Genomic DNA, 57,671 nt, shown 5'->3' on the forward strand with positions numbered 1-57,671 from the left:
AAAAACGAGTCTGCGAGCTACACAGTATCAATAAAATTCCTCTCTGTTTTATGAAACACCACAATCCCTATTACCAACAGCACCGTTGTAAATGCCGCGCTGTACCCCAAATATCCCCAGCTAAAGTTTCCGGCACCCAAAAAAGCGTATTTAAATCCTTCCACGATGGGAGATAGGGGGTTAAGCATCAGAATGGTTTTCATTTTTCCTTCAGGGATTTCACTCATGGGGTAGATTACCGGCGTTGAATACATCAGTAATTGCACACCAAAGGTAATCAGGAATTTCAGGTCGCGGTATTTGGTGGTCATGGAGGTGAAAAGAATGCCGGCACCCATGCCCATTAAAGCCATGATGGTGATATAAACCGGAAGCAGGGCGATGGTCCAGTTGGGCTGTACCGAAGCTTCCCCCTTAATGAGGAAGTAGGCATACACCGCCAGAAAAAACACCAGCTGAATAAAAAACTTAATCAATCCCGAGGTGACCTTACTAAGCGGCATGATGAGCCGGGGAAAATAGACCTTCCCAAAAATGGCCGCATTCTGCGTGAAGGTGTCACTGGTTTGGTTAAAACTCTCAGCAAAATAGTTCCATATCACGATGCCCGAAAGGTAGAATAGTGCCATGGGTTGTCCATCGGTGGAGATCTGGGCTATCTTTCCGAATACCACGATGTAAATAAACGTGGTAAGAATGGGTTGAACAATGAACCAGATGGGACCGAGAACCGTCTGTTTATAAACCGTGATCACATCACGTTTTACGAACATGTAAAGGAGGTCGCGGTATTGCCAAATCTCTTTAAAATTAATATCGAAAGCATGCCTTTTGGGGCGGATGATGAGGTCGTATTGAGTCATTTTTTTATTTTGTACTGGTTGAAAAATCGGAGACCGGAGAACGGAAACCGGAGATCGGAGACCGGAAAATGGAGACCGGAAAATGGAGACCGGAGATCGGAAACCGGAGATCGGAAACCGGAGACCGGAAAATGGAGACCGGAGACCGGAGATCGGAAAATGGGTTTATGGTTTGGGGTTTATGGTTTGGGGTTTATAGTTTAGGGTTTATAGTTTATGGTTTGGGGTTATACAATCAATTCTCAACCCTTAACTTTTCTTATGTGCCTTATGTGGTTTAATCTAACCACGGAGTTCACGGAGATTGACACAAAGTACACTAATATTTATAGAGGACTCTGTGCCTACTTTGTGCCTATTGTGGTTAAAATGGGTTTATGTTACACGCCTAGGGTTTGCTTATATGCTTGGTAAACAAAGAGTCACATTTTTACATGATCAGTAATCTATCTATTTCTACGATCTCTTTGCTTTCAGCGCTTTAATTAGCTTTTTATCAAAAGTATGAATTTTAGCTTCTCTAATTTCATGATAAGCCAATAGCAGATTATCTGCATAATCAAGGTTGTTTTGCGATAAGAGTTTAAGCGCCAATCTGATTATTGGTTTTTGATCCAGTATTACATTTGGATAGTCGATAAGCCATGTCAAAGCATTACAAATCAACTCATTTTGGATTTTATAAACCTTTTGCAAAACATAAACGACCTCGGCTATGATTTCACCAGGTATAGTGATTGATTTGTTTTCAAAAACATGCGATGCATTATGATATTGTTGTTCATTATCTTTTAGCAGGTATCTTAGAATATAATTGGCATCAGCTATTTCCATATTTTTCTTTTACGTGCTTTTCATATGCTGTTTTTTCTTCTGCCACTTTGGATAAATCTGAGAATTGCTTCAGCGCTCCGGCAGCTTTATACAGTTCATTGGTTGCAGATTGGACATTATCTTCAACAAGGATGATGATTTCGGCTCTTTTCCCTTTGAGGTCTTTTAATTCATCAAATCGGATGATTGCTGGATCAATTATGGTATTTATACGGATAGCTTGCATCGCTAAAGAATTTATGTTCTGAAATTTCAAATGTACGTTGATTTTTATGGATTGACAAGATTGTAAATTGTCATCGATTATACACGATTTCTTTTTGCTGGCTCCCTGTTAATACTTTGGTGTCATTCGTTATATGATATTCTTTTGTATTCCCCCCTTGGGGGTAGGGGGTGAAATATTCTGGTTTTTTGGTCAATGAATTTACGTTAATTTGCACGAATTGGTTTGCTCGCGTCGCTCGCTTGTTTTGTCCGCAGATTATTTGGATTAAGCGGATTGGTTTGCTCGCGGGCTCGCTTGTTTTGTCCGCAGATTTAAGGGATTTAACGGATTTTTGCTCGCGTCGCTCGCTGTTTGTCCGCAGATTATTTGGATTTAACGGATTTTTTGCTCGGGTTGCTCGCTTAGGTTTAGGAATTCTTTTGTTTTTCCAACTTGGGGGGCAGGGGGTGAAACCTGCTGATTAAATCCTGTTCCAATTGGTTTGGTGACTGTATCGCTGTAACTACTTTTGTGTAATTAGTTATATAGTTTTCTTATGTGTCTTATGTGGTATGTAATTTGATTTGCACAGCTACGGCGGTATATTTTCTAATTCATTTATACACAATCTGGTTGGCAGTAATATTTTCAGGTGATACTTCAATTATCTTTCCTTCTTTGGATATGATTATTGGAGTTTTCTTATATTTCTTGAATTCAATAAGCTTTTTATAAGCTTTCTCAAGTCCTTCTTTAATTCTTTCAATATTGTCCATAGCTATATGTTTTTATATTGATTCAATAATTCATTCCATTTATCGGTATTCTTAACAGTAGTGCTGTTCGTATTTTTATGAGCTATTATCTCATATGGTTCTCCTGAATTATCAATGAACATCCATTCATCAACAATGGGTTCGAAAATTTGATAAAAATTTTTCAAACCTTTGTCATATCTTCTTCTGATTACATCCTCCGGTATATTATGACCTCCCTCTCTTACTCTGGTCTCAACACGTTTAACAGCCAATTCCGGTGTGCGTAACCAAAAGAACAAAAGAGTAATCTCATAGCCTTTTTCTTTTGCTTTCAACACAAGGTTCCTATAACTCCTTGTTGCTAATGTAGTTTCAAATGCGAAATCCTGTTCGTTTAAAATCAACTTGTTTATTTTCTCCAACATTAATCTTCCTGCTTGTATTGCTTCAGATTCAGGATTAAACGGTGAAAGCCCTTTTGCTATTTCGTCAGCATTTACGAACTCCTCACAATTCAATATTTCCGGTAAAATCGTATAAGAAACAGTTGTTTTTCCGGCACCGTTACATCCCGAGATAATAAATAGTCTTTTCAATATGTTTTTTTGTAAAATTCATTTAAACCCACATGTTTTCTATAACATGCTTTCTATAAGTTGTATACGCTCTCGTTAGGAGCCGGGGGGGGTGAAACCTGCTGATTAAATCCTGTTCCAATTGGTTTGGTCGCGTGGCTCGCTTGTTTTTGTCCGCAGATTCTTGGCAAGCCAAGCGGCAGAGCCGAGCGATGTGGATTAAAGGGATTTTTTGCTCGCGTCGCTCGCTGTTTGTCCGCAGATTTAAAGGATTTAACGGATTTTTGCTCGGGTCGCTCGCTTAGGCTTAGGGATTTTGTTGTTTTCCCCACTTGGGGGGTTAGGGGGTGAAATATTCTGGTTTTTTGGTCAATGAATTTACGCGAATTTGCACCAATTGGTTTGCTCGCGTCGCTCGCTGTTTGTCCGCAGATTATTTGGATTTAACGGATTTTTTGCTCGCGTCGCTCGCTTTTTTTGTCCGCAGATTATGTGGATTAAAGGGATTTTTTGCTCGCGTCGCTCGCTTAGGGTTAGGGATTTTGTTGTTTTCCCAACTTGGGGGTAGGGGGTGAAACCTGCTGATTAAATCCTGTTCCAATTGGTTTGGTGACTGTATCGCTGTAACTACTTTTGTGTAATTAGTTATATAATTTTCTTATGTGCCTTATGTGGTAAATAAAACGCAAAGACGTCAGGCTTCATTGAGGCCTCTGTGTCTTCTTTGTGCTCTTTGTGGTTAAAATGGTTTTATTTTGCACACCTACGGCGAGTCAATGCTTTCGCCCTTTCAGGGCTTTACGAGAAGCGGCATTTCTGTTATCATAGGGCTTCACCCTATGTTGTTGGATTACGCCCCTTTGGGGCTCTTCTCTAACAGAACCCTAAACCTTTTGCATCCTTCGTAGCTTTAGCGTAGAAGAGCAAACCATAAACCCTGAACTCTGAACTCTGAACTCTGAACTCTGAACCCTGAACATTCAACCTTAAACCTAAAACTTTAAACTCTCAACTCTCAACTCCAAACCTTCCTTACGTGCCTTATGTGGATTAATATGATTAAAAACCATTGTCTTAACTTCATGGCATGCCTCCGGCTTGGTGAGTCCCACCAATGGCAAATGCAAATTTAGCTCAAATCCCTTAAATAACGAAAAGAAGAGATACTAAGTTACGAAATTATCCGTCATGGGTGAAGAAAGGTTGGCAGGTCAAGAGACGAAGTATTGCGGAGTCGTGTGAAACGAGATGATAGGTTAGAGGCCGGGCACAATTGGTTTATAGTTTTATGGTTTATAGTTTATAGTTAATGCCCTAAACCCTCAACTTCAAACCCACAACCCACAACTTCAAACCTTAAACTTTTAAACTTCTTATGTGTACTTTGTGATTAAAATGCTTTTAAGTTGCACACCTACGGCGTGCCGGGGATTAGGGCATCTATGTTTCTATTAATATTTACCACCTACGGCGGCTTACTATTAGAACCAACCTATTGACCTATTAACCTTTTATCCCACCCTGTGGGTGTCGATACCCGGCATTCCGTTTTACTTCAACTCCGCTACGCTTCGAAACTTCAAACCTTCAACTCTCAACCTTCAACTCTCAACCTTCAACTCTCAACCTTCAACTCTAAACCTTAAACCCCAAATCCGCCACCAATAAAAAAAACCTTTTTTTGATTTTTATTCATCTTTATTTATCTTCACAGCTGAAAAACCTAAAGCAATTTGTGTTTAAAAGAAATCTGACAACAGAGAGTTTAGTTTAAATTGGCACAACAGTTGTTATCAGGTTCAGAAGATGTCCTCATATTTCAATTCGAATCTATGATAAAGCGAATATTCGTTGCAGTTTTATTAACTGTGGTCTCATTAAATCCATCATTGGGACAACGTAGCCTTGATTCCCAACAACCCGAAAGAAAATTTGAAGAGGCCATGTCCCATTTTCGGCGTGGTTATTATGGGGTAGCCCGTCAACTTTTTGAGGAGGTAAAACATAATGTTTCCGATGAGCAACGAACGCTGCGTTCGGATGCAGCATTCTACGAAGCTTTGTCTTCATCCAGACTCGATAACGACGATGCCTCATTTCTTCTGGAGCGATTCATTGATGATTACCCCGGAAGTCCACATCTTTCACATGCACGTTTTCGAATTGGAGAACTGGCTCATGACAGCAACAGGCTGAGGGTGGCCATCCGTTGGTACGACAGGGTAGATCCCAACGATCTTGATCGCGACGTGAGGTTGCGATACTATTTTAAAGCGGGGTATGCCAACTTCATGGAAGAGGAGTATGATAAGGCAGCACGTCTCCTTAATCAGGTTAAGGATGTTCCATCTGATTGGTGGGGGCCTGCCAATTATTATTATGCTCATATTCAATACGACAGGGGCAATCATCAGTCGGCTTTGCGTACATTTACCCGGTTAAAGAATGAGCCGGGTTTTCAGAATGTTGTACCTTATTATATTGCACAAATCTATTACATGCAGGGCGATTATGACGCTGCCATTGAATATGGAACGCCTTTAATGGCCGATGCCCGTGGAGTGATGCGCACCGATTTGGCCAGGGTTTTGGGTGATGCATGGTATGCCAAAGAGAACTATTCACGTGCCATTCCTTATTTGTCCATCGTTGTAAAAGAGACCAAAACACCTCGCCGCGAAGATTACTACCATTTAGGATTATCATACTATTTTGTAAACGATTTTGAGCAGGCAGCAGTTTTCCTGGCCCAGGTAACTTCTTCTGAAGATGATATGACACAGAATGCCTATTATCATTTGGCCGATTGCTACTTACGTTTGGGCGACAAGCAAAACGCGCGCATTGCGTTTGAAGCAGCACAGCGTCTCCATTTCGACAAGGCCATTCGTGAAGATGCCATGTTCAATTACATTAAACTGAGCTATGAGCTCAGTTTTTCTCCTTTCAACGAAATCATCAATTCATTTTTACAATTTATAGAAGAGTTTCCCGAAAGCCAGCACATCGATGAGGCTTATCGCTATTTGGGTCAGGCTTTGCTTACAACCCGCAATTACCGTCAGGCATTAGAGGCCATGGAGCGCATTCAGCACAAAAATGCCGATGTTTACAGAGCCATGCAGCGGGTATCCTATTATAGAGGACTGGAGTTGTTTACCAATCTTCAGTTTACGGATGCCATAGCGATGTTCGATTACAGCCTTAATTACGGCCGTTACGATAACACCATAAAAATGGGAGCTCTTTACTGGCGTGGCGAATCGCACTACCGACTTGGAAACTATCAAAAAGCACTGGCTGATTACACGCAGTTTATTGAAACTCCCGGATCAAGAAATTTGCCGGAGTTTGTTACGGCACATTACAACATTGGTTATTGCCATTTTAATCTGGGTAATTTTAGTGCAGCAGGACAGTGGTTTCGTAGGTTTCTGGTGCAAAACGACGGGAGACAGCCCGCGAAGCAAGGTGATGCGCTCAATAGGCTGGGTGATACCTATTTTATGGTGCGTGATTTCAGAAATGCCATGACTTACTACGAACGGGCCGCTGCGCTTCCTGAAGGATCACCCGATTACGCCATGTTCCAAAGAGCCATATCCCTTGGAATATCGCGTGATCATGATGGTAAAATTCGGCAGTTGAATGAATTGATTACCCGTTTTCCGCGTTCTCCCTATTTGGATGATGCATGGTATGAAATGGGACGTTCTTTCGTTGCTAAAAATGATCTGAATGAGGCCATCAGATGCTTTAAAACGGTCAGAGACCGTTTTCCTCGAAGTCGCTTTGCAAAGAAATCAATGCTTCAACTGGGATTAGTCTATTATAATACAGGCGATCTGAATCAGTCCATGGTATTCTACAAACGAGTGGTAAACGAGTTTCCCGGTACTCCCGAGGCTGAGGATGCATTGTTAGGCATTCGCAATATATATATGGATCAGAATAATCCGGACGGGTATATTCGATATACCAACCAGATTGGAGGATTTGCCCGGGTTGATGATCGTCAGCGTGACTCACTGAGTTATGTTTCGGCAGAGCGTTTGTATATGTCAGGGAATTGTGCCCAGGCTCTTGTACAGCTGCAGAATTATCTGACATCATTTCCTCAGGGGAGATTTGTTCTGAATGCTCATTATTACAAAGCCGATTGTCAGTTTAGAGATGGGCAATATGAAGAAGCTCTTGTCTCTTATGAGTTTGTTACCGGACGTGGCAGAAGCCTCTTTTCAGAAGACGCATTGCGTCGAGCCGGGCAAATTCATTTCAGGAAAGAGAATTACGGCAGAGCTCTGGATTATTTTAAGAGACTGGAGGAAGAGGCCGATCTGGAAGAGAACAGGCAAGAGGCGCTTATAGGACAAATGCGGGCATTGCGACACCTGGGGACGCCAACCTCAATCATAGATGCAGCCGGACGGGTTTTGGACAACCCGCGAATGGCACCCGAAATTGTGCGTGAAGCAAGGTTTCTCAAGGCCAAGGCTCATATTGATCTGAATCAGAAGCAGCGAGCCCTGGAAGATTTCGAAATTCTGGCAGAAAACACAAGCAGCAGGGAGGGTTCCGAAGCCCGCTTCAGGGTGATTGAAATTTTGTATGAAGATGGAAAAAGAGCAGAAGCCGAGCAAAAGGTCTTTGATTTTGTAAACAGAGGTACACCCCATCAATACTGGCTGGCACGCTCGTTCATCGTGTTATCGGACATATTTGCAGATCGGGGCGAATTTTTCCAGGCAACCCAGTACCTTGAGAGTTTGCTTGAGAACTATACATCGGAAGAAGATGATGTGAGAGAACTGGCTCAGGAGAGGCTGGAGCTGTATCGAAGACAGGTGGAATGACCGGAGATCGGAGACCGGAGATCGGAGATCGGAGACGGGAGACGGGAGACGGGAGATCGGAGAATGGATGAAAGGTTGATAGGTTTAAAGTTTAAAGTTTAAAGTTTTAGGTTCAAAGTTTTATGTTTTAGGTTCAAAGTTTTAAGTTCTGGGATATTGCTTCGCTGCAAGAACCATCAACCCTAAACTATTAACCCTCAACTATTAACCCTAAACTATTAACCCTAAACTATCAACCCTCAACTATCAACCCTAAACTATTAACCCTAAACTATCAACCCTCAACTATTAACCCTCAACCCCAAACCTTAAACAAAAAAAAGAAGTAATAAATCAACAATATCGTTATATGCGGAATAGCAGTATTATTTCAATATGCATGATAGGTATGTTATTATTAACTACCGGCTTATTTTCTCAGGAGGAGACTCCCATCAGTCAGGATGTGCGGGTGGTGCGTGAGTATACCCCTACGGTATCTGATGCCATTAAAATAAGTGAAATGCCTGATATATCGGAACCGGATGTTCCGGCTCCACGGTTTGAGTACCGTTTATCGGGGCGTGCCATCACCGGCGCTCCGGAAGTGGTTCCGTTGATTCCTGCCCGCATGGCGCCTGCGCCTCCAGAGGAGCTGAATACCTCTTACATTAAAGGTTATGCTGGCAATTATGATCTTTTGGGTGGAGCACTATACTACAACCTGGTACAAAACAACGATTTTGCCATTGCATTAAAAGCAGGCCATGAGTCATCCTGGGGTCGGCTCTCTGTTGGTGATAGTAAAAACAAGGCACATTATCATGATACCAACGGTGGATTGTATATGCGCCATTTTTTCAGAGGCAAGACCTTAAGTCTCGATATGGATTTTAATAACTATGCCTATCGGTATTACGGAGGTCGGAATATGCATCCTGAAAGCATCTACCGGATTGCCATTCCAGATTCAGATCCGGAAGCATTCAGAAATGCTTCGGGAGCAGATCTTGTGCCCGATCCAACTCAGCACCAAACCACCTTCGATATTGATTTGGGATTGCTAAACCATGTGAATCATAGAAATTCTAACCGTTACGATATGGGGTTGGGGTTTTCAACTTTTGGTAATCGTACTGGTGTTACTGAGAATCAGTTCAGGTATCGTGGAGATTTTGATATACCAATTGGGGAACTTTTCCTCAGACTTGGAACCTCTTTAAACCATGCCAGTGTTAATCATGGAAACAATGCCTTTTTGGCGCAGGGCGATTTTGGCGGGAGACAGCAAACTTTAGTTGAAGCTAATCCGGCCATGTTGCGCATAGGTGATCACTACATGCTGAATATGGGATTACGAATTGGGGCAGAATTTGATGACATTGAGGACAATTTCTATTTGTCACCCGATGTCTGGGGACGCGTGGCCATTGCCGATGGAGTGGTTGGACTTAAGGGGGGTGTTACAGGGGAGATCAGACCTGCAACCTACCGGAACATCATGGCAGAAAATCCGTTTGCAGCACCCGATATGCATGTAAAGACAGCGTTTCACGGCGTTAAATTTTTCATGGGAGCCACGGCCAATTTCAGTGCCATGACAACTTTTTCAGCAAAAGTTGAGTACAATGTTTTCAGAGACGAGCACTTTTTCGTGAATCGTAGTTATTTATACCAGGATCAATCACAATACGAATATGCCAATATATTTGATGTGGTTTATGACGATGGACAACTGCTGACCGTCAGCGGGGAGTTAAATCTGAATTTCTCCCCGGATTTGGATTTGATGTTGCGCGGATCTTACTACTCCTGGACGCTGGACGAACAAGAACATGCCTGGCATAAGCCCGGCATGGAGATAGGTGTTCGTGCTTCTTATCACATGGACGAAAGTCTGACCCTTTATGGATCTTTTAATTTGCTGGGTGACAGACAGGCCAAAATTCCATTCGATTTGGGAACAGAGGTGATAACCCTGGATCCCGTTTACGATTTTAACCTTGGAGCCAACTATGCATTGAACAGGAGATGGAACTTTTTTGGCGAATTCCGCAATCTGTTTGCTTCCAGATATTACCAGTGGCATGGATATCCGATGCAAGGATTTAATGCCAGAATTGGCGCCGGGTATAGTTTTTAATCAGCATCATAACAATGAGTTTAAGACGAGAGAGAGGAGAGGGCAAACGAACACGCGGCATGGTCATGCTTTATGTGGCCATGATTCTGTTGGTGGTTGCACTGCTTGCAGGACTGCGATTTTATAACTTCATATTTGCTCCCAATGTCACAGTCGAATCCAACAGAGATGGGGTGATATACATACCAACGGGTGCCAATTTTGATGAGGTTTTGTTTTTACTGGAGCATTCAGGGTATATTGAAAATATGAAGTCTTTTCAGTGGGTGGCCGACCGTAAAGGTTATCCGTCACGGCCACGTGGTGGCCGTTACACGCTCAGAGAAGGCATGAGCAATAACGATATTGTTAATCTGTTGCGTTCAGGTCGCCAAACACCTGTAAATGTTACATTTAATAACATCAGAACCCACAAAGAACTGGCCGGTCAGTTATCGCGACGTCTTGAGGCGGATTCTTTACAATTTCTGAAGGCTCTCACCAACGAAGATGCGCTTGGTGAAATTGGTTTTGCCCGTCACACCGTGCTTGGAATGATCCTTCCCAACACCTATGAGATTTTCTGGACTACCACACCGGAGGGTTTCATCACCCGCATGCATAGGGAATATGAACGTTTTTGGAATGAAGAGCGGTTGGAACGTGCTTCCAATCTGGGTCTTACTCCATTGGACGTGGCCACTTTGGCATCTATTGTTGATGAAGAAACCGTACGTGAGGATGAAAAATCGCGCGTGGCAGGTCTTTATATTAATCGGTTACGGCGCGGAATGCGCTTGCAGGCTGATCCAACCATCAAGTTCGTGATTGGAGATTTTACGGTTAACCGCATTTTAAATCGTGATTTGGAAGTGGATTCACCTTATAACACCTATTTGTATGCCGGCTTGCCGCCAGGACCTATTCGAATGCCCTCTGTTACCGGCATCAATGCCGTTTTGTATTATGAGGAACACAACTATTTGTACATGTGCGCCAAAGATGATTTTTCCGGTTATCATGCATTTGCCAGGACGCTTCAGGAGCATAACCGCAATGCCGCCCGATACCGGCGTGCACTGAATGAGAGACGTATCTTCAGGTAGTTTTTACCACATAAGGCACATTAGAAAAGTTAAAGTTTTGAGGTTTGAAGTTTTGGGGGTACTGGGGTTATTGTTGAAAGTTGAGGGTTAATAGATAGGGGTTTAAGGTTAAAAATCGAGATGGTATAATATAGAAAGCCTTCGCGGTGATAAATATTAATATAAAAATGGATTCCATTATCCCCGGCACGTCGTAGGTGTGAAACATAATGCGATTTTAACCACAAAGAACACAAAGGAGGCACAAAGGTCTCTATGAAGCTTAGCGTACTTTGCGTTTTCCTTATCACAAAAGACATATAAGCACATTTAAGATCTGTTCCATAAAAAACTTTTACGAACTATTATTGAATAATAGTTGCAGTTGATTTATATTTGGCTTTGAATTTGTTGAGGATTGTGGTTTTAATTTGAAAAATCTTAAGATCTAACATTAAATTTATGAACAATAGAACAATCTGGTTCATCCCGGTGATGATACTGTTTTTGGCATCATGTGCCAGTTTAAGAAAAGGAAGCAGCCGTTTCGACAGCAGCCAATCTATTTATGTACAAGAAGAAACCCAGCCTGCCAGAATAGAGGTTAAGGAAGAACCCGCTGTTCGTGAGCCGGCGCCAGAACCTGCTGTTGTGGTAAGAGAGGAACGTGTAACCACCATCGAACACACAGGTCCCGATTTCAGGTATTACGTGATTATTGGCTCCTTCAGGGTGTTGGAAAATGCCAGAAATTTCCGTACCGATTTGGTCAGACAACAGTTTAATCCTGTCATTCTTGAGAACGAAGAGGGATTATACCGGGTATCGGTTGCTGCCTATAACGATGAATTTGAGGCCCGCAGCAGAATTTCCCAAATTCGTAGAAATTACCAGCAATACAGCGATGTGTGGTTGCTAATTCGCCGTAGATAAGCATTTAAACCCTTCCCGATTCTCGGGACCTCGCTACGCTGCGCTGCGTAACCCAAAACTATAAACCCTAAACCCTAAACTCTTTTTAAAAAATTTCAGACAAAAAAAATTGTATAATGTTTCAAGAAGTCAAGTTAACTGATCATATTTATTATGTCGGCGTAAACGATCGTCGAACCGCACTATTTGAAAACCTATGGCCGTTGGAAAGAGGTGTTGCCTATAATTCATACATTATAGATGATGAGAAGGTGACATTGATAGATACCGTTGAAATTGGTTATATCGATAAATTTCTGTCAAAAATCCGTGCAGCAATTGGGGATAAACCAATTGATTACCTGATTATTAATCATATGGAACCTGATCATGCCGGATCGGTTAAAATATTGTCCGAACTATATCCCGATATGAAACTGGTTGGTAACAAAAAAACACGACCTATGGTCGAAGGTTTTTTTGGTATTACCGACAAATTCAAAGAAGTAGGGGAGGGCGATAGCCTTGTACTTGGGCATCATCAACTGCAATTCTTCATGGTTCCCATGGTCCATTGGCCTGAAACCATGGTAACATATAATCCCGAGCACAAAATTCTATTCTCAGCTGATGCTTTCGGAAGCTTTGGAACGTTGGATGGTGGCATTTTTGACGATGAGCTGGATATTGAATATTTTATAGATGAAATGCGCAGGTATTATTCCAACATAGTTGGAAAATACGGAAATCCTGTTCAAAAAGCATTGAGCAAACTTTCAGGTTTGGAAATAAAAACCATTGCAGCAACCCATGGACCCATTTTGCGAGAGAACATTGAACGAATCGTTACACTCTATGATAAATGGAGCAAGTATGAGGCCGAAGAAAATGGAGTGGTTATTGCCTATGCTTCCATGTATGGCCACACAGAGGAGATGGCCGAGGTTATTGCCCGTGAACTGGCTCTAAATGGTGTAAAGCAAATTCGTATTTATGATGTATCTAAAACCCATGCATCATACATTATTTCTGATATTTTTAAATACAAAGGCGTTATTCTTGGTAGTCCCACCTACAGCAATGAACTGCATCCAAATATGGAGTCGCTTGTAAACAAATTGGAGAATATGGGAGTTAAGAACCATCTGCTTGGAACATTTGGATCGTTTACCTGGTCGGGAGCTGCTGTAAAGAGACTCGACACCTTTGCAGAAAAAATGGGATGGGAAGTTGTAGGTGAGTCTGTGGAGGAGAAACACGCATTGAAGGATGAGAAATATAACGCATGTTTAAACCTGGCAAGGGGAATGGCTGGGAAATTGAGTTAGAAGTTTGAAGTTTATTGTTGATAGTTTCAAAGCGCAGCGGAGTTGAATTGAAATGATTCCCGAGGCTTCGGAACCCGAAAGGTGGGGAAAGTTATTGGTTTTAAGTTGAAGTCTCTTGAAACAGAAAAAGTTAAGCATAATAATGATTGCTGTCGTTGAGGGCAAATGTTGATAGAAAAGAATGGATTTCTTAAATCCAGACCGTGCAGCATTTGTATAATTTAAGACACAAGGAGGACAAGAATAGCTATACCTTTTTTAACATAAAAGCAAAACGATGAAAACAACGATTTTATCTACATTTTTTTTGTTCTTGAAAATTGCAATTTGTGCACAATCCAGTATCATTGGAGATTTAAATAGACTGATTGATCAACACAAGCTTGAGAATAGAAGAGCTAGAGCTATTGCAGATGACCGGTATTCCCAAATTGATGGCTCACCATATCTTAATGAAGATTTTAAAACTGGCGTAGTGGTTATTAATGACACCCTTATATTTGAGGATATCCCAATGCGCTATAATATATTCTCTGACAGGATTGAATACAAAAATGATCAGGATCAGGTTTTAGAACTAGATACCAGAAGAATCAATAAATATGACTTTAAAATTGATGATCTTCATTTATCCCTTAAAGAATATACTGATGGGGACTTAGTCCTTTTTGGTTTATTGGAAGTCCTTGAAAAAGGAGAGGTAACTCTATATCGAAAATACCATGTGGAGATGCAGGAAGCAACTCCTCCCAAAGGATTTCAGGAGGCCAGGCCAAATCGATTTGTTCGTAGAAACGATAAAAATCTGATAAGCATAGGAGATGATTTGCCTATGATGATAAACAACAGAAGAGATTTTAATGGCATCATTGAATTAATTGATGCTGATTTGGATAGCTATCTGAGAAATAACAAAGTTCGATTCAGATCAGAGGACTCGATATTAGAACTTGTTAGCTATATTAATAGCAAATAGGGAATTGAGTTTTAAAACTTCCTTAATAAACTAGAGCCTTAAAGAACTATAGATGCAAGACCGATAGACTAGATTAAACAGACCATCAGGTGTATCTAATCGTCTTTCTTAGCATTCTATCTGTCTAACCCCGATTCATCAGGACTAACGTCCTGGGGGTTCTTTTGTTTAAACTTCGCTCTGCTTCGAATCCGAACATCATATTTATCCACCGCATTATTTACCATACAAATCATTCATCTCTTTACGTATTGATGCGATGGCGTCGTTGAAATAGAGATTCAGGTCTCTGCCTGTATTTTCAATTAGGAAACGACCAAGTTCAAGAGCAGGTGCTTTTTTGTCGATATTATTGGCGGTGGTATTAATCAGTCTGACCAGCCCCTCTTTGGCGGCTTTTACCTTTTCCCAGGTGGGAATGGTAACATAGATTTGCATGGTGAGATTGTGATCAAATTCTGTGCGGATGATCTTTAATAGATGCGCTTGGAACTGCAACGCTGAAAGATCATGTCTTTGTTCACGAAGAATAAGAGATTCAGGGTTGAGCCTTTCCAGTAGCAGAGTCAAGCGTTCATAAGCCTGCATTCGAAGTTTAAACATCTCACTGCTCTCCTTTACGCGAATTTCCTGATGTCTGCGTCTGTTTTCCTGATTCATGAAGAGATATATCAGAATCAATGTAAAGACAACCACTATAACAGATGGTAAAAAGATTAAAAGTGTGTTATTCATATTTTCAGTTTTCAGTTATCAGTTTTCAGTTACCAGTTATCAGTTACCAGTTACCAGTTATCAGTTACCAGTTACCAGTTACCAGTTATCAGTTACCAGTTATCAGTTATCAGTTATCAGTTACCAGTTACCAGTTACCAGTTATCAGTTATCAGTTATCAGTTACCAGTTACCAATTACCAGTTATCAGTTACCAGTTACCAATTACCAATTATCATTAGAAATCGATCGATGAGTGATGTGGGGTTTTTGTTTATGGTTTAGAGTTTATGGTTTAGAGTTATAGTTTTGGGTTTATGGTTTATAGTTGCGCAGCGCAGCGAAGTCACGAGAATAGGGTAGGGTTTTCGCAACGAAGTGATGTTCCAGAACTTAAAACTTAGAACCTAAAACATTAAACTTAGAACTTTAAACTTTCCACCACCCTACCATTTTTATCCGTTCCGATTTGCGGGATTCCGCTACGCTTCGGCTCCGGTTTCGGGTCTCACATTATCAATTGATCAAAATCAATCTCTTCCTGCTGTTTTTCCGATAGTCTGGTGTCCTCGCATTTGACTGTGCGGCCTGGGAATTTTTTAATCAGGTTGTAATTGTGAGTGGCCATGATAACGGTTTTGCCATCTTTACAGATTTGGTGAAGCAGTTTCATCAGTTCATCAGAAGTATCCGGATCCAGATTACCTGTTGGCTCATCAGCCAGAAGCAGATCTGGTTTATTGAGCAACGCTCTGGCAATTCCTATACGCTGCTGTTCCCCTCCCGACAATTGATGGGGCATTTTATATCCTTTATGAACCATATCTACCTCAGATAAAACTTCCCTGATGCGGTGATCCATTTCTACCTGATTTTTCCATCCGGTGGCTTTGAGGACGAAAAGCAGATTATCATAAATGTTCCGGTCGATCAGTAACTGATAGTCCTGAAACACAATTCCCATTCTTCTCCTTAACCATGGAACATCCTTTTCTTTAATGGAGTGCAAATGGTATCCTGCGGCAAACCCCTTGCCTTCGCGCAGAGGAATCTCTGCGTAAAGTGTTTTTAATAAACTTGATTTACCGCTACCCACACGGCCGATCATGTACAAAAACTCACCGGGCTTTACGTTCAGATTCACATCCTTTAATATGATGTGCTCTTCCTGCCTAACCAGGATGTCAGCCAGCTCAACAATGTAACCATTGCTATTAACAGGTGAATGACTCTCTTTGGCCATATATAATTCTTAAGTAAAGTTTTTAATTGATGTCGCTCTTCGAAACTGCTAATTTCCGAAAATCAGGTTAAAAGTCCAAAGTTAGTTTATCGTTTGAAAATTTCCCTGAAAAATAGCTGTTTTTAAATCAAGTCAGGACAAAAAACTGCTAAAATTAGGAATAATTATGATACAAACTCATTGCCGGGCACCAATTTATCGAATGTTTCACGAATATGTTTTACAACAATCTTTTTCATTGCTGTTTTATATGGTATTACGTCGTTTTAATTCTAATTTTGCAGTAAAATTACAACTTATAGGTTAAAAGAACTTTTATTTGTTGTGATACCCTCTTGATTCAGATTCCTTAAAACGGATATTTTTTTAATTAAACTCAATTTGTTATTTTTTTAGCTTAATTTGGCAGAAGAAATATACAGATATCTGATTCTGTTCACCAAAATTTGTGTGGAGAGGGTATTTTGTTTGTGATAGAAATTGTTTAGTCGATTTTGTAATTCTGACCCAAGTTTTAAGAGGAGTTTAATCAATTCAATAACACATAAATTATATAAAAAATGAAGCCAACGCATATCGAACACATTGGTATTGCAGTAAAAAGCCTGGATGAAGCCATTCCATTTTATGAAAATGTATTTGGTTTAAAGTGCTACGCTGTAGAAGAGGTTGCTGATCAAAAAGTAAAAACAGCTTTTTTCATGGTAGGTCAAACCAAGATTGAGTTACTTGAATCCACCGATCCTGAGGGTCCAATTGGAAAGTTTCTTGAGAAAAGGGGAGAAGGTATTCATCATCTTGCCTTTGCCGTTGATGGTTTGGCTGAAAAGCTGGGTGATGTTGAGAGCAAGGGAGTCCGATTGATTGATCAAAAGCCCCGAAAAGGTGCCGAAGGTCTTGATATCGCCTTTTTACACCCAAAATCAACATTTGGTGTGTTGACCGAATTGTGTGAAGATCCTAAAAAGTAATTGTTATTTAATTAAGAGGAGTTGATATGTCAAATCAGGATAAAATCAATAAATTAATTGAATTGCGTGGAGAAGCCCGTCTTGGTGGCGGACAAAAACGCATTGATGCCCAACATGCAAAAGGGAAATTGACCGCACGCGAACGCATTGAAATATTGTTGGACGAGGGAAGTTTTGAAGAGTTTGATATGTTTGTTACCCATCGTTGTACAAACTTTGGGATGGAGAAAACTAAATTCATGGGCGACGGTGTGGTTACTGGTCACGGAACCATAGACGGACGCGTTGTTTATGTTTTTTCTCAGGATTTCACCGTTTTTGGAGGTTCATTGTCAGAGACTTTTGCGCAGAAGATTTGCAAAATTATGGACATGGCCATGAAAGTGGGTGCCCCGGTGATTGGAATCAATGACAGTGGAGGCGCAAGAATTCAAGAGGGAGTAACCTCACTGGCGGGTTATGCTGAGATTTTCCAGCGTAACATTATGGCATCAGGGGTAATTCCTCAGATCTCTGCAATTTTTGGCCCGTGTGCAGGCGGTGCGGTATATTCACCTGCATTGACCGACTTCATCATGATGACTGAGAATTCCAGTTATATGTTTGTTACAGGACCAAAAGTAGTTAAGACCGTAACCGGTGAGGATATTTCAACAGAAGATTTGGGAGGAGCTCAGGTTCATGCTTCACGATCGGGCGTTTCGCATTTCATGCTTGAGAGCGAGGAAGAAGGTTTACTGCTTTTAAGAAAACTGATTTCCTATTTGCCACAGAACAACCTTGAAGAGCCGCCATTGGTGGAAACGAACGACCCGATTGATAGAATTGAAGATGTTCTGAACACCATTATTCCCGATAATCCCAATCAGCCTTACGACATGAAAGAGGTGATATATACCATTGTTGATGAAGGCGAATTTTTGGAAGTACACCGCGACTACGCACGAAACATCATTGTTGGATTCTGTCGTATGGCCGGTGCTTCGGTAGGGGTCATAGCAAACCAGCCAAATTTTTTAGCAGGTGTTCTTGATTGTGATGCCTCACGTAAAGCTGCGCGTTTTGTTCGTTTCTGTGATGCATTCAACATCCCTATTCTGACATTGGTTGATGTCCCCGGATTCCTTCCTGGAAGTGGTCAGGAGTACAATGGCATCATTACACACGGAGCCAAGCTGATGTTTGCCTATGGAGAAGCGACTGTTCCAAAAGTTACAGTTACCCTTCGCAAATCCTATGGTGGAGCCCATGATGTAATGAGTTGTAAGCAGTTGCGTGGTGATTTAAATTACGCGTGGCCCACAGCAGAAATTGCCGTTATGGGTGCGTCAGGCGCCATTGAGGTTCTGGAAGGTAGAGCCATGGCAGCCATTGAAGATCCTGAAGAGAAAACTAAATTCATCGCTGCCAAGGAGTCTGAATATAAGGAAAAATTTGCTAATCCTTATCAGGCTGCAGCCTATGGTTACATTGACGATGTGATTGAACCACGAAATACCCGTTTCAGAGTGATTCGGGGATTCCAGAGTCTTCAGACAAAAAAGCTGACCAATCCGCCCAAAAAGCACTCAAACATTCCATTATAACAACAAAAAATCACCCGGAAATCTTTTCCGGGTGATTTCACTCATTTACAGACTTGACTATGACATTTTTGATTGACATTGAAAATTGGAATTGGGCAGATATATACGTGATTGCCGGAGTTGGGTATTCAGTCGTATTTCTGGTTTTGGTACTGTTAATCTTGGTTTACAAACTTATCCCAAAAATCCTTAACATCCGAATCAAAAAGCGCCTTAAAAAAGAAGGTAAAGAGATTGATTCAACTGCATCGGAACAATATGTGGCAGGAGAAGTAAATGCTGCCATTGCTACTGCATTGATGCTCTATTTTAACGAACAACATGATGAAGAGAGCAATATTATTACAATCAAACGAGTAGCCAGAACCTACTCTCCCTGGAGTTCGAAAATTTATGGTGTTCGCAATGTTTTATCCAGATAACAGATCGTATTACAATGAAAAAATTTGAGTTTTCCATAAGCGGAAATAAATATGAGGTAGAACTGAAGGACGTTGAGGACAACGTAGCCCATGTGGAAGTAAATGGTACTTTGTATAACGTTGAAATACACAGGGAAGTAAAAAAGTCCAAAACACCCCGATTGGTTCGTTCAGAAGCAAAGGTTAAACCGGGCGAAGGAAACATCGTCAGAAAAGAGAGCGTTGGAAGTCAGGTGAAAGCACCTCTTCCCGGTAGTATCTTTAAAATCCTTGTAAAAGAGGGAGATGCTATTAAAAAGGGTGATGTTTTGCTCATTATGGAGGCCATGAAAATGGAAAATACCGTGATGGCCGAGAAGGAAGGTACCGTAAAATCCATCAGAGTTAAAACAGGCGACAATGTATTGCAGAATGATATTCTGATTGAACTTGATTAACCTGCCTAAAAACGTGAAGAATTATTAAGGTGCAGATGTTAATTACAAGTTGTCATTAGACTTGACGGTTTTACTGCTCATGTTATTCCCTCGTGTTTCTTTATTAAAGCAATCCCGAGAATGGTATATTTATTTTGCCATTATCAACCAGATTCAGATTTATGATTATTCGAAAAATTAATTCTTTATACAAGTGAAAAAGTTTGCAGCAATTTATACGATTCTGGGTTTATTATTCATGCTGATTCTGCCAACAATGAATCTGGAGGCTCAGAGCATCGCCCAGGGAGATCAATCCGGAGGGGCGTTTTTCAGTGGAATGGCCAAGTTTTGGGAAAACTCCGGATTTTACAACTTCGAATTCCGACAGCTATTGATGATTGTTATTGGGTTGGTGCTGATTCATCTGGCCATAAAATTTAAATATGAGCCACTTCTACTTGTTCCCATCGGAACGGGGTTAATCATTGGAAATATCCCTTTACCTGCTACTGAAGGAGCCACCATTGGCATTAACGATGAAGGTTCGGTGCTGTATTATCTCTACTTTGGTGTTAAGGAGGGTATTTACCCTTCTCTCATCTTTCTTGGTATTGGTGCCATGACCGATTTTTCTTCGCTTATATCTAATCCGCGACTCATGCTTCTTGGCGCTGCTGCCCAGATTGGGATTTTTGCCACTTTTATTGGTGCCGTTGCCCTGGGATTTGCTGTTAATGAAGCAGGAGCTATTGCCATAATTGGTGGTGCCGACGGCCCCACCGCTATTTTTGCTTCCTCCAATCTGGCTCCTCACTTATTGGGAAGCATTGCCATTGCTGCCTATTCTTATATGGCGCTGGTTCCGGTTATTCAACCGCCCATTATGCGTTTATTGGTGAGCAAAAAGGAGAGAGTTATACGCATGAAACCCCCACGTGCAGTTTCAAAACTTGAAAAAATCCTTTTTCCGCTGATTGGTTTATTGCTGACCGCTTTTATATCTCCCGGATCATTACCATTGCTGGGAATGCTGTTCTTCGGAAATTTGCTTAAGGAGTCGGGAGTGACCAACAGACTGGCAGAAACTGCAAGGACATCCATGGTTGATATTGTTACGATACTGCTAGGATTGACTGTAGGAGCTTCTACCTCTGCGGCACTGTTCCTTTCGATCAGTTCCATTAAGATATTCCTGTTGGGGGCAATTTCTTTTGCTATTGCAACAGCAGGAGGAGTGTTGTTTGCAAAAGCCATGAATCTTTTCCTTAAGAAAGGCGACAAGGTTAATCCATTGATTGGTGCTGCCGGTGTTTCTGCTGTTCCTGCCAGTGCAAGAGTAGTTCAGTTAGAAGGATTAAAGTCCGATCCAAATAATCACCTACTGATGCATGCGATGGCTCCAAATGTATCGGGAGTTATTGGGTCGGCAGTTGCTGCAGGTATTATGCTTAGTTTCTTTATGTAATAGAATTATATGTATTTGATTTCACTATTGTCCGGGGAAATAATATCATATTATTAAAGTGCTCAAGCCGCACAGGCTTTTACTTTTTTTCTACAGCAAAAAAAAGTAAACAAAAAATGCCGCCGCTGCATGAAAAAGACTAAAAATCAATGTGTTTTTCTAAAAGCCGTGAACTCGCTACGCTCAAACAGCACGGCTTTCTTAACGAAAAAAACATTGATTTTTTTAACGTCTTTTTCCTGAGGCGGAATGCAAGCTCAATATTCCAAGAAAGCCGTACAGCTCAATAAACAAGGCATAATTCATAATTTTTAAAAAATTAACCGGACACCAATGATTTGTTTTAAAAGGCATCACGTAATCGTGATGCCTTTTTTGCTTTTTAAACCTCTAATCCTTAAAAGTAAGCTTCCGCGGATATTTTTTCACTCTCTATGCCTTTTTTATTTAACAGGTAATAAACATCATTTATCATGTTCCGGTTTCCACAAAGGTAGACATGGTCATAGCCTTGCAGATCATTTTCAGATAGCCACTTTGTCACTCGTCCACTGAAATGGCCTTCGTTCGATCGGGATGTGCATAATATCAATTGGTTGGGATCGTAGAAGGAGGGTTGAATGGATTCCGATATATCCGTTACTCCATGCAACAGGGTATAGTCAATGTCCGACCAGGATTTGATAAAACTGTGGTAAGGTGCAATGCCTGTACCGGTGGCGACAAAAAGAAATTTCTTTTGAAGCAGATGCTCCGACGGTAAAAAAAAGTATCCCAAAGGAGGCTCAACCATAACCACATCACCAGAATTGAGTTTTCGAAGATGGGGAGATACAAACCCGTTGCTAACCTCTTTAATGAGCACTTCAAGATAGTTGTCATGCTCACCACTGTAAATTGAATATTCTCTTGTATACCCGTTCTCAACCGGACCTACATTGATGTGCTGACCGGTACGAAACTCCAAGTTATTGCGTTCTAAACGCAAAACGAAGGTGGATTTGGTCACATCTGTTTTTGATATGATACGGTGGGGAAAAAACTCGGCTCTGTTCATTGCTATTACTTTAGTTGATCCAGGGAATTCTGATTTGCATATCTGGAACTGTCTCCATCGTTGATTTTAATATTTGCTCCATACTGATTCTGCATTTTCCGCATGAACTTCCTGCTCCGGTGGCCAGGGATAGTTCATTTAAGTTGCTTATGGAGTGTTTGATGATTGCTTTTTCAAGCTGTGATTTTGTAATTCTGTTACACAAACATACGATATTGGCTCCCATGAATTTGATTTATTATTTACATGACTCTAACATTTATTTTTCTCTTTTGTTCTTTTTGCTTTCATCATGTCAGGATTCAATACTGCTATATGATGGAAAAGCGGCTAAATGGACACAATACTTATTCAATTATTTATTGATCTTTTTTACATGACAATAAAGTAATTCAATACTTAAAAGTATTAATATTAGAAATTATGTTTATGTGGAAAAACATGACAATAGTCAATAAAATGAATCTGTTGGTCAATTTAAATTATATAATCACAAACGATTTCATAAATTTATCGTAGAAAAAACAAAGTAAACAGACTAGTGTGTTAAAAACACACTTTGTTTAAAATGAATTTCATGTATATTTAATAGAATTATTGTTATGATTTATTCTATATAAATCATTTCATATGAATATATCCCAAAGGTTTAAGTTTTCGGTTACTGGGCTTTCAGGAAACAACCAATGAGAAGTTAAAAGATTATTCATCAGTCAGCGCTAACTTATAAATTATTTTCTGTTATGAAGCGATGTGATTTTATTGAATGTAAAGGAGTGAGAATTTTTTATATAGATTTCTCAAACCTGAAAAATATAGAAGAGATTAAGGCAGTAATCAACGAGAGTAAAAACTTTATTCGCAGTCAGCCTCCAAAGTCCATGATAAACCTGGCGAATATAGAGGGAATGCATTTTAACGGAGAGATTAAAGAGTTGTTTGTTGAGTATGTTAAAGGCAACGCAAATCATGTCTTTCAGAGTGCAATCATTGGAGTTGACGGCTTGAGACGAATCGTTTTTAATGGTGTTCTCAAAATGACAGGCCGCGATGTGCGTTGTCTGGAGTCGAAACAGGCGGCTATGGATTGGCTGGCCGAACGCAAACTGGCAAGTTTACCTCTCGCATAAAGATTTCTTTTTACCCCAGAGTTGAAACCCCTGTAAATTCATGATTCCCGTTCGTTTTTATACAGGGGTTTCCTCTTTTCTTAACTGATTCCTCTTTCTTCGTGCAATGATTCCTGTTAATACCAGTTGCAGTGTGTGATATACCATCAAGGGCATTAAAATGACTCCAGTTCCGGTCATTTCCGAGAAAATAATTCCAGCCATGACAGTACCGTGAATCAGTGACTTTTTAGAACCGCTGAATAGTGCAGTTATGGTATCTTCCCTGTTAAATTTGAGTTTTGAGGATATCAGCTTGATGGTAGCATAAACCACAAAAAATAGTGCTAAGCTACCTGTGATCACCAGCAGCATATCCACTGAACCGGTGTTTTCAAACAGTTTTAAGTAGAAGGATTCGGAAAACGATCGATAGACGATCAAAAGGATTACCATTTGATCGAATAACTTCAGCCTAGCAGCTCCTTTTGCAGATAATTCACCTAAGAATCTGTTTAGAACAATTCCTGCTATTACCGGAACCAACACCTGTAAAACCAGTTTTACAATTATTCCACTGAACTCGGCATATTCGATGGAGCCTGAGGTGATGACAATTCCCATCCACAAAGGGGTAATAATGATGCCGGCCAGACTGGAAAATGTTGCATTAAAAATGGCTCCCGGAACATTTCCACGAGCCAGCGAAACCATCACAACGGAGGAGGATACCGTAGAAGGCAGTGCAGCCAAAAAGAAAAATCCCAGCCAAATGAGATAATTGGCACTGCTTTTCCCGATGGTTTGTAATAGGGGCAGAATCAACAGCGGAAATAAGATAAAGGTGGCAAATTGTACCAACAAATGTAGTCGCCAGTTGCTTAAATCCTGACGCAGTTTCCTAAGATTTAGTTTTAAACCATAAAATAGAAATATCAGAGTGATGCCAACGTCACCTGCTTTATGCAGGTCGATGACTCCCCTATAAACACCGGGTTCCGGAAAGAGCCAGGCAAGAATGATGGTTATAATCAATGCCGGAACAAACTTGTCCAGACCTATGAACCATTTAATCACAATTTGCTTTTTATTTAAAGGTTATCGTAAATCAACTACTTCAATGCCAGGATGCTTGCTTGTATCAAAACTAAAAGTGGAATCATCTAACGTCAGGTTTGTCTCCATTTTGTTAATGTCTATGATGTAGTTGGTTCCGTCACGACCTATCTGTTCTATTTTGGCAAACTGTAGACTATCCCGGTAGATATAGAGCTTGATGCGTGTATAAGGTTGATTTCGTTTATCCGGAAACAGATCAATGATGTCCACAGTTTTTCCTTTGATGGTGGATTCCCCTGCATGTATGTATCGAAACCCCTCTTCATATATGGTAAAAATAGTTGCGGGATTCAACAGGTCATCCTCCATCATTTCAGGATCTGAAATATTCACCTCGTTAACATCACGCATAAACATCCACATGGTACTTCCGTTGTTGAAGGTTTCTACACCCATCAGGTCTATCTTGAATTTATCACCTTTTATCAAGATTGAACCATCATGAGAGTCTGTAACCTGCGCCTGCAAATTATCAAGCGTAAATGTAAAATCAGCTTTGATGGTCTTGTAGCTTCTGGTTTTTTCAGATACCTTATCAAGAATCTCTCTGGCACGAAATACTGCCGGATCCTGGCTCTTGGCCACGGTTAATGCTGAAAATAAAATCAGTGATGTTGCAATTATATTTTTCATATGTAAGTTTTCAAATTTCAGTTATCAGTAACGGTTTATAGTTGATGGTTTATGGTTTATGGTTGATGGTTGATGGTTTATGGTTTATGGTTTATAGTTGATGGTTTATGGTTTATAGTTGATGGTTTATGGTTTTTGCAGCGAAGCAATGTCCCGCGTAGCGAATAGTTTATGGCTTTAGACGAACTTTGAACCTAAAACATTAAACTTTGAACTTAAAAACTATCAACCTTTTATCCCCTTTCATCCTGTCTCCAGTTTCCAGTCTCCGGTTTCCGATCTCCGGTCTTCCTTAAAACAATAATCATTCCATTTATTATGAGCCAATCTATCTCAGCATTTCAAACATTCGCTCCAGTTCCAACTCATCACTCACCAGAACCTGTCTTGCTTTACTTCCTTCAAAAGGTCCCACCACACCGGCTGCCTCCAGTTGATCTATGATTCTTCCGGCACGGTTATATCCAATTGAAAACCGGCGCTGAATCAGTGATGTTGAGCCGCTTTGGTTGGCCACAACAACTCTTGCGGCTTCCTCAAACATGGGATCCCGTTTGGACAGATCCACCTCACCGGGTTCCTGGGTTCCGGTTTCACCCACGTACTCAGGTAGATGCATGGCCGTTGGATAGCCCCGTTGCTGACCAATGAAATCATTTACCTTTTCCACCTCCGGTGTGTCGACAAATGCGCATTGCACCCTGATCAGGTCGCTTCCCTGCGAAATAAGCATATCTCCGCGTCCAATAAGTTGGTTTGCACCAGGCGAATCGAGGATGGTGCGGCTATCGATCATAGATGCCACTTTAAAGGCGATCCTTGTGGGGAAGTTGGCTTTAATGACGCCGGTAATAATGTTGGTGGATGGGCGTTGCGTGGCAATAATCATATGAATACCAACAGCCCTTGCAAGCTGAGCTATTCGGGCAATGGGCAATTCAACCTCTTTCCCTGCTGTCATGATTAAATCGGCAAACTCATCAATTATAACTATGATGTAGGGCAGAAAGTGGTGTCCCTTTTCGGGGTTCAGTTCTCGTTTAATGAATTTATGGTTATACTCCTTAATATTACGAGTGTGTGCTTTTTTGAGAAGATCATAACGATCCTCCATTTCAATGGTGAGCGAGTGTAAAGTATTTACCACTCGTTGAACATCGGTGATGATGGGTTCTTCCTCATCAGGCAGTTTTGCCAGAAAGTGTCGCTCTATTTTGCTGTATATGTTAAGTTCCACCTTTTTGGGATCCACCAAAACAAATTTTAATTGCGATGGATGTTTTTTATACAGAAGCGAAGTGATGATGGCATTCAAACCCACTGATTTACCCTGTCCGGTTGCACCGGCCACCAGAAGGTGAGGTGCTTTGGTTAAATCAAAAACGAAAGTCTCATTTGAGATTGTTTTTCCCAATGCCACAGGTAATTCGAACTTGGTGTTCTGGAATTTGCGTGAGGTTATAATCGACTTCATGGAAACCACCTGCGGTTCTGAGTTGGGAACCTCTATTCCAATGGTTCCTTCTCCCGGGATGGGGGCAATAATCCGGATGCCCAGTGCTGCGAGCGAGAGGGCAATGTCATCCTCCAGGTTTTTGATTTTCGAGATTCTCACCCCCGGCATGGGAACGATTTCGTAAAGCGTGACGGTTGGACCAACTGTCGCTTTGATGCTTTTTATTTGTATTTTGTAATCCTCCAGAGTTTTTACAATCTTATTTTTATTGTAGATTAACTCCTCTTCTGTTACTTGTGACTGGCCACTTTTATGATCGTCCAGCAAATCAAATGAGGGCATGATGTATGATGACAAATCGAGCGTAGGGTCATAATCACCCTGCGGCCTGTTTTCGCCAGTATGAATAATTTCTTCAGACGCCGCCTTTTCAATTTTTAGTTCAAGTTCATTATCAGGATGTTCCACCGGGAGTGCTTCGAACTTCTTTGCGGGTTTGATGTCAAATTGAAACTCGTTCTCAGTCTCTTCTGTCGTGACAGAAGAGACGGCTTCAGTGATGCTTTCGTCTGCTTCCGCAGCATTGTTCTGCTCATTATTATCTGCTTCACTATCAGAAGCCGTCATTGCGGTATCAACAAAATCATTCTCTTTAAAAATGGCTAGGTCTTTGCCAATCAACTTTCTGAATTTTATCAGAAACCATTCAAAATTTATCGTCAGGTATATCACCAGCGAGATCAGAATCAGGATAAATGTTCCAATGTGCCCGATAGTAGAAATGAGCCAGTGGCTCACGTGAAATCCATGGGCTCCACCAAGAAGCAGGTATTTGTCTTCCATGGTCTCCATAAAAAAGAATCCCATGGAAACTGAGACCCATATTGTAATAATTGACGCGTGAATCAGGGTTTTGCTCAGAGGCAAAACCCGTGCACCCAATAGCCTGAATCCGGTAATAAAAAGAAGAAAGACGAAAGAGAACGAAGCCAGTCCGAACCATTTATTTACCATCAAATCTGCAAACCAGGCACCAATTTTCCCTGTTACATTATCCACCTGTATGGATGTATCTTTAATTAAATCAACGAATTGGAGATCGAATTTGCTGCGATCGGCATATCCAGAATTAAAAAAAGAGAAGAATGCCACAGCCAGGTAGAATGAAAAAGCAACAATAATCAAACCCGTGGCAAACCTGAATTTGTAATTCTTAAAACTCTCTTTCAGAGATGCCAGAGGATTTTTGAATCTTCGCTTTCCGTTTGCTGTTCTGCTTTTTTTTGATTTTGATGCCATATATAAATTTATGTTTCAGAGTATGATGGTTCTTGAAATTGTAGCGGGCCTGTTTTTTTTAACCTGTATTATTTATTGCAACAGATATTTGGTGAAACGAAGTTCAACCCGTTTAACTATGCAGGTTAAAATCAACTTGTAAAAATAGTAAAGCATTTACTATTTATGAAGATAATAACGGAAAGATTTAGTGCTTTATTGGATCAGTTGAAAACTGTTTTGATCAACTCTTCAACTTCTTCAAGGGAGGATTGTTCGTAATTGGCCGGTACCATGAAGAAAACATCAGGATGAGATTCTTCAACGACTCTTTGCGCTTCAAGGTGAAAGATTACGTTTTCATATGTTAACTGGAATTCCATGATGAGTCCCGGTATCATGTCAAATGGAGTATTTCGGTTGGGGTTTTCAATTCCAATTTCGTTGGAGTACCAGATTCTGATCTCCGGACTCCCGGAATTATCTGGAGGTATTTGTGCCAAATGACATGTGAAACCAGCAATCTCTTTCTCCTTGTTTTTAATATATTCAACTTTTCTTGAATGGTCATCATCAAAAATGAACATATTATCAGACTTTGAACTTGGAACATATATTCTTCTTTCCAGAATTTTCAAAAGTGTGTAGAAGCTGTCGCTTTCCTGATTGTGGATAAAATCAAGAGCGTATAAGTTCATGTTACCTTTGAACATGATTCTTTGGTTTCCATTGCTAAAATGAAGAGACATCTGGTTAGGGAACAAAAAAGAAAGCGCGCTACTGACCTGTTCCGGATATGTAATATTATAAATGATGGTACCTTCTGTAATGCCTTTCACTGCTGCAGGTCTTCGATCTAATTTACAACCTGATAAAACAGCGATGATCAATACAACTGTTAATAATTTTATGCGGTTCTTTAGTATCATATGTGTATTCCCGTTCATAGCAGGTCAAAGATAGCAAAATTAGACGTACAGCCTTAACCGTTTATCTGCATTTGGGAGTGTTTGGTCAAAATTCATTCCAGTTTGTTCCTGAGATTCTGAATAAGAATATTTTTTTACTTCCGCTGGTTTTCCAGTCTCTCAAATAATCAGTAATTTTATAATTGGAGTACACTTAAAACGACTAAAACCTGTCTGCTATGCATAAAGATTTAAGTAATCGTCATTTTTTAACCCTGTTGGATTTTACATCCGATGAGATTCTGTATCTACTGGAACTGGCAGAGCGCCTTAAATTCACCAAGAAGAATGGCACCGAAGTACAAATGCTGAAGGGGAGGAACATTGCATTGATTTTTGAGAAAAGTTCAACCAGGACGCGTTGTGCATTTGAAGTTGCTGCATACGATCAGGGAGCAAACGTTACCTATCTGGCTCCTTCCGGATCGCAGATAGGAGAGAAGGAGTCCATGAAGGATACTGCCAGGGTTTTAGGCAGAATGTATGATGCCATTCAATACAGGGGTTATGGTCAGAGCGTGGTAGAAGAGCTTGCGAAATATGCCGGCGTTCCGGTATGGAATGGTTTAACCGATGAGTTTCATCCAACTCAGGTGTTGGCTGACTTCCTCACAATCAGAGAGCATTGCGAACGCCCTTTGAATGAAGTATCGATGGCATATTTGGGTGATGCCAGGAACAATATGGCCAATTCATTAATGGTTGGTGGAGCGAAAATGGGGATGGATATGCGGATTGTCGGTCCGCGATCGCTTCAACCGGAAAAGAGTCTGGTTCATAAATGCGAGGAAATGGCACGAAACAGCGGAGGAAAAATAACCATTACCGATAATCTGGAAGCTGGCGTTAAAGGTGCCGATTTTTTATATACCGATGTATGGGTATCCATGGGTGAATCTGCTCAGGTGTGGAAAGATCGGATTGATCTTCTTAAACCATATCAGGTAAATAGACGTACTATGGATCTGACTGGCAATGGAAACTGTTGTTTCCTTCACTGCTTGCCGGCTTTTCATAATCGGGAAACCAAAACAGGAGAGGAGATATACCAACAATTCGGCCTGGACGGGATGGAGGTTACAGATGATGTTTTTGAATCAGCTGCATCCATCGTGTTTGATCAGGCAGAGAATCGTCTACATACCATTAAAGCAGTTATGGTTGCGACTCTTGGAAAATAAAAAGAATGAAACATGAACTTACTGAATAGAAATATTATCAGGCACTTTTCTTTTAAATTATTTAATAAATTATGGTTTTAATTTTGAATTGATATAAAATGAATCTAATTTTGCGTTTTAGTGTTTGATTTAATAACAAAGGCATAAAGCCAATCTGACTGAAATCATGAGAGATTTACTCTATATTCCGGAGAATTATAAATCATTGCTCGATCTGAAGCAAACTGAACATGCGATAACTATCATCAAGGATTCATTTCAAACATTTTTGTCGGCTGATTTACGCTTGCGACGCGTAACAGCACCGCTTTTTGTATTAAAGGGTACCGGGTTGAACGATGACTTATCAGGGAAAGAGCGTCCGGTTACATTCCCGGTTCGTGGTATGGGTAACAGAGAGGTTGAAGTAGTGCACAGTCTTGCAAAATGGAAACGCATGATGCTGGCCGATTATGAAATTGAGCCGGGATATGGAATATACACTGACATGAATGCCATTCGTCCGGATGAAGATCTGGACAATACCCATTCAATTTATGTAGATCAGTGGGACTGGGAACGCCACATTCGGGAAAAAGATCGCAACCTTGATTACCTTAAATCTGTGGTCGTGCGAATTTTTGAAGTGATGAAGCGCACTGAATTTGTCGTGTATGAAAAGTATCCTAATATTAAACCAATTTTGCCCGAAGAAATTACCTTCATACATGCAGAAGAGTTGTATGATATGTATCCTAACTTAAGTTCTAAAGATCGGGAAGATGCCATTACCCGTAAATACGGGGCAGTATTTATTATTGGTATAGGAGGAGATATGCCTTGCGGAGAGCCACATGATGGACGCGCGCCGGATTACGACGATTGGAGTACTCCAACTGTTAATAACTTCATCGGCTTAAATGGGGACATATTATTATGGAATCCAATTCTAAAGAAGGCCTTCGAGATATCATCCATGGGAATAAGGGTTGATGCTGAAGTATTAAAACGTCAGCTCACGCTTCGGAATGAAGAGAAGCGCATGGCGCTGATGTTTCATCAGCGCCTGATAAATAACGAACTTCCTTTAAGTATAGGTGGGGGCATTGGTCAGTCAAGACTTTGCATGTTTTTTCTTAGGAAAGCTCATATTGGTGAAATTCAAGCCAGTATATGGCCAGATGAAATGCGGCAGGTGTGCAAAAGAAATAACATTGTATTGGTTTAACAAGGATTTTTTAAGTTACGTACCAGTAAAAGAATAACCAATTCGTTATTTTTTAATTAAAATGATGAATTATAAAACATCTGCATATCTATACTAAAATTTACACTTTTTGTGATTTGATATGTCCTTGATCTACAGATGTTTATCAGAGTTGGGTGTAAGAGATTTTTTATCACATATTCTGCTAGAAAGGACATTCTGAAAGGGTTTCCAATAAAAAAAATGCATTTACGAATGCATTTTTTTTGCTTCTAAATTTGGAAGACACTATAAATACTCTATATTTGTGATGGTAAGATTAAAAACCTAGTTTTTAACCCTAAAATTAAATTTTTATTATGAACAAGGCTCAATTAATCGATGCAATTGCTGGCGACTCAGGTCTGACCAAAGCAGATGCAAAAAAAGCGTTAGATGCTTTCTTAAAAGTAACTGGAGATGCTCTTAAATCAGGAGATCGCGTTACATTAGTAGGATTCGGTTCTTTTGGTGTTTCTGAGAGAAGCGCACGTACCGGTCGTAACCCTCAAACCGGAAAGGAAATTACCATTCCTGCCAAGAAAGTAATTAAATTTAAAGCTGGTAGCGAATTGACTGATTCGGTTAACTAGTGACGATTTTTTTCAAGATTTGAAAAAGAGGGTACCTGATGGGCTCTCTTTTTTTTTGGGGTTGAAACAAAATATATCTGCCATGTTGCGTAAACCTGAAAATCTCACCCGTGATCAGTTGCAAAAACTCATTGAGTTTTTGAAGACTCTTAAATCTGAAGATAGGATTAGTACTTTTGAAAAGGTTTTAGATCAAAGAACAAATTACTTCACTGTTTTGATGGAAAACATTGACCATCCTCACAACATCAGTGCAGTGCTGAGAAGTTGCGATTGTTTTGGAGTGCAGAATGTAAATCTGGTTGATGATCGGGCAGAATATTCTGTAAACCGGAAAGTTGCTATGGGTTCTTCTAAATGGTTAACACTAACAAAGTATACAAAACACCAAAACAACAAGAGAAAAGCCCTTGAAGACTTAAAGTCGATGGGTTATCGCCTGGTGGTTACTACGCCAGACGAGGGAGCTGTCTCCATTCAGGATTTTGACATCTCAAAAGGCCCCGCAGCTTTTGTTTTTGGTACCGAATTAACAGGCGTTTCTCCCGAGGCTAGTGAAATGGCTGATGAATATTTAACCATACCTATGTATGGCTTTACCGAAAGTCTAAATTTATCTGTTTCAGTTGCCATTATTTTGCAAACTGTTACATCAAAATTACGAAACTCATCAATTTATTGGGGGTTGCCCGACCATGAAAAGGAATTGGTTATGCTGAATTGGCTGAGAAAATCAACACCCCGAATCGAAATTGTAGAGAATCGTTTCTTTAATCAAATTTCAAATTGTGATTAAATAGTTGGTCTTTAGGATTCAGCACTACATCTTTTATTCTGATATACTGCATCACGAATTTAGCCGTTACTAACTTTTATATAACCATTATATCAAACTTTACGTATGTTTGTGTAAGATATTTGTTTATTTATCCAAAAAAAGAGTGTGTTGGTCATCTTTTTTACGATAATATTTTCTACTTTTGGGAAAAATCTGGCTCTATGAATTGTATAATTGTTGATGATGATAATCTGTCTATTAAGATAATAGAGGAATTTGTTGGAAGAACTGAAGGCTTAAGGCTTCTCGGTACTTTTTCGAGTGCTGTGGAGGCTGTCAATAAATTGAATGCCCCGGACAGTGAGACCTTACATTTGATATTTCTTGATATCGAAATGCCTGAGATGTCCGGAATAGAGTTTCTTAAAGCATTGAACATCATTCCACAGGTTATTATCTACTCCTCAGAGGAAAAATATGCCTTGGAATCTTATGAGTACGACGTTACAGACTACCTATTAAAGCCGGTTCAATACGGTCGCTTTATAAAAGCGGTGAATCGTGCCAGGGAAAGATTCGAAAAGAAGGAGAGCCCCGTAAAGGAAAGCACAGAAATTTTTATTAAGAATAACTCCTCGCTGGTACGTGTTAAGTACGATGATATTCTTTGGATTGAGGCGCTTGAAAATTACGTTGTGGTGAATACTTTTAAGGAAAAGTTCACCATTCACTTTACCATGAAGTCCATTACAGAACGGATGCCCTCAGATAAGTTTATGCGAATTCACCGTTCATATATCGTAAATTTTAATAAGATTAAAGCCATTGAGGATAGTTCAGTCATTATTAAGACAGATACCGGAAATAAAATCATTCCTATCGGAAAATCATACAGGGATAAATTACTTGATGATATTAATCTGATTACAAAGTAGAAATAGAGTCTTTATAATATAAAAAGAGGTGCACAGCACCTCTTTTTTTGTTTTACCGGTTTTCATCAGAAACATTTTTCAGATATTTGTAAAATGAACATGAATCCTGTAATTGATGGAATGATCGTGGGCTTTTCCGCATCAGTTCCTCTCGGCCCCATAGGTGTTTTGTGCATCCAGAGAACTCTTCAACGAGGTCGCTTGTCGGGTTTTGTCTCCGGTTTGGGAGCAGCTGTATCTGATACAATATACGCCATTATTGCAGGATTTAGTCTTTCATTCATTGTTGCATTTATTGAAGAACATGTGATATGGATGCAGCTGATTGGCGCAACGGTATTAATAATACTTGGCGTACACATATTCAGAAGTAACCCCGCTGTGCAACTTCGACGTCAACGACGTCGAAAATCAAGTTATTTGCAGGATTTTTTTTCAACGATGTTGCTGACAATCAGTAATCCTTTGGCTCTGTTTTTGTTTTTGGCTTTTTTTGCAGGTTTGCGGGTTGTGGATCCGGCCATGGGATTGGCTGGTCAGTTAACGCTTGTAGGAGGAGTTTTAATTGGTGCATCTTCGTGGTGGCTTCTGTTGACTACCATTGTAGGTTTTTTTCAGGCCGCTGTAAATCTTCGACGTCTTTTCTGGATTAATAAGATAGCAGGAGCGACCATCATTGTACTTGTGATTATTGCACTTATGGTGTGGTTAATCAGAAGCATGGTCTGAATCTACCCAGAGAACCATCTCTTTTTTTCAGAAAAGCTTTTCGAGTCGGTGTTTTAGTTTTTCTGGAATTCGCCCCGGCCTGCGGGTTGTTGCATCCAAAAATGCATGTGTTGTTGAGCCTTCGGCAACAAGCTCTCCCCGGCTATTATGAATGATGTATTTAAATGTAGTTCTTACCAGTGGCATCTCTTCCAGCCTGGTGGTAATGGTAAGTATTTCCTCGTATCTGGCCGGGTGTTTATACTTTACCTGAAGCTCTGAAAGTGGTAACATAATACCCTCATCTTCCATTTTGCTATAGGGAAGACCAATTTCCCGAAAAAGTTCAGATCTCCCAATTTCAAACCACGATGGATAAACAGCGTTATTAACAATACCCATTTGGTCGGTTTCTCCGTAACGAACTCTGATTTCGGTTTTATTGATAAGCATAATTGAAATTTCAGTTTTAATTATTGAGGGTAAAGGGAGAATCCGGTTCTTTGGCTAAATGGCTATAGGCCAGCTTATCAACCAGTGATGGCCATATTTTTCTCAGAAATACTGAGAATTTTCCTTCCAAAAATGTCAATACCAGTGTGCGTTTTCGTTTCTCAATGGCATTTCCAATATGCCTGGCTACCTCTTCAGCACTCATCATTTTTTCTTCTGCCCGTGGCGTCTCTCCTTGTTGCGTACCACTGCCTGTAAGTGCTGATTTTCGTACGTTTGATGCGGTAAATCCTGGCGCTGCAATCAATACATGAAGACCGGTTTTTAAGTTTTCTGTTCGTATGGTTTCTAAAAATCCATGCATCGCAAATTTAGATGCTGAGTAGCCCGATCTTCCGGGTAAACCAATGAATCCTGCAATGGAAGAAACTCCTACTACCGATCCCTTTTGTGCAACCAAATATGGCAAAGCATATTTTGTGCAATACACTGTTCCCCAGAAATTAACATCCATAAGCTTCTTCAATACAGACAGTTCTGTGTCTTTAAAAAGTGCTCTCATGGATATTCCTGCATTATTGACAAGGATATCAATTTTTCCAAAGTTGTTAATGGTTTGGTCAACCAGATTTTTACACTCTTGCTCGATACCAACATCAGTTTGGGTGACCAAAACCCTGTGATCTTTTGATTTCAGTTCTTCCTTAAGAATATTGAGTTGATCAATGGAACGTGCTGCTAATGACAAATAAGCACCTCTTGCGGCAAATTCCTTGGCACAAGCCAGGCCTATACCTGAAGAAGCGCCAGTAATTATTACAACCTTACCCTGCATGTTTTGCTATTATCTAATGGTTTTTGTATAAAGAAGATCCTTAATTATATATAGGTTGTTCTTTTTTATTCTACTTTAATTTTTTTCGATGAAAGAAATCTAAGCTGATTCACTATTCATCAGCTCCCATTCAGATGGTACTTACTCCTGATGGATTCAAAGCTAGAATGAACTACAAATTTAATTAATAAAACTCAGAGACGGTTTAAAAAGAGCAACATCTTTTATTCACGACTTTTGTGTTGACGAAGAAAATAGAATGGTGTTCTTGTATTGTGTCTATTTATTACCTTTTCTAGGAATTGTTGAATGGTTGCGACGTATTTGGTACGAATAAATCATTTGACCTACACATTTGCCTTCCCTCCCCGAAGCAACTTATAATCTTAAACCCTTCCCGATTTTCGGGACATCGCTACGCAACCCAAAACTTTAAACTATAAACCCTAAACTTTGAACCCTAAACCCTAAACCCTAAACCCTAAACCTTCCAACCCTTTAAATGTTGTTAAATAACTTACTTTTTTAGTATAAGTTTTGATAAGATTCAAATTCTCTGTTACTTTGTAATGGATTCTTATTGTGAACAGATAAACAACAATGTGAATTCATTTGTTATGAATGATCATCGTATTCACGATGTCATCTTTATAAATTTTAAAATTGAGAATAATGGAAGTTGGAAGAAACAAATTTGTATCACTTACCTATCAGCTTAGATTGAATGGAGCCGATGGTGAGTTGGTCGAAGAAACCAATAAAGAGAATCCGCTGGAATTCGTGTTCGGAGCAGGACGTATGATTGAAATGTTTGAGACGAAGCTGGATGGATTGAAAGAAGGCGATGATTTTAATTTTGAACTCAAGAGTTCAGAGGCCTATGGCGATGTTAACCAGGATGCAATTGTTGAGTTACCAAAAAATATTTTTGAAGTAAACGGATCAATTGATGACGAAATGTTGACTGTTGGGAACTCTGTTCCCATGCAGGATGCCAATGGAAATCGAATGAACGGTATGGTTTTAGAGGTTACCGACGAAACTGTAAAAATGGACTTTAACCATCCATTAGCCGGAGACGATCTTCATTTTTCCGGAGCAATTATTGGTGTGCGTGAAGCCACTGAAGAGGAGATCATGGCCGCTGCAGGTTGTGATACCGGTCAGTGTGGTTCAGGCTGTAGTTGCTAGATTTAAGATTCTTCTAGCCGGTCTATTCGGCAGATATAATAAACGTCAATACCATTCTGAAATTCTTCAGAATGGTATTTTCTTTTTTTGCATTATCATGAAATGCAATTAATTCATTTATGCAGGGAGAATTCACCCTTCACTTTTTGTATGAATCAATTTCTAGCAGTATTTTTGAGGATTAAAGAAAAACCTATTTGACTAATGGCAGGAAATACATTTGGAACACTTTATAAACTGACATCCTTCGGGGAGTCGCACGGTAGGGGAGTTGGAGGAATCATAGAGGGAGTTGCACCCGGTCTGGAGCTTGATGCTGATTTCATTCAACAGGAACTGGATCGTCGCCGTCCCGGACAATCTGCAATAACTACACCTCGCGATGAGAGCGACCGGGTGGAGTTTATTTCAGGTGTAATGGATGGAAAAGCCACAGGTACACCTTTGGCTTTTGTGATTTGGAACAAAGACCAAAAATCTGGCGATTACGACAATTTGAAAGATATATATCGCCCATCGCACGCTGATTATACTTACCAGTCCAAATATGGTATTCGTGATCATAGGGGAGGAGGGCGTTCTTCGGCTCGTGAAACCATTGCCCGTGTAGTTGCCGGTGCCGTTGCCAAGTTAATGCTTAACAAGCTTGGTGTTTCGGTTCAGGCTTATGTTTCTCAGGTAGGAACCATTCGTTTGGATAAGATGCACACAGATATGGATCTTTCTGTTGCTGAATCCAACATAGTAAGATGTCCCGATCCGGAAATTGCCAAAATGATGATTGAAAAAATTGACGAAACAAGAAAGGCACATGATTCCATCGGAGGAGTGGTCTCCTGTATTATTAAAAACGCTCCAGCCGGCTTGGGTGATCCTGTTTTTGATAAGTTGCATGCCCGTTTGGGACAAGCCATGTTGAGTATTAACGCGGTAAAAGGTTTCGAATATGGAAGTGGATTTAACGCCGTTGAAATGCTTGGATCGGCTCACAATGATGAGTTCTATACAAGCGATGGAAAAGTACGTTCACGTACAAACCGTTCAGGTGGTATCCAGGGAGGTATTTCAAACGGGGAGGAGATCTATTTTCGTGTGGCCTTTAAGCCAGTTGCTACCATATTGAAGGATCAGAAAACAGTAGATAAAGAGGGAAATGAAATAGTGATGAAGGCGCGGGGAAGACATGACCCCTGTGTGGTTCCCAGAGCTGTTCCCATTGTTGAAGCCATGGCTGCCATGGTTCTTACCGATGCTTTATTGATTAATAAATCTTATCTCTAAAAACAGATATCAATGACCAAAAAGATCCCGCTCTATATTCAGATTATTATTGGCCTTATTGCAGGTATTGTATGGGCTGTATTGAGCGGATACCTTGGATGGTCTGGTTTCACAGCCAGCTGGATTGCTCCATTTGGCAGAATTTTTATAAACCTGCTGCAGCTGATTGCAGTTCCTTTGGTGTTTTTCTCCATCATCGGTGGAATTATTCGATTGGGAAATCCTAAAAATTTAGGAAAACTGGGTGGAAAAACCATGGGTTTATATGTGCTTACCACCTTATTCTCTATTTCCCTTGGGTTGTTAATTGTGAATGTCTTTAAACCCGGAAACGGGTTTGAAGAGAATGCTCGTGTGGAAAACCGCATCAATTACGAATTGTGGTTGCAATCGGAAGGAATGACTCCAATGGATGGTCGTTGGATGATGAACAACCCCGCTTACAATGAAATCCTGGATGAAGTTGCTCAGAGAAGAGGTTATGAGGATATTGAAGCGGTTCGTGCTCGTTTGGATGTGGCACGTAAGGCAGCAGAGCGTGGGCCGTTGACTTTTCTGGAAGAGGTGGTTCCTTCAAACCTTTTTTCTGCCATGGGCGATAATCGCAATATGTTGCAAATCATATTCTTTGCCATATTTTTTGGTGTTTCGGTTCTGTTTATTACTGATCATAAAAAAGTGATCATAGTAGATGTAATGGATGCCATAGCAGATGCTTTCATTAAAATGGTCGACTTGGTGATGAGAGGGGCTCCCTTGTTTGTCTTTGCTTTAATGGCCGGCCTGGTGAGTGACATGGCTGGAGATGATCCGGCCAGGGTTTTTGATCTTTTTGCCGGTTTAACCTGGTATAGTCTTTCGGTTTTAGGTGGGCTTCTCATTATGGCCTTTGTCGTTTATCCCGGTTTGATGGCATTGCTGGTGAAGAATATGACGTTCCGTGAATTTCTCCGGGGAATTAGTCCCGCTCAAATGCTTGCATTCTCTACCAGTAGCAGCGCAGCAACACTTCCGGTTACGTTGGAATGTGTTGAGGAAAATTTAAAAGTTGACAAGAAAGTGACAAGTTTTGTCTTACCAATTGGTGCCACCATCAACATGGACGGGACAAGTTTGTATCAAGCCGTAGCTGTAGTATTTTTGGCACAGATGCACTTGGTTGAACTCTCTTTTGCTCAGCAGTTAACCATTGTGATGACCACAACATTGGCCAGTATCGGAGCTGCTGCCATTCCGGGAGCCGGCATCGTTATGCTCATGGTTGTTTTAACCTCAGTTGGCCTCAATCCGGCCTGGATAGCCATTATTTTACCAGTCGATAGAATTCTTGACATGGTTCGTACGATGGTGAATGTTACCGGTGATGCAACTATTTCCGTTGTCGTTGGGAAAACTGTGAATTTGAATGATGTTGAACCCTCGTAGTGGTTTGTTGTTGAGGAATTAAGGCACAGGTTCTTGATCTCAGATAACAATAGTTTGCTTGGGCTTATTAATTGGTTGATTATAAATTACATGTGAGTTTGTGGTCATGTTGTTCAATCAGCTGATAATAATTAACATGTTTGCATCTAATTCCGCTGAGCGAAAATTCACTGTGCTCATTATCCAATGATCTATCCCGAGGCATTCAGGACTATCGATCTATTGTAGTTATACCCCTGTGAGATTTTTATCCCACCACCTTATGTTCTTAAAAACGATCACATCAAGCGGAAGATTAAAGTAGAAAGTGGTTCCGCTTTTTCCATCGGACTGAAGATGAATGGATCCCCCTAACAAATCCATAATGCTTTTACAGATGGATAATCCCAAACCTACACCATTTTTGTTGATGGGAGAATTGGGTCGGAGTTGAGAAAATCTCTGAAATATAAATTCTTGTTTTTCAGGAGGAATTCCTGATCCTGTGTCAGAAACGAAAAACGAGAGTTTTTCGTTTAATATCATACCAAACTTGATTTCTCCCTTTTCGGTGTGTTTGATGGCATTGTTCAGGATATTGGAGAAAACCTGATATAGCAATAGATAATCTGATTCAATATAGATCTTGCTTTGGTTGGGATGAATCATGGTTATTAACCTGATGCCTTCTCCTACTAATGGATGATAAGCTTTATAAAGCTTATCAATTAATGCTTCCACATCTATTTCGGAATATTTTACTTCAACCAGCCTGGCATCCAGTTTGGAAATATCCATGATGTTATTGATGAGGTGAAGTAAAATATCACCATTCTCCTTTATAATTCCTGCGTACTCTTTTTTCTCCTCTTTGGTTACATCATTGGTCTCAAGAAGTTCTGTAAAACCTATGATTGCGTTCATTGGAGTTCTTATTTCGTGACTCATGTTTGCTATAAATGCTGTTTTTATGCGCTCCGATTGCTCTGCACGCTCTTTCTCCTTTTGAAAATATCTTTTCCCAAAAGCCAGAAGCGGGAGTCCTCCGAAAAAGAATAAAAAGGTTACCATGGCAATGTCCCAGAAACGTTGTTCATGTCCGGTATACCCCGAGATGAGGTGTGGATGATTATATTCGAACCAAAACAGGAAAACTATATTGACAGCAAAAACTGAGGCCACAATTAATGCGGTTTTATTACTTATTGTAAAGATCACCAGACCAAAGAATATCTGAAAAATCAGAATCGTAGGTCCATAAGAGCCACCGTTTAAAAACCACAACATGTTTAAAAGGTAAAACATGGTCGATAAAAAGAGAATGATCCCGAGGTGTGTTAAATTGAAAGAACGAATTAATATGTATGCAGCAGAGAGCAATGCACCAATAAAAATCAGGTGGTTTGTTACCACCTGATCTATTCCGATCATGTGGTTGCCAAAAATGCAGGCAAAGCAAAGCATGATGCTGATGAGAAGCAGTTGCTTGAGAAGATAGAAGGAGAGATTTTTCGGATTATTCTCCCATGCAATGGCTCGTTTGAGAATTCTGATAAAATGTGAATATGATATTTTGACCCAATTAAACATTATGCTTCGATGCGTTTATTTTAAAAGATGCCTGAATGAAAAAAGATCACAAGAATCTGTTTTTGTTGATAGATTTTAGGTGAATTTTTACAAAAATGTACATAATCTTTGGATTTTAATTGCACGATTGAATAATTTTTTAATTTTGCCAAAAAAATCAACGGGGTGTAGCGCAGTCCGGTAGCGCGCCACGTTCGGGACGTGGAGGCCGTGGGTTCGAATCCCGCTACCCCGACAAAATTAGAATGATTCCAAGTGATGAATTAATCAAGGCCGCATGAAGATTTAATTTTCATGCGGCTTTTTGTCTGAAAATAGATGCTTTATCCAATATATCTGAATTGTTACAGGAGGAATTAAAAATGACCATGTTTAGAACGTTCAAAATCTAACACAGTCATTTTTATTCGGTGATAAGAAACCGTTTGATAGGGAAATTTTATTTATTTTGGATTTTTTTAATTAGTTTTATGATAGCATTAAGGAAATCAATTCTAATTCTCATTATAGGTTATTGCCTCTTTATCGTTTAATCATTCATCTGTAAAAGTTACAAAAGTCGGCGATTTGGTGAAAACGAAAATACCATACAGATGCAGCAATATATGAGTTTTAGGAATAAAGACTCTATTAACATGAAACGAGTCCCGAGGCTTCGGGACGAGTTCTCCTGAGTACTCGGGATCAACTGAAAAATAAATTCTAGACACATGAAAAGATTCTCATTTTTATTCGTTGTAGTGTTGATTTTATCAGCCTGCAATACTGATTCGTCTCAGGAACTCAAGCTCAATGAGCTTGAGTATTTTGAAAGACAAGGTGTAAATGTTCTTGTTTACAGCAACCTCTTTACAGGAGGTTTTAATGACGAGAAGACTGCTGGGATTGAAATTATTCACCATGGTGTTCGTACTTCACAAGGAGGAGCGGTCAGGCTGTCAAATACCCCGGAGCAATGGGATCTTGTTCCTGATATTCCAGTACGTACCGTTAATTATGAGGATAAAAGCATAGAAGCCAAATTAAGATACGAACAGTACGATTTTGATTCACGTGTTGTTGTTAAGGCAAAAGGGCAAAGTGTTGAGATATCTGTTTACCTTGATGAGCCTATACCTGTGGAACTCGAAGGGGCTGCAGGATTTAATCTGGAGTTTCTCCCTTCACAATATTGGGGCAAAACCTTTATCATGGATGGTCGCATTGACCGGTTTCCGCGATACGCTGTAGGAAATACTATTACAAGACCAAACAGTGAGAAAATTGAACAATACAAGGGATATGTAACTGCCGATGATAGGGGAACCGGTACTTTTATCGATCCACTTCCTTTGGAAACAGGCCGCAATTTCCTTATGGCACCTGATGATCCTGAACGAATGGTGAAAATTACATCCCATGATACCGATCTGATGCTTTTTGACGGCCGTATTCTTGCTCAAAACGGCTGGTATGTTGTTCGAAGTCTACTACCTGCTGGAAAAACAGGTAAAGTTTTAACCTGGACCATAGAACCTAATGCAATTGAAGATTGGATAAGGGAACCGAACATTGGTTTCTCACAAGTAGGTTATTTGCCATCACAACCAAAAGTCTCTGTAATTGAACTCGACAAGAAAGATAAACCGCTTTCAAGAGCATCCATTTTCAGAGTAAACAAAGATGGAAGCTCATCCAGAGTATATACAGGGAATATTGAAGAATGGGGAGATTATTTCAAATATCACTATGTGAAGTTTGATTTTACTTCAGTTGACGAACCAGGTATCTATTACATTCAGTATGGCGACTTAATAACAAATAATTTCATCATAGGAGAAAACGTTTATGATCAAATTACCGATGCCACCAGCGATATCTGGATTCCAATACATATGAACCATGTATATGTAAAAGAGGCATACCGGGTATGGCACGGAGAGCCATTTAAAGAGGGATATTTACAAGCTCCACCGGATACCGACCATTTTGATCTCCACTGGCAGGGGCCAACAACGGATACTGAATATGAAGCTCTGGAACTGATTCCGGGCTTAAATATTGGAGGCTTTTTTGATGCCGGAGATTTTGATATTGAAACCAGATCCAATATCAGTGTGGTTCAAAATTTTGTCCAGACATGGGAGTATTTCAAACCCCAACGAGACCAAACCTTTGTTGATCAGGATCAGCGTTATGTTCTACTTCATCGGCCAGATGGAGTCCCTGACATCTTGCAGTTTATTGAACATGGAACGATGCAGTTGGTAGCGCAGGCAGAAATCATCGGCCACATGGCGCAAGCTCTTTCTAATTCAGTTCTCTATAATTATCATCACCTCGGCGATGCCGCCTCCATAACCGACGGACTACCTTATAATCCTGAATTGGGGCCATATGAAATTGCTCCTGACGGCAAATCCAGCGGAGTAAAAGATGACATGTGGGCATTCACAAGTCGCAACCCGGATCTTGATCTTAGGGCAGCAGCTATGTTCGCCTCAGCAAGCCGCGCTTTAAGAGGTTACAATGACGACTTAGCTGAAAGAGCACTTTATCAGTCGAAAAGACTGCTGGAGGAGGCTTCTGAATTGCGGACAGATCAACAGCAAGAAGCAAATATATGGGGAAGCGGATTTGCTGATGTATCAACCAATCTGCAACTATACATTTCAACAGGAGAACAGCAATACGCTGATAGATTCCAGGAACTTTTATGGCCTGCCCTCGAACGCAATGTTGGATTTGTACTTTTAACAGCGCTACACGGAATTCCACATATGCACGAATCTTTCAAAGATGAATTACGGCCATATGTTGAACAATACAGAGATTATATAGAAGAATTGGAAAAGGATAATCCATACGGAGTACCTATTGGACTTGGTAACTGGGCAGGTAGCGGAGCTATTGTAAACTTTGGAACCACTATATGTTTTGCCAACAAGCATTATCCTGAAATCATTGATGCCAATCATGCTTTCAAGACCACCAATTGGCTTTATGGTTGCCATCCATATCACAATTATTCATTGGTTGCCACTGTTGGAGCTGCTCGTCCCAAAGAGGTGTTTTATGGAAACAACAGAGCTGATTTTTCATTTATTCCTGGCAATGTGGCACCTGGTATTCTATTCAGGCAACCAGATCACTTTGAAAATTATGACGACTGGCCATTTCTGTGGGGTCAAAATGAAGGAACCATTGGAGGAAACACAAGTTATTTGTTTTTCGGTTCGGCTTTTAAGAATATGATAGATAGATAGTTGTTTGTTGTTCTTTGTTGCTCGTGATCTAAAGTTTAAATGTAACTATGAATTGGATGGAATCCAGTTCATAGTTATTTTTTAATGTGGAAGGGTTCCAAAACAAATTAAGTGTGTATTCCCATTGAAGATGATTACAACCTCATGTAACCGAAATATGAAGATTTCGTTTAAGTTTTATGATGTAAAACAGTAAATTTTATTTTTCTGCATTAGCTTTGTTTTTTATGATTATTCAGTATCCTATGATGTATAGATATGTGTTTTTTTTCTGGCTGCTTCTTCCTTTTGTAGGCTTATCCGCTCAAATTTCCCGAGGAGGAAGTCCGTTGCCGTTGTTTGATAGTGAGTTGGAAGTACTGAATGATATGGCAGAAAGCATGCCCGGTTTACCACTCACAGTTCAACAACATTATACGGTCTCTGATAAACCTGAAAAGGGAACACCTCTTCGTTTCGCTCACACTTATGACGTCACTCTAAGTCCAAAAAACTCCGGTTACGTAACAAATAAAATTGATGGCACTACTATATGGCGGCTGTTAATAGAATCAAAAGGAGCTTATTCATTAAACCTTATATTTGATCAATTTGCACTTGCTCCAGGTTGTTCTCTCTATATTTATAATCCCGATCAGAGCGTTGTTTTGGGGGCGTTTACGCACCAAAATAACTTGCCATCAGGGCGACTTGCAACAGCCCCGATACCTGGTGATCAAATTATTGTAGAATATCATCAACCTGCCGGACAATCAAAAAGATCTTTATTGGAAATAGGTTCTGTCAATCATGATTTTTTGAATCTTTTTTCTTTAAAATCCATCAGTCGGTTCAACAGAAGTGGGAGTTGTAACCCTGATTTCACCTGTGAAACCGATGATTTATGGCTTGAAGCAGGTCAATCAGTTGCCAGAATTATGGTTAATGGCAGGGATTTGTGTTCCGGAACCTTGATTAATAACACGCGGCAAGATGGTAAGCCCTATTTTTTAACAGCGGCACATTGTATTACTGATATGAATGATCCTGCCACAGCTATTTTTACATTCAATTACCAGGTGCCCGGGTGCGATGGACGTGTTGAAGGAGCATTTACCCAGACTCTGTCAGGCTCGTTTATGAGGGCATATGTTGAAGATTTAGATGTGACTCTGTTGGAAATGTCTGAAATTCCTCCGGCTATTTATCGTCCATACTGGGCAGGCTGGGATCGTACCACCAATCCACAGGGAGAAGTTACAACCATACATCATCCTCAGGGAGATGTGAAAAAAGTTGCAAAATCAGAAGATGCTCCCACTACTGCCTCATTTAATGCATCTTCTCCGGGTGGAATTCCGTTTATTGGCAATTCACACTGGCGTATTGCAATATGGAGTGAAGGAACCACAGAAGGAGGATCTTCCGGATCTCCTTTATTTACTAATGAGGGGAAGCTTATTGGTAGTCTAAGTGGTGGCTCTGCCACTTGTTCCAATCCTGTTAATGATTATTTTGCCAGATTAAACCGAGTATGGGACTATTATGAGGATGAGAGCCAGCAATTGGCTTTTTGGCTGGATCCCGATGAAACCGGTGCCAGTAGTCTGAATGGGTTACAGTTTTATAATGAACAGGAAGAGGTTTTCAGATTAAGCAATTTTATGTTTGAAGATGTTGCAGGAATGGAGAAATACTCCGGTAGCAGTGGATTCTGGTCAGGACATAATGTGTTTGGCGACCAGGCATTTGCCGAGCAATATGGCCCCTTTTCAGGGGTGACTCTTCATGGTGTTTATGTGATGCCGGCGCGATCCGATTTTTCTCTGACTCAAGATGTAAATATTTCTGTTTGGCAAGGTGTTACTGAGCCTGAAGTGAAAATTCTGTCAAGAAGCAACATTAACCTTTTAAGTCTGCCTGCAAATCGCGAATATTTTTGGAGATTTAACGAACCATTGAATACCCATGGAAATATATGGGTTGGTGTGGAGTTGAAGTATAATACTCAAACCGACAGTGTAGTCATATATCACTCTCTTTACAATCCCTCAAAACAAGTTGGAACGGCATGGGTTATGGATCCAAATAACCAATGGAAAAATTTGGCTGAGAGAGAAAATTCTATTTATCCTGTCTCTTTCTGGATTGATCTTCTGGCTTCAAATGTTCGTGATCTGGACACGTCTAACATTGTACCAACTATAACTGATTTTATGGTTTACCCAAATCCAGTTATTAATGAAATCAGATTTCATATACCTGATTTTACGGGTTATGCCATGCTGGAACTTTATAATCAATCAGGTCAGAAAGTTATAGAACACAGAGTACCTGTGTTGGATTCAGCAGGCAAGGTTGCACATCACGGAATTTTTCCGGGACTTTATATTTATCGTTTGTATGCAGGGGATAAAGTATATAACGGAAAAATATACATAAAGGCAGATTAACTGCCTTTATTCTATAATTCTAATGTTGTCAATACACACATAAGGAGGTGTCAACATCATACCGTTTTCATCTGTTAGACTTGTGACAAGCGACAATGAAACGCTGTTCACTTTCCCTAAATCACGAAGGCTTACTGTTTGCCAATTATTTACAATGTAGTTTTGCCTGTGATTGTCAAATCTGAAATCGGCCAAAGGAAACTCAATTTCGCCGGTTTTTACTCCATTTGCATCAAAACCTTCAATGGTCAGGATAAACCAGTCTTTTACATCATTGTTTTCTCCTCCAAAACGGGGTATTCCATTTACGGTGCCAAACCGCATGACCAGGAAAGCAAGTTGGGTATTGCTAACTGCCATTGAACTTATAAGTCTCTCCTCGCGGTTCTCAAAATAGAATGCAACAATATGAGGATCCACCGGTTGATGGTAAACCATAAAAGGATTTCTGTTGCGAGTTGTGGCATAAGCGGTAAACCTTCCGGGTGTCTGAACAGATTGCTGACTGTATTTGTTGCTGAGCGCATAACCTACCCACTGATTTTCTGAAGGTGCAATGGTTGGAAATATGGCTCCTTTTGTTCTGAATCCCGGTTCTGACGGGTAGATGTCAAGTCCAACAATTGCTGTGTCATTTTTAAGTTCAAATTCGTTAAAGTTGATGAGTATCACCGTGTTTACCGGAATTACTATAGAGTCGAATCCACGGGAAGATTCAACTACGAATGAATAAAAGGAAGTTCCTAGTTCTTTACCAATGTGCTTGATTTCTTTCTCCGTGGACATAAACTCCCCATTCAGATACCATCTGTAATTGGTGTCATAATTATAAGTGATCCTGGGTGAAATAACAAGCGTATCTTCAAGTTCAATTTCAAGACCGGTATCCGGCATGTTTATATGAATGCCAGGAGGAGGCATTTCTTTTTCATGGTTTTCACAAGCAGCAATGGTTAAAACCATTACTGCTGAAATGATATAAATGATCCCCTTAAGAAAGAGACGGTATCTCATTGTAATTTTTTTAATCGTAATTTCTTAGTAAATGCTCTATGAACCCGGGTAATTGACCTGCATCAATTCTTTTTCCGGCGATTTTTTTATCTCTGTCTAGAACATACAACATGGGGGTTGATCTGATATCGTAAAATTGACGGAACCGGGTTTGATGAAAGGGATCAAACACATTAATCCATTCATGCAAACCATGCTCATCAACAAACTCATTCCATTCCTGCATGTCGTCTAAACTATAAACTGCAAAAACTTCAACTCCTCTGTCCCTATATGGCAGATATACATCTTTATACAATTTGGGGAGTTCTTTCTTACAATGTCCGCATGATGGCTCATAGAAAACAATGATCGTAATATTTGCATCTATCGCATGTAATCTGGCCATGCCCCCATCAATGGTTTGCATTCGCAAATCATGTGCTGTGTTTCCTATCAGGGTGGGTTTTATAGCAGTAACTCGTTCCTGCAGATTCTTTAAAAACTGCTCACTTGCCCAGTTGGCATCACCTGACAAATAGTATTTTTCTGCAAGAGCAACCATTGCAGCATCCATTCCCATGATATTGCTTTCATTGGCTCTGTTAAAAAAGTACTGTACCAAAAACCGGAACATGGTGGCGTTATCCCTGCTTTTTTCAATTACTCTGATGGAGGCATCGGCAATGGTATCCGGAATCTGAATGATTCCCCGGTCGAAATAGTTTTCAAGTCGCTGTACAAAAAAAGGAGTTCTTAGCAGGCGTTCATCAGAAAAGTCAATGTTATCGAAATAGTGGTCGCGAAAATGCCGGTATCTTTTTATTTGTAAAAGAGAATCTGGATTGGATACTCCATCCGGAATATTAAATTCCGGCATTGAAGGTTCCTGCATACTTTTAATAAAGGTTGCAGTGAATGACTCCGGATGGTTGGTGGTGATTTGATTCCAGAACTCTTCCACTTTCTGGTTAACTTTGGTTAGCTCTGCTCTCAATTCTAATGCCTCTCCGGAATCAGGTTCTGTTGCCTGAAGCCTTTCTCTAATGGTAGAAGACTCTTTTTGTCGCTCAGAAATGAATTTTTGATAGGATAGGAATAAGGAGGGATCTTTTGCACCGGAAATCGACATGTTGCCAATCAAATCAACAGTATCAGTGCGAATTGAGAAATCCTGTTCTTTATCAATCAATACATCGAAATACCTTCCGTTTGGAAGGTAGAAGAGATACAAGCCTCCTTTTAGCGGTTCTTCTCCACTGAATATGGCTGTGCCTGCTGAATTGGTAGTAGCAGTATCGCTCACATACATCTGTTTATTGTAATAATATCCCAGAATGATATCCTGGTTATTGATTCCGTTTACAGTAACGCTGATGTTATATCCATCATCAGATGCCTTTAAACCTAAGGTCATCATCAGGCAAATCAAAAAGCAAGCTGTTTTAATCATTGTAACTGATGTTTTTTGTTTGTTTTATAAGTTTTTTTCGATGCCATGTAATGATTAAATCATATAGCTGTGGTTTTGTTTTTTAACCATGTTTTATGTTCCTCATCCAGCATTGGTGCCAGTTTGTCATAAACCATTTTGTGGTAACTATTTAGCCACTCTGTCTCATCACTGGATAAAAGCTCTTTTTTAACCATTTTGGTATCAATGGGACAAAGGGATAATGTTTCAAACTCCATAAACAAGCCAAATTCGGTCTCTATTTTCTCCTTACACAGAATCAAATTCTCAATTCTTATGCCATATTCTCCGGTTCGGTAGATTCCAGGTTCATTAGAGGTGATCATTCCCGGTTCCAGCTCAACGCCGTTATCCTGAGGTCTTATGCTTTGTGGCCCTTCATGTACATTAAGAAAATAGCCTATGCCGTGACCTGTCCCATGTCCGTAGTTGATACCAAATTTCCACATTGCTTTTCTGGCAAGCGGGTCCAGGTGCACGCCTCTTGTTCCGTTAGGAAATATGGCAGTGGCCAGTGCTATATGCCCCTGCAAAACCAAAGTGTAGTCAACAGCAGCTTGTTCAGGGAAATCTCCCAAAGCCACAGTTCTTGTGATGTCGGTGGTGCCACCAGGGTATTGCCCTCCCGAATCAATAAGAAAAAGACCCTCGGGTTGAAGTGTTATGTCTGATTCTCTATTTACAGAATAATGCACGATGGCTCCGTGACCTTTGTAACCGGAGATGGTGCTGAACGATTCTCCGGAAAATCCCGGTAGTTTGGCACGAAAACTTTTAAGCTGTTTTGCAGCAGAGAGTTCTGTGATGCTACCTGAACCAACATGATCTTCAAGCCACTTAAGGAACTGCACCATTGCAACACCATCGTTGATGAGTGTTGTGCGGAAATTCTCAATCTCTTTATTGGTTTTTCTCGCTTTTAGAATAGAAACAATGGAACGTTCTTCAATTTTTTGCGCAGCCTGAGACATGGTGGCAAAAATAGTATAGTTGGTTCTGTCGGGGTCAATCAGAAATCTTGCCTCTGAGGTTATATCCTGCACATGCTGATAAAAGTCATCGTACAGCGAGACTTTTATATTATCTGCATCCAGTTTACGGGCAATTCCGGCAGTTAATTTATGCGGATCGATAAAAAATCTTACCTGATCGTGCTCAATAATAAGAAATGAATGAAATACCGGATTGTACGGCACATCAGTTCCTCTTAGATTCAATACCCATGCCACCTCGTCGAGCATGGAGACAATGTAATGGGAAATTTTCTGTTTACGCATGTACTTTCGGATGGCCTCCAGTTTTGCGGCACGGGTCTGTCCACAAAATTTATCATCATGTTCAAATACGGAATCTTCGGGAATTGGAGGTCTGGTGTCCCAGCACTCCTCGGCCAGGGTGAATTTCAAATCGCTCTGGATTCTATGATCACGAAGCGTTTTCACAAGTTTTCGTACTTGAGAAACAGAAAACAGAACCCCGTTAATGCCAACTTTATCACCAGGTTCAAGCACATGGGTTAACCATTCAGCATATTCAGGCACATCTGGCATTCCTTCCTTAAAAAGTTGTACACATGAAGTGTCCAACTGGTTTTCTGCCTGAAGAAAATATCGCGAATCTGTCCAAAGACCTGCTTCATGGGCTGTAATAACCAATGTACCTGCCGATCCGGTGAAATTGCTGATCCAATCTCTTGTTTTCCAATGCTCCGCAGGGTATTCACTTAAATGCTGATCGCCATAAGGAATGATGCAGGCTTGAATGCCTTGTATCTCCATCTTGCTTCTGATGAGGAGCAGCTTATCTGATGTGTACATGATGATTTTTTTATGTTTTTGTGGATGTATATCCACAAAATTTTTATTCAATGATAATCTCTTAATCAAAAGCCGGTTCGTTGCTGATTGTAATGTCACAGTCGGTACCAAAAAGTATGATGGTAGGACTAACACCGGGGGTTCTCTGACTGAAATTTCCGGAGAAGGATGTTACATTGTTTTCAATGATTACCCGCATATTTTCCGATGCATAATGGGTGAAGGTTCCGTTGGCAACTTGCCCGTGCATGGTGTAAGGTATTTCTTCGTTGATATTCAAAAGAATATCAGCTTTTCTCGATGAGGTGGTTAATTCTCTGAATCCCTTGTCGAAACCTCTAATGGTCACACTGCCTTCGTGTATATCAATAAACCCTCTTTCGGTAAGTTTGTTTATGGTTATAAAAGAAAAGCCCGATTCTGCATGCAATTTATCCACTTTGTTGATATCCACTTTGCCGGTAGATGAAATAATCCTTAGGTTTTTTGCATGATATATGGATCCTTCGGAGAAATCAGAACTCAACTGGACTTCACCAAGTTTCCGGATATCGAGAGAACCGTTCAGGTGAGTGATTTCACCCTGGTTAAGCTCCATGATCTGTATGTTTCCGTTGGAAACATACAGTGATCCATTATTAATTTTTGCATGCTCTCCATTCAGACTTCCATATTCCAGGTTGATATGTGCATCTCCTTCAAAATTAATCAGTTCAATGTTTCCAAATCTGTTGTTAACATTGATTTTTAAGTTTTTAGGTGCAAATACATGATATATGATTCCAAAATCAAAATTAGAAAAGAAGTTGCTCCCGAAGCGGGTGGTATAATGAAGTTTCTCAGAAGTGTGATGTTGGTTGATCAATATATCATTGAGAACTTCATTGGCAGCAGCATGTATTGGGGCATTAACCCATGTGGTTGTTCTAACCAGAATAGAGTCGCTTTCCCATGTGGTGAAGAAAACATGCCCGTGGCGATTGTTGATTTCAATCTCTTTAATGTTATCTCGGGTGAAGTGATCTTCTCCAGATTGCATGAATCTGGGTGGAGCATCTGTTTGGCCCGGTAAGCTTAAATAAATTGTTAAGAAAAAGAGCAAAAATAAAGTCTTCATATATTTTCGATTGTGATTTAATTCTGACTCATATTGGCTTTACGCAACTTTTGTGCCGAATGTTTGGTTGTAACAAAAATAGCTAAAATTCAGACAGAATCTTATTAATTATAGGGATAATCTCTGGTTTATTGTAATTTTAGCCGGTTATAATCAGTCATCCCTGATTTGAAATCTGCATGGCTTTGTTTGAGTTGAAATTAATCAGGATAAACCATGCTAATCCTGTAATTGTTTAATTTTTATATTGATTAAAATGATGAAACGAAAAGAGTTTTACGAAACTAAAAAAGAGGTGTTTTTTAAGAACTGGATGCATAAAAACTATGCAGTTTTTAATACACTAAACCGACAAATAAAAATTGGGTTTTTATCACTGGCATATTTTACTTGCCTTGGCTATCATTTAACCCTGGCTGGAAATACCACTGATAGCATTAATACAAAAATTCGTCTTGATGAGATAGAAATCAATGCCCGTAGAGGACCGGCCATATACTCAGAGGCCGGTCGAACGGTCACCATTTTGTCTCGGGCACAGATAGAGACTTTGCCTGTTCAGAGTGTACAGGATTTGTTGCGATATGCCATGAGTATTGATGTTCGGGAACGCGGTCCTTTGGGAATTCAAGCTGACGTCAGTGTGAGAGGGGGATCCTTTGATCAGTTAATGGTTCTTTTAAATGGCATCAACATTTCCGACCCTCAAACTGGGCATCATACCCTTAACCTGCCCATCGACCTGTCAAGTATAGAAAGGGTTGAAATACTCAACGGTCCTGCTGCCAGAATCTATGGCCCAAATGCTTTCAGTGGTGCCATAAATTTTATAACCAATACCGGAGCAAGAGAAGAGGCCACTGTTTCAATTTCGGGAGGCGAAAATCGCCTTTACAACCTGGGAGCTACGGTTGCCTATGGAACAGGAAGTCTTAATAATTTCCTGGCTGTGAATAAAGGTGGAAGTGATGGATATATCGACAACACCGATTTTGATCTGTTCAACATCTACTATCACGGCCAGTTGAAGATCGATCAACAACAACTCTCCTTTCAAAGCGGGTATACAGAGAAGGCTTTTGGAGCCAATGCTTTCTATTCTGCCAGGTTTCCTGATCAGTTTGAAAACACTCGTACTTTTTTCAATTCAATTTCAATGGAGTCAGGCGGATTGGTAAAGGTGCGTCCAAACCTTTACTGGCGCCGACATCATGATCGTTTTGAGCTTTTCAGAGATATGCAAGGAGCTGAGTCCTGGTACTCCGGACACAATTATCACATGACCGATGTGTTTGGTGCCGGTGTTAATGCTTCCATTCCATGGGAATTGGGAACTACATCCATAGGTGGTGAAATGCGCGGGGAATCGGTTTGGAGTAATGTTTTGGGGATTCCTATGGATGAGCCAATGAAGACTCCCGGTGAAAAAGAGGGGCAGTTTACACATCATTTCACAAGGAATAATGCCTCATTTTTTTTAGAGCATGCCTATTCCATAAATACTCTGAACATTTCTGCCGGGATATTGATGAATCAAAATTCCCAACTTGGCTATGGCACAGATTGGTTTCCCGGCATCGATCTGAGTTATTGGTTCACCCCTAACCTTAAATGGTTTGCTGCCTGGAACCAGGCGCTTAGGCTACCCACTTTCACCGACTTGTTCTATTCGGGACCTACCAATGTGGGTAATCCTGATTTGAAACCTGAAAAAGCGTCAACAATTGAATCCGGGTATCGTTGGAGAAATCACTGGCTGGACTTTCAGCAGGGAGGTTTTTACCGTATTGGAGAGAATCTGATTGACTGGGGAAGGGTACCTGGTGAAGATATTTACACCACCTCCAACATCAACAGAATTGAAGCATGGGGAATTGAATATGCTTTGAATATTTCGGTAACAGAGGCCATTCCACATCAAAATATCATTAAAAATATCAGTGTTAACTACTCCTTCATCAATCAGAATAAGAAAGCTGATGAAGGCTACGAGTCGGCCTACGTCCTTGATCACCTTAAACATAAGCTAAACATAGGATTGGTTCATGGCATTGGGATCGATCATCTTACTTTTAACTGGAATGCTCAGTTTCAGGAAAGAGAAGGTGGATTTACCAGTTCATCAACCGGGATATACCAAACTTACCAACCATTTTGGAGAACCGATTTTCGCATAAATTGGCAACCTAAAGTTAGCCCTGATTATATTCTACATCTATACGCTGAAGCCACCAACCTGTTCGATAAAAGGTATGCAGATCTTGGGGAGCTTTATCAGCCTGGTCGTTGGGTCAGGATGGGGGTGAGAATGAACTTCAGATTGTAGGTATTATGGATGCGAAGACTCTAAAATTCAGAGTCTTTTAATCTCGGGATTATAAATTTGACCAAGGAGGCTTTGGCTTAAGTGTTTAGAAATTTCAAATCAGGGATGTTTGATATAATAAACGCAACGACACAAAAACGCAGAGTTTTGGTTTAGGTGTTCTTAATTTGATTGGAATCAAGGTCGAAAATCATCATTTCGCACTTTTTACAGTCAAATTTTAATTCATATGAGTTTTTCCCCGATTTAAGGATTAAATTTTCAGGAGTGGCCTTGGGATTTTCCTTGGGACAGCTATTGGTAGCATATCTGATGCAGTGGCGGGTGGTCATTAATCTTGCTCCAGTGGGTGACTTGATTTCAAAGGCAGGTTCAGTCTTCTTCACCCCATGGATATTATAAAACTTTTGAGCAAGATGGTTGGAAACATTCAGGCTGAAATCCTTCACTGCATTTGGATAGGGATGTGAAGTTTGAGGAAAAAGTTTCTCCTGTCTTCTATAGCTATTTAACCTTTTGGTTTTATGTACATCGTTCAACTCTCGTCTGACGGCATTGATTTCAGCTGCCGGAATAAAAATTGGTTGAAGCAATTGCAGCTTTATGCTGTTTGGGTTATAAATGGTATTCCCCCATTTGCTCAGTTGATCACCAATGGTTTTTAAAGCCAGATCCGGGTTCTTGGCCGGTTCTTTTATGATATTTTTTCTGATTTCAGAACTTAAACCATCTTCATCAATTAATTGCAGAGATATGCCATCTTCTGTTTCACTCAGGTTAAGGTCAATGGCAATTCGTCTGTTTTCTTTGCTGTTGATCAGTTGTTTTTCAAACAATTGATCGTGGTTTCTGTAAAGCATGGCTCCGGTATAGAGCTCTTTTATATCGTCGGCATACACTTTGTTTTCGACTGTCTTGTTTATCCGGAAACCTCTTAATTGTTTGCTTTTGTTTAAAAAGCAAATGCCGTCACCATTGTTTAAATCAATCCCATCTTCAGCTATAAAATAGTCGCGACTGATTGTAACAACCCGTCCCAGTTTTTCTCCTAAGGATTTTGGAGTATGCAATGACCAGATATCCTTCTCCCGTCCATTCAGAAAGTAGGTGGTAAATCCTCTGGAAAAAGTTTTTGCAGGTGATGGTTCAAAAGGAATTGTAACTCTGCCGGAAGAACTTCGCGCCAAGTTGGAATCAGTTTCTATGATCCGATCCAGCTGTTGACGGTACCAGGAAGTTACATTTTTTACATATGTTGCATCTTTGAGCCGACCTTCAATTTTAAAGCTTGAAATGCCGGCTTTAATCAAATCATGCAGATGATTCGTATTGCTAAGGTCTTTCAGCGATAAGAGGTGCTGATTCTTAATCAGTGTTTTCCCATCCAGATTTTCCAGCGAATATGGAAGTCGACACGGCTGGCTACACTCTCCCCGGTTTGCACTTCGTCCGGAAGTGGCTTGGCTCATATAGCATTGCCCGCTGTATGAAACGCAAAGTGCCCCGTGAATAAAAAACTCAAGGGGTACATTTGTGATATTTCTAATTTCTGCAATTTCATTCAGTGTAAGTTCCCTTGCCAGAACCACTTGATCAAACCCTGCATCTTCAAGAAATTTAACTTTTTCCGGGGTTCTATTGTCGGTTTGTGTACTCGCATGAACGGCAATGGGAGGGAGGTTCATTTGTGTAATGCCCATATCCTGTATGATGATAGCATCTACACCTATTTTGTATAACTGATGGATCAGTTTCTCTGCCTCAGTTAATTCATGATCATACAAAAGTGTATTGATTGCCACATAAACCTTTGCGTTGAATAAATGTGCATATTCGGTTAGTGTGGCTATATCCGTTAAACTATTACCTGCTGCTGCCCTTGCTCCGAATTTTGGTGCTCCGGTATATACGGCATCTGCACCATGATTAATGGCTGCCAGACCACATTCCAAATCCCTGGCCGGAGCCAACAGTTCCAGCGAAGTTACTCTTCCTTTTTCCTGTAACATCTGATCCAGTCAATATCCATAAAGGATGGCATCTGTTTGTCGGATGGGTATTCAGGTAAAATTGTACAGAATGATAGATACATTGGTTCATTGGGCACATGTTTTACTTCCCTGTGTACCTCAATTCCATTGATTTTCCATATCAATGCTTCCGGCGACCAATCCAATGTATAAATATAGTATCCGTTTTTGAAATTGGCACCTGTTATCTTCTTTAACAGGTTTAATGGTTGCCCCTCAGGAGCACCAACATGAATACCACTTTCCAGTGCTTTCCCTTTGGTCACACTGGATTTAAAGACATCCAACTGGGGCAACATTTTTTCTCCCACTAGCCAAAATGCATTTACAACAGGGTACGCTTGTGAGAATTTTACTTTAGCTTCAAATTTGCCGTATTTCTGTCGGAAGCTCTGCCCTGTACTTATCAAACCCGATGTGTACTCAAAATCTTGCATTGTAAATCCAAGAGTAGCATCCCAAACTTTTCCGCGGTATGTCTCTTTTTGTGTATTGATGCGAACAACACTGTCGTGCATTTCAATGTTGTCCTCTTTAAAGAACTGTTTTTCTCCGGCGAGCACATAATTGTCGTTCATGAGTGCTTTTCCCCAGTAATAGCCAGTCATCCATCTGCTTTTATCAAGTTGCAGTGCATCAAAATCATCTTCAAATGTGAGCTCCCATTTACGGATTTCTTTAAATGGATTCAGTTTTTTGGTTTTTTGATACCATTTTACATCCTCATTTTTTTGAAGTTCTTTGAACTCCTCAATCAATCTGGCTTCTTCCGACTTTTTAAATCGGTTTTTATCTTCAAGAAATACTTTTTTCTCAATGAATTCGGGCGATTGGATGATTGATTCCAATTTGAAAAAGGATTTTAATCGCTCACTGTTTTCCAGTTTGGCAACCGTTCTGTATTCATTGGATTTATCTTGTTTCAGATAAAAGATGATGTCAGGATCTTTCTTAAGTGCGCTGTATTGTTCCTGTTTAGCATAGGCCTCACTCTGCTTAAAATCTTTTTTTACTTTGGCTGAGTGAAATGCAGAGGAGTTAACAAATACTTTTAAGTCATTAAACTCTTTTAAAAGATCTGACTCTAGAATACTTTTCATCCGATCCAGTTTTCCGCTCTTGGAGTATTC

48 protein-coding genes and 1 tRNA gene (1 of these 49 cut by a window edge) are annotated in these 57,671 nt (G+C 40.3%); 27 read left to right on the forward strand and 22 right to left on the reverse strand.

Going from position 1 to position 57,671, the window contains the following annotated elements:
• Window positions 1-17: 17 nt before the first annotated feature.
• Window positions 18-863: an ABC transporter permease gene (locus B5X70_RS09935; RefSeq protein ID WP_079557756.1), complete on the reverse strand. Its 846-nt coding sequence runs from the start codon at window positions 861-863 to the stop codon at window positions 18-20.
• Between the two features lie 18 nt (window positions 864-881).
• Here B5X70_RS09935 and B5X70_RS09940 point away from each other — a divergent pair, with 18 nt between their 5' ends.
• Complete coding sequence (locus tag B5X70_RS09940) at window positions 882-1,067, forward strand: hypothetical protein (RefSeq protein ID WP_143255062.1); 186 nt, start codon at window positions 882-884, stop codon at window positions 1,065-1,067.
• Between the two features lie 252 nt (window positions 1,068-1,319).
• On the opposite strand, the gene B5X70_RS09945 is transcribed toward B5X70_RS09940, so the two are convergent.
• From B5X70_RS09945 to B5X70_RS09955, 4 genes are all read right to left on the reverse strand, one after another.
• Window positions 1,320-1,697, reverse strand: a complete 378-nt coding sequence (locus tag B5X70_RS09945) for a PIN domain-containing protein (protein ID WP_079557757.1) — start codon at window positions 1,695-1,697, stop codon at window positions 1,320-1,322.
• On the reverse strand, window positions 1,684-1,923 hold the full coding sequence (locus B5X70_RS09950) for a hypothetical protein (RefSeq protein ID WP_079557758.1): 240 nt from the start codon (window positions 1,921-1,923) through the stop codon (window positions 1,684-1,686). The genes B5X70_RS09945 and B5X70_RS09950 overlap by 14 nt, the downstream gene beginning before the upstream one ends.
• Window positions 1,924-2,519: 596 nt before the next feature.
• Window positions 2,520-2,681 (reverse strand): hypothetical protein, encoded by a 162-nt coding sequence (locus tag B5X70_RS18170; RefSeq protein ID WP_198314196.1) that lies wholly within the window; start codon window positions 2,679-2,681, stop codon window positions 2,520-2,522.
• Between the two features lie 2 nt (window positions 2,682-2,683).
• Window positions 2,684-3,259 carry an ATPase gene (locus B5X70_RS09955; protein WP_079557759.1) on the reverse strand — a complete coding sequence of 192 codons (576 nt, stop codon included), beginning with the start codon at window positions 3,257-3,259 and terminating at the stop codon, window positions 2,684-2,686.
• 1,811 nt (window positions 3,260-5,070) lie between these two features.
• Between B5X70_RS09955 and B5X70_RS09960 the strand changes: the two genes are divergently transcribed.
• The 6 genes from B5X70_RS09960 (at window position 5,071) to B5X70_RS09985 (ending at window position 14,493) form a co-directional block, all read left to right on the forward strand.
• Window positions 5,071-8,091 carry a tetratricopeptide repeat protein gene (locus B5X70_RS09960; RefSeq protein ID WP_079557833.1) on the forward strand — a complete coding sequence of 1,007 codons (3,021 nt, stop codon included), beginning with the start codon at window positions 5,071-5,073 and terminating at the stop codon, window positions 8,089-8,091.
• Window positions 8,092-8,479: 388 nt separating this feature from the next.
• Complete coding sequence (locus tag B5X70_RS09965; protein ID WP_079557760.1) at window positions 8,480-10,213, forward strand: TonB-dependent receptor; 1,734 nt, start codon at window positions 8,480-8,482, stop codon at window positions 10,211-10,213.
• Window positions 10,214-10,227: 14 nt separating this feature from the next.
• Window positions 10,228-11,298: an endolytic transglycosylase MltG gene (gene mltG, locus B5X70_RS09970; RefSeq protein WP_079557761.1), complete on the forward strand. Its 1,071-nt coding sequence runs from the start codon at window positions 10,228-10,230 to the stop codon at window positions 11,296-11,298.
• Window positions 11,299-11,739: 441 nt separating this feature from the next.
• Complete coding sequence (locus tag B5X70_RS09975) at window positions 11,740-12,210, forward strand: SPOR domain-containing protein (RefSeq protein WP_079557762.1); 471 nt, start codon at window positions 11,740-11,742, stop codon at window positions 12,208-12,210.
• 116 nt (window positions 12,211-12,326) lie between these two features.
• Complete coding sequence (locus tag B5X70_RS09980) at window positions 12,327-13,517, forward strand: FprA family A-type flavoprotein (RefSeq protein WP_079557763.1); 1,191 nt, start codon at window positions 12,327-12,329, stop codon at window positions 13,515-13,517.
• A gap of 277 nt (window positions 13,518-13,794) precedes the next feature.
• Entirely contained in the window at window positions 13,795-14,493 is a 699-nt protein-coding gene (locus tag B5X70_RS09985) for a hypothetical protein (RefSeq protein ID WP_079557764.1), read from the forward strand.
• Between the two features lie 216 nt (window positions 14,494-14,709).
• Here B5X70_RS09985 and B5X70_RS09990 read toward each other — a convergent pair whose 3' ends face one another.
• A complete protein-coding gene (locus B5X70_RS09990; RefSeq protein WP_079557765.1) occupies window positions 14,710-15,228 on the reverse strand; it encodes a DUF7935 family protein in 519 nt (172 codons plus the stop codon).
• On the opposite strand from B5X70_RS09990, the gene B5X70_RS09995 reads away from it, so the two are divergent.
• Entirely contained in the window at window positions 15,218-15,463 is a 246-nt protein-coding gene (locus B5X70_RS09995) for a hypothetical protein (RefSeq protein WP_157666547.1), read from the forward strand. The genes B5X70_RS09990 and B5X70_RS09995 overlap by 11 nt on opposite strands.
• Before the next feature lie 252 nt (window positions 15,464-15,715).
• On the opposite strand, the gene B5X70_RS10000 is transcribed toward B5X70_RS09995, so the two are convergent.
• On the reverse strand, window positions 15,716-16,450 hold the full coding sequence (locus B5X70_RS10000) for a cell division ATP-binding protein FtsE (RefSeq protein WP_079557766.1): 735 nt from the start codon (window positions 16,448-16,450) through the stop codon (window positions 15,716-15,718).
• Between the two features lie 560 nt (window positions 16,451-17,010).
• Here B5X70_RS10000 and mce point away from each other — a divergent pair.
• The 5 genes from mce (at window position 17,011) to B5X70_RS10025 (ending at window position 21,313) form a co-directional block, all read left to right on the forward strand.
• Window positions 17,011-17,421, forward strand: coding sequence for a methylmalonyl-CoA epimerase (gene mce, locus B5X70_RS10005; protein WP_079557767.1), 411 nt, complete (start codon window positions 17,011-17,013; stop codon window positions 17,419-17,421).
• 26 nt (window positions 17,422-17,447) lie between these two features.
• Window positions 17,448-19,007 carry an acyl-CoA carboxylase subunit beta gene (locus tag B5X70_RS10010; protein WP_079557768.1) on the forward strand — a complete coding sequence of 520 codons (1,560 nt, stop codon included), beginning with the start codon at window positions 17,448-17,450 and terminating at the stop codon, window positions 19,005-19,007.
• Between the two features lie 59 nt (window positions 19,008-19,066).
• On the forward strand, window positions 19,067-19,429 hold the full coding sequence (locus tag B5X70_RS10015; protein WP_079557769.1) for an OadG family transporter subunit: 363 nt from the start codon (window positions 19,067-19,069) through the stop codon (window positions 19,427-19,429).
• A 14-nt stretch (window positions 19,430-19,443) separates the two neighbouring features.
• Window positions 19,444-19,866, forward strand: a complete 423-nt coding sequence (locus tag B5X70_RS10020; protein ID WP_079557770.1) for a biotin/lipoyl-containing protein — start codon at window positions 19,444-19,446, stop codon at window positions 19,864-19,866.
• 193 nt (window positions 19,867-20,059) lie between these two features.
• Window positions 20,060-21,313, forward strand: a complete 1,254-nt coding sequence (locus tag B5X70_RS10025) for a sodium ion-translocating decarboxylase subunit beta (RefSeq protein ID WP_079557771.1) — start codon at window positions 20,060-20,062, stop codon at window positions 21,311-21,313.
• Between the two features lie 397 nt (window positions 21,314-21,710).
• Here the strand turns inward: B5X70_RS10025 and B5X70_RS10030 are convergent, their stop codons facing one another.
• Both B5X70_RS10030 and B5X70_RS10035 read right to left on the reverse strand, forming a co-directional pair.
• On the reverse strand, window positions 21,711-22,370 hold the full coding sequence (locus tag B5X70_RS10030) for a ferredoxin--NADP reductase (protein WP_079557772.1): 660 nt from the start codon (window positions 22,368-22,370) through the stop codon (window positions 21,711-21,713).
• 10 nt (window positions 22,371-22,380) lie between these two features.
• Entirely contained in the window at window positions 22,381-22,596 is a 216-nt protein-coding gene (locus B5X70_RS10035; RefSeq protein WP_079557773.1) for a (2Fe-2S)-binding protein, read from the reverse strand.
• Window positions 22,597-23,113: 517 nt separating this feature from the next.
• On the opposite strand from B5X70_RS10035, the gene B5X70_RS10040 reads away from it, so the two are divergent.
• Window positions 23,114-23,500, forward strand: coding sequence for a hypothetical protein (locus tag B5X70_RS10040; protein WP_079557774.1), 387 nt, complete (start codon window positions 23,114-23,116; stop codon window positions 23,498-23,500).
• 57 nt (window positions 23,501-23,557) lie between these two features.
• Here B5X70_RS10040 and B5X70_RS10045 read toward each other — a convergent pair whose 3' ends face one another.
• The 4 genes from B5X70_RS10045 to B5X70_RS10060 form a co-directional block, all read right to left on the reverse strand.
• Window positions 23,558-24,556 (reverse strand): bile acid:sodium symporter family protein, encoded by a 999-nt coding sequence (locus tag B5X70_RS10045; protein WP_198314195.1) that lies wholly within the window; start codon window positions 24,554-24,556, stop codon window positions 23,558-23,560.
• Between the two features lie 21 nt (window positions 24,557-24,577).
• Window positions 24,578-25,231: an outer membrane lipoprotein periplasmic chaperone LolA1 gene (locus tag B5X70_RS10050; protein ID WP_079557776.1), complete on the reverse strand. Its 654-nt coding sequence runs from the start codon at window positions 25,229-25,231 to the stop codon at window positions 24,578-24,580.
• A 328-nt stretch (window positions 25,232-25,559) separates the two neighbouring features.
• Window positions 25,560-27,986: an FtsK/SpoIIIE family DNA translocase gene (locus tag B5X70_RS10055; protein ID WP_079557777.1), complete on the reverse strand. Its 2,427-nt coding sequence runs from the start codon at window positions 27,984-27,986 to the stop codon at window positions 25,560-25,562.
• A 203-nt stretch (window positions 27,987-28,189) separates the two neighbouring features.
• Window positions 28,190-28,894 (reverse strand): hypothetical protein, encoded by a 705-nt coding sequence (locus B5X70_RS10060; protein ID WP_088328824.1) that lies wholly within the window; start codon window positions 28,892-28,894, stop codon window positions 28,190-28,192.
• A gap of 218 nt (window positions 28,895-29,112) precedes the next feature.
• Between B5X70_RS10060 and argF the strand changes: the two genes are divergently transcribed.
• The 6 genes from argF (at window position 29,113) to B5X70_RS10090 (ending at window position 34,374) form a co-directional block, all read left to right on the forward strand.
• Window positions 29,113-30,114, forward strand: coding sequence for an ornithine carbamoyltransferase (gene argF, locus B5X70_RS10065; RefSeq protein ID WP_079557779.1), 1,002 nt, complete (start codon window positions 29,113-29,115; stop codon window positions 30,112-30,114).
• Between the two features lie 166 nt (window positions 30,115-30,280).
• Window positions 30,281-31,321: an aspartate--ammonia ligase gene (gene asnA, locus B5X70_RS10070; RefSeq protein ID WP_079557780.1), complete on the forward strand. Its 1,041-nt coding sequence runs from the start codon at window positions 30,281-30,283 to the stop codon at window positions 31,319-31,321.
• A 338-nt stretch (window positions 31,322-31,659) separates the two neighbouring features.
• Entirely contained in the window at window positions 31,660-31,932 is a 273-nt protein-coding gene (locus B5X70_RS10075; protein WP_079557781.1) for an HU family DNA-binding protein, read from the forward strand.
• Between the two features lie 82 nt (window positions 31,933-32,014).
• Entirely contained in the window at window positions 32,015-32,728 is a 714-nt protein-coding gene (locus tag B5X70_RS10080; protein WP_232468350.1) for a TrmH family RNA methyltransferase, read from the forward strand.
• 203 nt (window positions 32,729-32,931) lie between these two features.
• Entirely contained in the window at window positions 32,932-33,645 is a 714-nt protein-coding gene (locus tag B5X70_RS10085; protein WP_079557782.1) for a LytR/AlgR family response regulator transcription factor, read from the forward strand.
• Between the two features lie 93 nt (window positions 33,646-33,738).
• Window positions 33,739-34,374: a LysE family translocator gene (locus B5X70_RS10090; protein WP_079557783.1), complete on the forward strand. Its 636-nt coding sequence runs from the start codon at window positions 33,739-33,741 to the stop codon at window positions 34,372-34,374.
• A gap of 27 nt (window positions 34,375-34,401) precedes the next feature.
• Here the strand turns inward: B5X70_RS10090 and B5X70_RS10095 are convergent, their stop codons facing one another.
• Window positions 34,402-34,806 carry an acyl-CoA thioesterase gene (locus tag B5X70_RS10095; protein ID WP_079557784.1) on the reverse strand — a complete coding sequence of 135 codons (405 nt, stop codon included), beginning with the start codon at window positions 34,804-34,806 and terminating at the stop codon, window positions 34,402-34,404.
• 16 nt (window positions 34,807-34,822) lie between these two features.
• Window positions 34,823-35,641, reverse strand: coding sequence for an SDR family oxidoreductase (locus B5X70_RS10100; protein WP_079557785.1), 819 nt, complete (start codon window positions 35,639-35,641; stop codon window positions 34,823-34,825).
• A 672-nt stretch (window positions 35,642-36,313) separates the two neighbouring features.
• On the opposite strand from B5X70_RS10100, the gene B5X70_RS10105 reads away from it, so the two are divergent.
• From B5X70_RS10105 to B5X70_RS10115, 3 genes are all read left to right on the forward strand, one after another.
• Entirely contained in the window at window positions 36,314-36,832 is a 519-nt protein-coding gene (locus tag B5X70_RS10105; protein ID WP_079557786.1) for an FKBP-type peptidyl-prolyl cis-trans isomerase, read from the forward strand.
• A gap of 204 nt (window positions 36,833-37,036) precedes the next feature.
• Window positions 37,037-38,113 carry a chorismate synthase gene (gene aroC / locus B5X70_RS10110; RefSeq protein ID WP_079557787.1) on the forward strand — a complete coding sequence of 359 codons (1,077 nt, stop codon included), beginning with the start codon at window positions 37,037-37,039 and terminating at the stop codon, window positions 38,111-38,113.
• A gap of 12 nt (window positions 38,114-38,125) precedes the next feature.
• Entirely contained in the window at window positions 38,126-39,538 is a 1,413-nt protein-coding gene (locus B5X70_RS10115) for a dicarboxylate/amino acid:cation symporter (RefSeq protein ID WP_079557788.1), read from the forward strand.
• A gap of 228 nt (window positions 39,539-39,766) precedes the next feature.
• Here B5X70_RS10115 and B5X70_RS10120 read toward each other — a convergent pair whose 3' ends face one another.
• Window positions 39,767-41,107, reverse strand: coding sequence for a sensor histidine kinase (locus B5X70_RS10120; RefSeq protein ID WP_079557789.1), 1,341 nt, complete (start codon window positions 41,105-41,107; stop codon window positions 39,767-39,769).
• Between the two features lie 161 nt (window positions 41,108-41,268).
• Between B5X70_RS10120 and B5X70_RS10125 the strand changes: the two genes are divergently transcribed.
• From B5X70_RS10125 to B5X70_RS10135, 3 genes are all read left to right on the forward strand, one after another.
• Window positions 41,269-41,342 (forward strand) — tRNA-Pro (locus B5X70_RS10125).
• Window positions 41,343-41,817: 475 nt separating this feature from the next.
• Window positions 41,818-44,352, forward strand: coding sequence for a cellulase N-terminal Ig-like domain-containing protein (locus B5X70_RS10130; RefSeq protein WP_079557790.1), 2,535 nt, complete (start codon window positions 41,818-41,820; stop codon window positions 44,350-44,352).
• Between the two features lie 245 nt (window positions 44,353-44,597).
• Window positions 44,598-46,784, forward strand: coding sequence for a trypsin-like peptidase domain-containing protein (locus tag B5X70_RS10135; protein ID WP_159450002.1), 2,187 nt, complete (start codon window positions 44,598-44,600; stop codon window positions 46,782-46,784).
• A gap of 6 nt (window positions 46,785-46,790) precedes the next feature.
• On the opposite strand, the gene B5X70_RS10140 is transcribed toward B5X70_RS10135, so the two are convergent.
• From B5X70_RS10140 to B5X70_RS10155, 4 genes are all read right to left on the reverse strand, one after another.
• Window positions 46,791-47,798, reverse strand: coding sequence for a DUF4465 domain-containing protein (locus B5X70_RS10140; RefSeq protein WP_079557792.1), 1,008 nt, complete (start codon window positions 47,796-47,798; stop codon window positions 46,791-46,793).
• Between the two features lie 10 nt (window positions 47,799-47,808).
• Window positions 47,809-49,230, reverse strand: coding sequence for a redoxin domain-containing protein (locus B5X70_RS10145; protein WP_079557793.1), 1,422 nt, complete (start codon window positions 49,228-49,230; stop codon window positions 47,809-47,811).
• A gap of 59 nt (window positions 49,231-49,289) precedes the next feature.
• On the reverse strand, window positions 49,290-51,068 hold the full coding sequence (locus tag B5X70_RS10150) for an aminopeptidase P family protein (RefSeq protein ID WP_079557794.1): 1,779 nt from the start codon (window positions 51,066-51,068) through the stop codon (window positions 49,290-49,292).
• A gap of 61 nt (window positions 51,069-51,129) precedes the next feature.
• The gene (locus tag B5X70_RS10155) at window positions 51,130-52,185 is read right to left on the reverse strand and encodes a hypothetical protein (RefSeq protein ID WP_079557795.1); all 1,056 of its coding nucleotides are present in this window, start codon (window positions 52,183-52,185) and stop codon (window positions 51,130-51,132) included.
• Between the two features lie 256 nt (window positions 52,186-52,441).
• On the opposite strand from B5X70_RS10155, the gene B5X70_RS10160 reads away from it, so the two are divergent.
• Window positions 52,442-54,511 carry a TonB-dependent receptor plug domain-containing protein gene (locus B5X70_RS10160; RefSeq protein ID WP_232468349.1) on the forward strand — a complete coding sequence of 690 codons (2,070 nt, stop codon included), beginning with the start codon at window positions 52,442-52,444 and terminating at the stop codon, window positions 54,509-54,511.
• Between the two features lie 152 nt (window positions 54,512-54,663).
• Here B5X70_RS10160 and B5X70_RS10165 read toward each other — a convergent pair whose 3' ends face one another.
• Both B5X70_RS10165 and B5X70_RS10170 read right to left on the reverse strand, forming a co-directional pair.
• Window positions 54,664-56,520, reverse strand: coding sequence for a peptidase U32 family protein (locus B5X70_RS10165; RefSeq protein ID WP_079557797.1), 1,857 nt, complete (start codon window positions 56,518-56,520; stop codon window positions 54,664-54,666).
• A protein-coding gene (locus B5X70_RS10170; RefSeq protein ID WP_232468348.1) for a glycoside hydrolase family 16 protein crosses the window boundary here: on the reverse strand, window positions 56,496-57,671 show its 3' portion. The gene runs 282 nt beyond the window's last position; only the last 1,176 of its 1,458 coding nucleotides appear in the window; its start codon lies beyond the right edge, outside the window — the gene reads right to left on this strand; its stop codon occupies window positions 56,496-56,498. Before B5X70_RS10170 ends, B5X70_RS10165 begins: the two co-directional genes overlap by 25 nt.

Source organism: Alkalitalea saponilacus (genome assembly GCF_900168165.1).
In the GTDB taxonomy this organism is placed as follows: Bacteria; Bacteroidota; Bacteroidia; order Bacteroidales; family Marinilabiliaceae; genus Natronoflexus; species Natronoflexus saponilacus.

What these genes read in the sequence shown, in the direction of transcription:
- B5X70_RS09935 (WP_079557756.1), bottom strand. Translation starts at nt 863, where the DNA reads ATGACTCAATACGACCTCATCATCCGCCCCAAAAGGCATGCTTTCGAT.
- B5X70_RS09945 (WP_079557757.1), bottom strand. Translation starts at nt 1,697, where the DNA reads ATGGAAATAGCTGATGCCAATTATATTCTAAGATACCTGCTAAAAGAT.
- B5X70_RS09950 (WP_079557758.1), bottom strand. Translation starts at nt 1,923, where the DNA reads ATGCAAGCTATCCGTATAAATACCATAATTGATCCAGCAATCATCCGA.
- B5X70_RS18170 (WP_198314196.1), bottom strand. Translation starts at nt 2,681, where the DNA reads ATGGACAATATTGAAAGAATTAAAGAAGGACTTGAGAAAGCTTATAAA.
- B5X70_RS09960 (WP_079557833.1), top strand. Translation starts at nt 5,071, where the DNA reads ATGATAAAGCGAATATTCGTTGCAGTTTTATTAACTGTGGTCTCATTA.
- B5X70_RS09965 (WP_079557760.1), top strand. Translation starts at nt 8,480, where the DNA reads ATGTTATTATTAACTACCGGCTTATTTTCTCAGGAGGAGACTCCCATC.
- mltG (WP_079557761.1), top strand. Translation starts at nt 10,228, where the DNA reads ATGAGTTTAAGACGAGAGAGAGGAGAGGGCAAACGAACACGCGGCATG.
- B5X70_RS09975 (WP_079557762.1), top strand. Translation starts at nt 11,740, where the DNA reads ATGAACAATAGAACAATCTGGTTCATCCCGGTGATGATACTGTTTTTG.
- B5X70_RS09980 (WP_079557763.1), top strand. Translation starts at nt 12,327, where the DNA reads ATGTTTCAAGAAGTCAAGTTAACTGATCATATTTATTATGTCGGCGTA.
- B5X70_RS09985 (WP_079557764.1), top strand. Translation starts at nt 13,795, where the DNA reads ATGAAAACAACGATTTTATCTACATTTTTTTTGTTCTTGAAAATTGCA.
- B5X70_RS09990 (WP_079557765.1), bottom strand. Translation starts at nt 15,228, where the DNA reads ATGAATAACACACTTTTAATCTTTTTACCATCTGTTATAGTGGTTGTC.
- B5X70_RS10000 (WP_079557766.1), bottom strand. Translation starts at nt 16,450, where the DNA reads ATGGCCAAAGAGAGTCATTCACCTGTTAATAGCAATGGTTACATTGTT.
- mce (WP_079557767.1), top strand. Translation starts at nt 17,011, where the DNA reads ATGAAGCCAACGCATATCGAACACATTGGTATTGCAGTAAAAAGCCTG.
- B5X70_RS10010 (WP_079557768.1), top strand. Translation starts at nt 17,448, where the DNA reads ATGTCAAATCAGGATAAAATCAATAAATTAATTGAATTGCGTGGAGAA.
- B5X70_RS10015 (WP_079557769.1), top strand. Translation starts at nt 19,067, where the DNA reads ATGACATTTTTGATTGACATTGAAAATTGGAATTGGGCAGATATATAC.
- B5X70_RS10020 (WP_079557770.1), top strand. Translation starts at nt 19,444, where the DNA reads ATGAAAAAATTTGAGTTTTCCATAAGCGGAAATAAATATGAGGTAGAA.
- B5X70_RS10030 (WP_079557772.1), bottom strand. Translation starts at nt 22,370, where the DNA reads ATGAACAGAGCCGAGTTTTTTCCCCACCGTATCATATCAAAAACAGAT.
- B5X70_RS10035 (WP_079557773.1), bottom strand. Translation starts at nt 22,596, where the DNA reads ATGGGAGCCAATATCGTATGTTTGTGTAACAGAATTACAAAATCACAG.
- B5X70_RS10040 (WP_079557774.1), top strand. Translation starts at nt 23,114, where the DNA reads ATGAAGCGATGTGATTTTATTGAATGTAAAGGAGTGAGAATTTTTTAT.
- B5X70_RS10050 (WP_079557776.1), bottom strand. Translation starts at nt 25,231, where the DNA reads ATGAAAAATATAATTGCAACATCACTGATTTTATTTTCAGCATTAACC.
- B5X70_RS10055 (WP_079557777.1), bottom strand. Translation starts at nt 27,986, where the DNA reads ATGGCATCAAAATCAAAAAAAAGCAGAACAGCAAACGGAAAGCGAAGA.
- B5X70_RS10060 (WP_088328824.1), bottom strand. Translation starts at nt 28,894, where the DNA reads ATGATACTAAAGAACCGCATAAAATTATTAACAGTTGTATTGATCATC.
- argF (WP_079557779.1), top strand. Translation starts at nt 29,113, where the DNA reads ATGCATAAAGATTTAAGTAATCGTCATTTTTTAACCCTGTTGGATTTT.
- asnA (WP_079557780.1), top strand. Translation starts at nt 30,281, where the DNA reads ATGAGAGATTTACTCTATATTCCGGAGAATTATAAATCATTGCTCGAT.
- B5X70_RS10075 (WP_079557781.1), top strand. Translation starts at nt 31,660, where the DNA reads ATGAACAAGGCTCAATTAATCGATGCAATTGCTGGCGACTCAGGTCTG.
- B5X70_RS10080 (WP_232468350.1), top strand. Translation starts at nt 32,015, where the DNA reads ATGTTGCGTAAACCTGAAAATCTCACCCGTGATCAGTTGCAAAAACTC.
- B5X70_RS10085 (WP_079557782.1), top strand. Translation starts at nt 32,932, where the DNA reads ATGAATTGTATAATTGTTGATGATGATAATCTGTCTATTAAGATAATA.
- B5X70_RS10090 (WP_079557783.1), top strand. Translation starts at nt 33,739, where the DNA reads ATGAACATGAATCCTGTAATTGATGGAATGATCGTGGGCTTTTCCGCA.
- B5X70_RS10095 (WP_079557784.1), bottom strand. Translation starts at nt 34,806, where the DNA reads ATGCTTATCAATAAAACCGAAATCAGAGTTCGTTACGGAGAAACCGAC.
- B5X70_RS10100 (WP_079557785.1), bottom strand. Translation starts at nt 35,641, where the DNA reads ATGCAGGGTAAGGTTGTAATAATTACTGGCGCTTCTTCAGGTATAGGC.
- B5X70_RS10105 (WP_079557786.1), top strand. Translation starts at nt 36,314, where the DNA reads ATGGAAGTTGGAAGAAACAAATTTGTATCACTTACCTATCAGCTTAGA.
- aroC (WP_079557787.1), top strand. Translation starts at nt 37,037, where the DNA reads ATGGCAGGAAATACATTTGGAACACTTTATAAACTGACATCCTTCGGG.
- B5X70_RS10115 (WP_079557788.1), top strand. Translation starts at nt 38,126, where the DNA reads ATGACCAAAAAGATCCCGCTCTATATTCAGATTATTATTGGCCTTATT.
- B5X70_RS10120 (WP_079557789.1), bottom strand. Translation starts at nt 41,107, where the DNA reads ATGTTTAATTGGGTCAAAATATCATATTCACATTTTATCAGAATTCTC.
- B5X70_RS10130 (WP_079557790.1), top strand. Translation starts at nt 41,818, where the DNA reads ATGAAAAGATTCTCATTTTTATTCGTTGTAGTGTTGATTTTATCAGCC.
- B5X70_RS10135 (WP_159450002.1), top strand. Translation starts at nt 44,598, where the DNA reads ATGATGTATAGATATGTGTTTTTTTTCTGGCTGCTTCTTCCTTTTGTA.
- B5X70_RS10140 (WP_079557792.1), bottom strand. Translation starts at nt 47,798, where the DNA reads ATGAGATACCGTCTCTTTCTTAAGGGGATCATTTATATCATTTCAGCA.
- B5X70_RS10145 (WP_079557793.1), bottom strand. Translation starts at nt 49,230, where the DNA reads ATGATTAAAACAGCTTGCTTTTTGATTTGCCTGATGATGACCTTAGGT.
- B5X70_RS10150 (WP_079557794.1), bottom strand. Translation starts at nt 51,068, where the DNA reads ATGTACACATCAGATAAGCTGCTCCTCATCAGAAGCAAGATGGAGATA.
- B5X70_RS10155 (WP_079557795.1), bottom strand. Translation starts at nt 52,185, where the DNA reads ATGAAGACTTTATTTTTGCTCTTTTTCTTAACAATTTATTTAAGCTTA.
- B5X70_RS10160 (WP_232468349.1), top strand. Translation starts at nt 52,442, where the DNA reads ATGATGAAACGAAAAGAGTTTTACGAAACTAAAAAAGAGGTGTTTTTT.
- B5X70_RS10165 (WP_079557797.1), bottom strand. Translation starts at nt 56,520, where the DNA reads ATGTTACAGGAAAAAGGAAGAGTAACTTCGCTGGAACTGTTGGCTCCG.